Below are 51,335 nucleotides of genomic sequence, written 5' to 3'. Positions count from 1 at the left end.
GGCATGTCTCCTTGGACACAACCCACATCTACGCGGAAGTCGATCTCGAAATGAAGGCCAAGGCGCTTGCATGTTTGGACGTGACAAATGTGCCTAAGGCTGTGCGCCTGCGACCGAATTCAGCATCTCTCATGGCGTTCATGCGGGGGTTGTAGCATGAATTTATGTGCCACTTTTTGCGCCGGACTCCCGATTGGGAGGCGGCGCCCCTTACCCCCGCAACATAACTCAGGCCGCAACATAACCGGCAAAATCATCGCAAACCAGCTTGCCATTCCACTGGCCAAGAAAATTGCGTGCATGTTCGCCCGCCCGGCTCGGGCTGAAGTCGTACACCACTGCCTTGAGCGCCGAAAAAGGCGTGGTGCAGTAGGCCCAGACGTAAGCACGGTGGGTTTTCTTCTCGCCCGGCGCGAGCATCTGTACCGGCGTTTCGTCAGCGTGGATCACACCTTGAGCAAGCACTGTTTCGCGCAGCGCATCGACCAAGGGCTGGAGCTGCACACCGGTTTGGCCGACCCATTGCGCCAGGGTCGAGCGGGCGATAGCCAGGCCGGCGCGGCCAAAGATTTTCTCTTGCCGATACAGCGGCAAATGGTCGGCGAACTTGGCCACCATCACGTGAGCCAGCAGCCCTGCGGTCGGGATGCCCTTGTCGATGACCTGGGCCGGAACCGGAGCCTGACTCAGCGTTTCACATTTGCGGCAGACCCATTTCCCGCGCACATGCTGCTCGACGGTGAACACGCCCGGGATGTAATCCAGCTTCTCGCTGACGTCTTCGCCGATGCGCTGGAGCTGGCAGCCGCAGGCGCACTGGGTGGTGTCGGGTTCGTGATAAATCACGGTACGCGGAAACTGCGCTGGCAAGGAAACACGCTTGGGCTGCTTGCGTGGTTCGGCCGGCGCAGCCGGCGGATTCAGCGCCTTCAGCTCGGCTTCGATGGCCGCGATGTCGGTGTCGAGCAGGTCGTCGAGCAGGCTGCCTTGGGCAGGGCTCAGTTGCTCGCTGCGCTTGGCAAACTTGTTACGTTTGAACCAGGCGATTTCGTGGGTGAGCTGCTCGATGATGGTTTGGTCGCGGTCGTTCTTCTTGCCCATCCGGTCGACCTGCTGCCCGAGAGAATCAACCTGGGACAGCAACTGCGCCGCGAGGGCACGCAGTTGGTCTGGGGACATTTGGTCGAGATTGGGCGATGAAGTCATGCCGCGAATTTTGCCAGAGCAAGCCGTTTGCGGCGATAGACCAATGGGCTAATGGCGGGCGTTAAAGCAGTGTGATTGCACCGCCCGCCCCAACGCGCTGCCAAGGCAGACCGAGCACCAAGGCCTGAAGTTGCTCGGTATCCAGCTCCATCTCGCAGCCATTCCGAATACCGGGCCAGTGAAACTTGCCTTGGTTCAACCGGCGAGCAGCCAGCCAGACGCCAATCCCGTCATGCACCAGCACTTTCATACGAGTGGCGCGGCGGTTGGCGAACAGATAAGCACAGTGCGGCTTCGCCGCACCGAACACCGCGATCACCCTGGCCAGCGCCGTTTCAGTACCGGCACGCATGTCCATGGGCTCGGTGGCAAGCCAGATGGCGTCGATGCGAATCATTGAGTGAGTCCACGGACAAAGCGGGCGCAGCCTTCAGGATCGGACGTTGGCCATTTCACTGTGATCGATTGCTCGCCAAGCGGCAACTCAATGGTCGCCAACGCTTCCACCTGCCGTTTAGGCGTAGCTTTCAACGGAACGAAAGCCGGCAACGCCGCTGGTAGCTGATCTCGATAAAGCGGTAGCCACTTGCGGATAACGTTGGCATTGATGCCGTGGCTGATGGCAACGCTGGATAGGGTTGCGCCCGGTTGCAGACATTCCTGAACAACCTGGGCTTTGAACGGTTTCGGGTAAGAGCTTCGTTGGCGCATGGAAATCCTGACGTTAAGGGCGATCGCGTCCGCTTAAAAATACGCGGACACCATCGCCCTTAACGCTGGAGTTCGGAAGGTGTGTTGGCTGGACGCTTACAGAAAGGCTACAGCCCTGTCTAGCTAATACCATGATGCATCCGCCTGTAACTGAATCCGTGGACTCTAACGCATGAAAGTGAATCGCTTATCCCAACCGCCAGTATCGTCTGAACTGCTTAGCCAAACGGTTGATTGGGCGATAGCTTCACGACGCAGCATTCGGGCTTTTTTGCCCACTCCTGTGCCACGCGAAGAAATTGAATCGATCCTTGATATCGCTCGATTCTGCGCAACGGGAGTGAACATGCAGCCTTGGCGTGTCCATGTTGTCACTGGAGAAGCAAAGGCTCGTCTTTCATGCGCCATTGCGGAAATTGACAACAATCCGTCACTCAGCAACAACCTTGAAGACGCATACGAATATTACCCACGCGAATGGACTTCGCCATACGTGGATCGGAGACGGAAAGTAGGTTGGGAACTCTATGGACTGCTGGGGATTGCAAAGGGTGACAAGCAGCGGATGCATGTGCAACACGGTCGCAATTACCATTTCTTTGATGCACCAGTCGGCTTGATCTTCACCATTGATCGAGTGCTAAAGGAAGGGAGTCTCCTTGACTACGGAATGTTTCTGCAGGCCGTGATGGTGGCAGCGCGAGGGAGGAAGTTGCACACCTGCCCACAAGCAGCCTTTTTGAAATATCACCACGTTATTTCGGAAGCTCTTGCGATCCCCACTGATCAAATGCTGGTTTGCGGAATGAGTCTTGGATACGCCGACGAAACCAGTATTGAGAACACCCTGGTTACTGATCGGGAGCCGGTGAGCGCGTTTTCTACTTTTCATCACAATAATAAGGAGACAACACCATGAAACCTGGTGCTTATGAGAATGGGCTTGATCACTGCAAGGCAAACTATTTGCCCCTGACTCCACTTGGATTTCTAGATCGCGCAGCACTTGTGCACCCGGATCGGATAGCTGTAGTTCATGGAGAACTTCGCAGAACCTGGAGTGAAACTCGCGAACGGTGCTATCGACTAGCCTCAGCACTATCCGAAAAAGGCATGGGTGCGGGAGACACCATTTCAATTCTTTCTCCCAATACCCCTGCCATGCTTGAAGCGCATTTTGGGATACCCCTCTGCGGCGCGGTACTGAATACAGTTAACTACCGCCTGGATGCTGAAGGAGTGGCATTCATACTTCGTCATGGGGAATGCAAGCTCCTCTTGGTGGATCGAGAGTTTGCTGCACTGGCTGATGCCGCTCTTGAGCTCCTGGAGCACCGTCCGTTGGTCATCGACATCAATGACCACCTGGCGCCCATTTGCAAAAGCATTGGAGACATCGATTACGAAACCTTCATTGGCAGCGGTAGTCCAGATTTCGAAGGGGTATGGCCTAGCGATGAGTGGCAGCCGATAGCGCTCAATTACACCTCAGGTACAACCGGCGATCCAAAGGGTGTCGTCGCTAGCCATCGCGGCACATACCTCATGAGCATGCTGCAGATGACTAACTGGCCGCTTTCTCGGGCTCCTCGTTACCTGTGGACACTCCCTATGTTTCACGCTAACGGATGGTGCTTTACGTGGGCTATCACTGCGGCGGCCGGCACGCACGTGTGCCTGAGAAAAGTTTCCGCAGAGACGGTATTTGAGTCGATAGATAACTATGGTGTCGATCACTTCTGTGCGGCGCCTATTGTTATGGCCATGATTGCGAACGCCGCAGACTGTCCTCCGCTTAAAACTCCGGTTCGAGTGCTGACTGCTGGTTCCCCACCTCCGGCCACCGTACTCAACGCCGTAGTCTCACGAGGCTTCGACGTTGACCACGTTTATGGGATTACTGAAGTTTCCGGCACCCCGATTAGCTGCGTATGGCAAGACGGCTGGGACGATTTAACACCGAGTGAGCAAGGCGCTTTCCGTGTACGCCAAGGGGCTCGTGCGGCAGCCTTCGAAGGCTTAATGGTCGCTGACTCCGAAACTATGCAGCCAGTACCAAAAGACGGCCAAACAACTGGTGAGCTGCTGCTCAAGGGCAACACCGTGATGATGGGTTATCTGAAGAATGAAAGCGCAACCCGAAAAGCCTTTGAAGGCGGCTGGTTTCATACTGGTGATGTAGCAGTTGTGCATCCCAACGGTTATGTACAAATTACCGACCGTTGCAAGGACGTCATTATTTCCGGAGGGGAGAATATCTCGTCCGTAGAGATCGAAGAAACCATCCACTGTCATCCAGCTGTTTTACATGCCGCAGTCGTCGCTCAGCCTGATGACAAATGGGGGGAAGTCCCATGCGCGTTTGTTGAACTAAAAAGTGGTATTGAACCTCCCACCGAGGCAGAAATAATTGTGTTCTGCCAGACCCGTCTTGCTCGATTCAAATGCCCTCGCAGAGTGATCTTTACGGAGTTGCCAAAAACCGCAACTGGGAAAATCCAGAAGTTTTTACTTCGAGATCAAGCAGGCAGTCGCGATGCAATTGTCCGTTTAGCTTCAAACTGCTAGGGCGTGTTCAACTCGCTCCTAGGGGTAGCTGAATTGTTGGGTATGGATGAAATTATAGAAACTAATTTCCACTCATAGGCCCACGAAAAACTACCATCGCATCGTCGACATACATTTGGGTCGTAGATATAGCTCGCACGGCGTTACTAATTAGGTAGTGAGTAGTTGTGCGCGCTGCAAAGAAGTGAAAGGTGCCTGCAGTGCCGAGCAGTAATAAAAACTACTATTGGTCGCGGCCATCACTTCTCGCGCACAATTTTCATATATGGATGTTGTAAGCGACTCAAGGGGAAGTTTGCCTGGATAAAAAAAGCCCAAAATCCATCTGGAGTCAGAAAGGTGGATTGCACCAGTAGATGCGATGGAGGGAACTCCCAGTGCGCATATTAAGTTGATGTGTTCGCGTGAGCGAACTCTGTGTGGGATTCGTGTGTGTTGCGTTGGCTTGGAAGATTTCCTTGGTGCTTCTGTTACTTACAAATTATAAAAAAAATCGGAGCGTTATAAGTGAACGTAAAGAAAATTTCTGCAACTTTGGTGTTTGGCAGCATTGCCCTAAGTGGCCAGGCGTTTGCTGACTTCCTAAGTGATAGCAAAGCTACCTTGGGAATGAGGAATTTCTACTTCAATAACGACAACCGTGATGGCACCGCTGCCCCTTCGAAAACCGAGGAGTGGGCGCAGGGTTTCATGTTGGACTTCAAGTCGGGATATACCGATGGCGCCGTTGGTTTTGGTGTTGATACCCTGGGGTTGCTGGGCATTACCCTGGATACTGGCAAGGGACGACACGTCGGGAGCTCTATGATTCCCTCGGACAGTGACAACCGCGCCGTCGACGAGTGGAGCCGGCTGGGGCTGACCGGAAAAGTCAAAATGTCGAAGACCGAACTGCGCTACGGCACCTTGATTCCGAAACTTCCGATTCTGGTCGCCAACGATGGACGGGTGCTTCCACAAACCTTCGAGGGCGGCCAAATCACCTCGAGCGAGTTCAAGGATCTGACCCTGACGGGTGGGCGAATTGAACATGCAACAGGTCGCGGTTCAACTGATCAGACAGGGCTGGCAGCTATGGGCGGTACGCGTGAAAGCAACCAATTCGACTTCGTCGGGGGCGACTGGAAAGTCACCAAGGATCTGACGGCTCAGTACTACTATGCCCATCTCGAGAACTACTATAACCAGCAGTTTTTCGGACTGATTCACAYGCTTGCGTTCTCGGACAACCAATCCCTGAAAACCGACCTGCGCTACTTCAAAACTGACTCGTCAGGTGAAAACAGCTCCGGTACATCGGGTTACAGAATCAGTGGCTACACCAAAAACGGTGATGGCGTGATCGACAACCGTCTCTGGAGCGCAGCATTGATATACACCCTTGGCGGCCATGCGATAACTGCGGGCTACCAAAGCGTTTCGGACGGTAGCAGCTTCACCCAGCTCAACCAAGGTAGCTTGGTAGATAAAGGCGCCGGAGGCAGCAGCTTGTACCTGTATACAGACCGACTGATCCAGAGCTTCACCCGTGCAGGGGAGCGTACATCATTCGGTCAATACGCCTATGACTTTGCCGCCCTGGGTGTCCCAGGCCTGAAAGCCTCGGTCATGTACGTCTCCGGGGACAATATCAAGACGAGATCCGGCGACAATCAGAAAGAATGGGAAAGGGATATCTTTCTGGACTACGTCCTTCAGTCGGGAGCGCTCAAAGGTGTTGGCTTTGGCTGGCGTAACGGTAAATCCAACAGCGAAGCCGCCCGTGATCAAGATCAGAACCGGGTATTTGTAAGCTACAGCATTCCACTTCTCTAAGGGCGCAGCATAAACGTATCGCGCTCATTTCGAGAGTTCTAAGCTGGTCAATTTGCCTCTGCGCTGACACGTCCTGTTGACGCCGACGCCGAATTGACCCACGTGCTGAAGCAAGACTGACCCACCTCAAAATCTGCACAAATCTCGCATGGGCAATGGTTCGAGAGGAACAGACTGGGTCAGTGACATCTCGGCAACTGGGTCAATTCGGCATCGGTGCCAACAATTAGGGCTCTTGCGGGCGAAACACATGCTTCTAGGCGCTAACTAAATGGCGAGCGACAGCTTACAGCTGTCCAGGATTTCGTCGGCTAGCAGCGCATCATCTGGGCAGGCCCGCGACAGTACAATGGCTCCGACCGCTTGTGCCAACAATGAAACTGCCTTGGCACGGGCTTCCTTTTGCTCGTTAGCGGATAGCCCGGAACTCAAGCCTGATATTAGCTTCTCTATGCCAGTCTCAAATACGGACTTGATTTCTATATGTCGACGAGCAGCATCGCCACCGAGCGCAGCGATCGCGCACCCTTGGCCGACTGAGTCACGGTGAGCACGGGAAACGTAGTAATTGATGAAGTCACTCGCATTGGAGTCAGCAGTCATTTGGGAAAGAGCAAACGACGTAGCTTCGATCATCAGTGTCGACTTTGAGCTGAATTGGTTGTAAAATCCTCCATGAGTGAGTCCGACCCCCGCCATCAATTCCTTAACCCCGATACCGTCATAGCCGCGCTCGCGGAACAGCACTGAAGCTGACTCAACAACGCGTACCCGATTTTTCCGCGCCTGTGCTTTGCTGTTTCTCATTTTCAGACCTCATTTCACAATCTTATTAATTAGCTGAGTTGGGGAAAGGATGACTAAAATCAAAACACTTGCCGTGTGGTGTTATTGCTATAGTTTTGTGATCTAGTCGAGTTTGTGGGGCGCCTTGCCATTATCGGCGACTTGAAAAGCCACTATGAAAAAATGGTGTGCCGAGACAATGTTATAATCTGAGTGTCGAGTCAGGATTTTTCCTTGTATCGTCGACAGGGGTGACTTTGGTGCCTCGGCTATTGAGACGATCGCTTTTAGTACCGACTCAGATATGCCTATTAGTAGATTTATGCCCTCATGTCGCTATGGGTTCCTTCTGTTTCTGAAGATTTCAGGGTTCAAGTCGAAGAGTTTGGCATTGCATCATCCGAATTTTTCCAGTCGGGATATCCGAGTGGCTTAAGTACTGGGGCGATTCATGTTCCTTTATAAGAAACGCGCAACGCCCTCTTAGTCAGCAAGAATGATGATGGCATCATTCAAGATGCCACGCCAAAGGGACGTCAAAATCGATGTGTTAGCTGTGCTGCTATAATGTGTGCGCTATTGTTGTATTTAGCGCTAAATCCAGGTTGTATACCGTTTGTATCGGTTTGATTAACAGATGTGGTTGACTCCCATAGATAGGTATAGGCTATATCGATAGTCAGATCAGAGTTGGGTGAGTAAGCAGCACCAAAAGCCAAGGCTTTTCGGTTTCCTACTGGAAGTCGCACGCTTCGGTCGGAGTTGCGGGCCGGCGAAGGATCAGAAGCCAAGCCACTGCGAAGTAGCCACTGCGAAGAGAGTTGGTACGAGACGCCAATAGCTGTCGACACAGTATTATGAAGTTTAAAGTCGTCTCCAACGGTTCCGAATCCTAACTGTTGGCCTAGGGAGGGTAATCCACTATTGATTGCTTCAATCCTCTGGATTCGACTCCACCGAGTCCAGATAGCACCTGCGTAACCAGTCCAGCGCTCATCAAAGCGATGAGTGAACGATGTATCCACTGACTCTGGTAGTGTCACATCCATCTTGTTGTTATATTTTCCATCGAGGCCAAGTGCGCCGGGACTGTCGCTTATTTTAGTGTGGCCATCAGCATGGAAGTCAAGTTTTGAGTGGTAAGTTAATCCCCATGTGGTTGATTCGTTCATGTCAATCATCAGGCCAACGTTATAGCCAATGGCAGTGCCATTGCTTTTTACAGTAAGCTGTGTGTCCTTTCCATCATTCAAAGCTCCTGTGGCTAAATAGGACTGGATGTTGTTCTCAATACGATTGAATGTGGTGCCAATGCCAATAGCTACTTGATCGTTTAAGCGGTACGAGACAGCAGGGTGCAATGTTTTAACCTGAACCTTGCTGTAGGAGCCATGGTAGCGACCTTGGAAGGAACTCTCATAATCATTAACGAGGCCGTATGACGCATACAGACCAATGCCAGCGGTAAAGCGATCGTCGATTGGCGAGGAGAAGTATCCAAAAGGAATAGCTGTAAGAGGTACTGAGTTGCCGTCAGTGGTACCTGGGGCAGTACTTCTTGCATCGCTTATGTTAACGTTTGCGTCAATTAATGCCAGTCCGCCGCTGACCTCTATTTTTTTGATTTTACTTAAACCCGCTGGATTACCATACACGGTGCTTGCGTCTATTGCTGACGAAGAGCGGCCAGCATAAGCAGTCCCCGCAGCACTAGCGCTTTGTTCGTTGAGCGCAAGTCCATTTGCCCATGAAGCAGATGGAGTCCCTAGTGTTAGTAGTAGAGTCGCCCCGAAGAGTATTGAACTACGCGGGGTAAGGTCTGAGTTTGTTTTAAGTTTAGATTGGACGTCAGGGCAGGGGTGAGGTGTCACGCCAGTTGAAGGTTCAACTGTTTTTTTTGTATTCATTGAATGACCCATTTTTGTTTTTATGCTTAGGCGATGGTGCCGTTTCCCGCGAAGGATGGCAGTTCTTTAATATGACCAATCTGGTTCTGTCTTGATGTGGTTTTTTATCGATTTAAAAGTTCTCTTACGGCTTTTTTAGAAGGGTTCTGTAGAAGGCGTAATTCGCGTCGTCCTGTATGACTTTTGGACAAGGATAGTTGTACCCCTGGCAAAACCAGCGCAAACGCAGTCGCTAATCGGCCTCTGCAATTCGAGACGCTTACCAGAGTCTTGGTCGCCGCATCCACGTGGCGCAACGGTTCTGCTCTAGTTGCCGAGCGCGTTCGCCCGTAAAGCAACCCGTTATTCCAATTGGGTCATCGCAATCCGAGTTTCGATTTGAGGTTTCCCTTTCACTGGTATGTACGACATCGCGTGTTCCGCTAGTGCAGTGATCGTCAGACTTGGGTTCACGCCAAGGTTGGCACTGAGCATTGATCCGTCGCAGATCAGGAGGTTGCGATATCCAAACACTCTATTTTGCGCGTCCATGACACCATGGCCGTCGGATTCCGCCATGGCGCAACCGCCCATGCAATGCGCGGTTGTTGGAATGTTGAACAGAATTTCGCTGAGGAAGGTGGTCGCTATACCACCTAGTGCCTTGGCACCCTTCTCGACGAAGGCATTCGCTTGCGGGATGAACGTAGGAATTGGGCCGCCTTCTGTCACTAGACGGCTTCCAAACGGCCAGTACCAGCGACGTTTAAGACGCATATTGATATGAGCATCGACCGTTTGCATCACAAGCAACAACATGTTTTCCCGTGCGAAGCCTCTGGGGTTGTGTACCCGTAGGGCCTGCATCGGGTGCCTGAGTAATGTCAGTATCCAAGTACCAATTCGCCTCCAGCCAGGGCGACCACCGCTCATCAGCGTCATCATCAGCCCTATGGCATCTGACCCTTCCGGATAGCGTACGACACCTATATGAGTATGCTCGTCCAAGTAGATACTGGCCCCGCCCGCCAAGCCTGGCGACATACTTTTATCTGTGGAAGGGAAGCGGACGCCGATAAGTGACTCGGCATTGGTGCGTATCCGTTTACCCAGATCCTGACTGATACTAGGCAGAGAGCCTTTCTCCCTGAGCCGGAACAGCAACTCCATCGTCCCTAACGAGGATGCCGCGAACACCACGCCTCGGGCGCGGAGGACCCGCTTACTCTTGCGGAACCAGGAAGTCGAACATTGCGTGTGGATCTCGTAGCCATCGCTGCCGTCCACCTTGCCATTCAACGGTCGGACGTCTACGACTTGAGTTTCCGCAAAGACTTGAGCTCCGTGCTTCTCAGCCAAAAACAGGTAGTTCTTGTCGAGTGTGTTCTTGGCATTGTGCCGGCAGCCCATCATGCAGCCGCCGCAGCCCACGCAACTGCCTCGCTCAGGGCCTTCACCGCCGAAGTACGGATCGGGATAGGTTTTGCCCGCGACCTCGCCCTCTGGAGCGAAGAAGGTACCAACATTGGGTGCGTGAAAGGTGTGGGCGACGCCATTTAGCTCCGCCATCCTTTTAAGACGCAAATCCGCTTCTCCCAGGATTTTGCCCTCAGTCACTCCCAGCATTCTCTCGGCCTCTGCATAGTGCCTTGGCATGATGCTCTTCCAATCTGCCAGACCTGCCCATGAGCCCTCGTCCCATACCTTATCGGAAGGCCTCAGCAGTGCGTTGGCGTAGGTGATGGAGCCTCCGCCGACCGCATTGCCGCTTGCGACGACCACGTGTCGAAACATCCGCATGTTGTAGAAGCCGAACATTTTCAGCGCAGGCATCCACATCCATCTACGCAGATCCCAGTTGCTTTTCGGAAAGTCCTCGGCACGCCAACGGCGCCCCATTTCCATCACGCCAACACGGTAGCCCTTCTCCGTCAGCCGGTGCGCCGAAACGCTGCCGCCGAAGCCCGAGCCTATGACGATGAAGTCAAAGTCGAAAACCAGTTCCACGTTACGCTCCCATTTTTATTTTTTTGGAGAGGTCATGGCCTGCAAAAGCAGAGCAAGGCCCAGTCACGAATCCACTATACGATTCGTATTTCATTAATGCTATATTTATTGTATAGTAAATACCGACGATCACAGGCTAGAATTGCTCCAGCCTCAGAATCCGAAACCGCTCGTGAGGAAAGACATGACCGATACGCATCAGACTGCCCAAACTCGCTTCAGCGAGATCGATGGCGACCGCTTCGCCTACCGCAGGTGGGGAAATACGGCCACCGAACAGCCGCCGCTGCTGATGCTTCAGCACTTTCGCGGTGGCATGGATCACTGGGATCCGCTGATGACCGACGGCTTGGCCCAGGGCCGGGAAGTGATCCTCTTTAATGGTCGTGGCGTGGCCTCTTCCTCCGGCCAGCCACGTCGTCGTATTGAAGACATGGCTGATGATGCCGCCGCCTTCGTACATGTCTTGGGCCTGGAGAAAATCGATGTATTGGGCTTCTCACTTGGCGGCTTCCAGGCGTTGGATCTGACATGGCGACATCCCACACTTGTTCGTAAGCTGATGCTATTGGGTACAGGCCCGCGTGGAGGCAACCCGGACATGGAGCCTAAGGTGCTGACGACCGCGCCGCGTCCAGTTCCGACCTACGAAGACTTTGAGTACCTGTTTTTTGGCCGCTCCGAGGTGGCAAAGCGAGCTGCAAGCGAATTCTGGGAGCGCCGGCATCAACGCGAGGATCAGGATCCGCCTACTTCGCAGGAGGTTGCATCAGCGCAGATCGAGGCAAACATGCTGTATCTGCCGAGGGTGTCCGAAGAGGATCCGTTTGCCTACTTACGTCAAATCAAGCAACCGACGTTTATCCTTAATGGCGTGAACGACGTAATGATTCCGACCATCAACTCGTTCTACATGGCGCGCAATCTGCCGAACGCGCAGTTATTTATTTATCCGGACGCCGGGCACGGCGCTCAGTTCCAGTACCCGGAGCGCTTTCTCTATCACGCCGCCAGGTTTCTCAGCGAATAACGTCAACCCCGATCCACCGACTCAAGGTTGTCACCATGATCAAGTTCAAATTTCTATTGTGGATGTTCACTCAACTGCTGAAACGGCAGGTCAGGATAAACCCCAATTGCGCCCGCTACATCGCAGGCGAGGATCTTGTGTTCCAGATCCGTACCGATGCTGGTATCGGCCGCTATTTCGTCATCCGAAACGGCGCCATCCGCTCCGTTGCCGGCCTGGCCGACAATCCGCGCTTCACTTTGAAATTTAAAGACGCCGATAAGGGTTTTGCAATTCTCTCGGCCAAGGACAGCCAGGCAGCGTTCCTCAGAGGGCTGGGTAGCGAGGAGTTGGTTATCAGCGGTGATTTCCTCAAGGTAATGTTTTTCCAGGGACTGACTGCTTACCTGCAGCCACCCAAAGTGGTCGCTCCCTATGACCGCACTGCTTTTTAACGACGGTGGCGCCAGACAAAATGCTAAACAAGACCTATGGGCAGCTTTGTCCGATTGCCAGAAGCCTCGATGTGCTAGGCGAGCGCTGGACGCTTTTGGTGCTCCGCGAACTGCTATTGGGCCCAAAGCGGTTCAAAGAGCTGTTGGCGGTATTGCCTGCAATGGGGACTAACCGGTTGTCCGCACGCCTGAAGGTGCTGGTAGACAACGGAATCGCCAAGCCTGCTACAGAGCCAATTGCCGCCTACGAACTAACGGAGTTGGGGGAGCAGTTGCGTAAACCACTGCTCACGCTAGGACTCTGGGGGCTGAGCTTGCCAGTGGACGAACGCATCGATCCCGCGACTGCACGCGCTGAACTCATAGCCCTCAGCCTCACGGGCATTGGCCGCTCCGATGCAAGCACTGGATTACGCGCCACATACGAGTTTCACGTGGGCGAGGAAGTCTTCCATATACGCGTGGATGACAGCGAGATACTCGCGCGCTCAGGTTATGCCCCAGCGGCCGATGTGGTCATCCACTGCGATCTGAATACCTTCATGGCGCTGGCCCTACGACAAATTTCGCCGGCAGATGCGTTGCGCGAAGGTCGGGCTCATCTACCGCACACACAGCTCGAAACCTTCGAGCAACTGTTTCAAGTGCTCGAATTCAATCCGGAAAACTTACCGGACACATTGCTTGCTGCTCTTCCTCATTCCAGCCTTGTGGGAACACCAGATGAAAGCTGAAACAAACCTGCTGAACCAATCCCTGCAACTGCCCAACGGAAGCATGCTGCGCAATCGACTGGCCAAGGCATCGATGAGCGAGACGCTCGGCACTTACGATAACCGTCCCACCCTAGGGCTGGTCGAACTCTACCGTCGCTGGGCAGCTTCCGGTCTGGGACTTATCATTACGGGGAATGTGATGATTGACCGTCGCGCCCTTGGCGAACCGGGCAATGTCGTCATTGAGGACGAGAAAGATCTGCCGGTACTGCGACAGTGGGCGAAGGTTGCTACCGACCAGGGGGCGGCGATCTGGGTGCAACTCAACCACCCTGGCAAACAATCGACAAAGGGGCTGAACGCCAGCAACCTTGCTCCATCGGCTGTTCCGTTCCGAGAGGATATGGCTGCCTTTTTCGAAACCCCACGTGAAGCCACTGTTGCCGAGATCCAAGACATCATCGAGCGCTTCGGGCGGAGTGCTGCCATCTGCAAAAAAGCTGGATTCGGCGGCGTGGAAATCCACGGAGCACACGGCTACCTAATCAATCAGTTTCTCTCACCCCATCACAATCGGCGCGAAGACGAATGGGGTGGCACACCGGAGAAGCGTCGCCGTTTTGTGCTGGCCGTCTACGCCGAAATTCGACGCCAGGTCGGAGCGGACTTTCCGGTGGGGATTAAACTCAACTCGGCTGATTTCCAGCGTGGTGGCTTCACTGAAGAGGAGTCGATGGAAACTATCCGCGCGCTGATCGACGCTGGTATTGATTTGATCGAGATATCCGGCGGCACCTACGAGGCTCCAGCCATGAGTGGTGCGATGCATGAGCCGAAAAAAGGCTCTACCGTAGCGCGCGAAGCCTACTTCTTAGAGTTCGCCGCGAAGGTTCGAGCTAACGTGCAAGTGCCCTTGATGGTCACAGGCGGTTTTCGCACTGCGGCTGGGATGAACGAGGCACTGCGCTCCGGATCACTAGATGTGGTCGGTCTGGCACGACTGCTGGCCATTGATCCGGATGCCCCAGCGGCATTGCTGAAGGGGAGCGACAGCAATCAACAGGTGCGACCAATCAATACCGGCATCAAGGCCGTGGATCGCATGGGGATTATGGAAGTCCTCTGGTACACCGGACAACTCAAACGCATTGCCAAAGGTGGCGAACCTCGCCCCAACGAAAGTGGATTCTGGGCGTTCCTTAAAGCTGCGTTCGGCAGCGGGTGGGGGGCATTCCGCACTCGCCGCTTGCGGGCCCGCTCCTGAAACCGGCATAAGCTGCGAGTCCCGAGACGCTGCCCTCAGCACTCAGCATCACTCGGCCGCTTAATTGCAGTACTGGCGTTGACCTCTTACTCGGGTCGTCCTTTGTCTCGCCGATAGACTCAATTGACAACAAAGCCCCTGGGGTTCTCAAAACCGAGGCAGCTCGTATGTTGAGGGTATGCATAGAGGTAGAGAAAATTTCGAACTGAGAATATTTCTTTATTTTCAGCGACATAGAGAACGGTTCGATTCCGGCTTCGGCACCATTTAAAATCAAGGGTTTGCGAGCGAAAGCTGAGCAAACTCTTGTTCGTTTCTGGTCCGCAATTATTGATCTGGTCCGCAATTCACTTCGTTGGAGATACCTTTTTCCCTTTTCGATTGCGGATGTACTGCTCGGTCATTACGACGGTCGTATGCCCCAGTTGATCTCTGGCCTGCAAAATATCGCCGCTTGACTCCGCCTTGTCCGTGCCGGCTTTAGCGCGCAAATCGCGCATCTGGAACTCGGATTTTGCAACCCCGGCTGCTTCTCTGGCCAAGTCAAACCTTCCCCGCAACATCGCCATCGACATTGGTGTGCCATCCTCGGTAACGATCAGTCGCGTTGAGCGGACCTTGTGTTCTGACTTTCGGGACATGATTCGATCAATCAAAACCTTCAGCTCCCCAGTGATTTCGATTCGGCGCTTGGCGTTTGTCTTGCCCTGCAGCACCCATATCTGACCCTCTCGGACGTCGCGCTCATCCATCAATCGAGTGTCGGTCACCCGTTGGCCAGTCAAATAGGCAAGGTCCATCGCATCCCGTAGACCGGCGTCAGCTTTCTCGTACACGCGCTTGAACAGTGCGTCCTCAATGTAGATGTCCCGCCCCGTCTCCTTGTTTCCCTTGATTCCTGCGCAAGGGTTGGCGAGCGCGGTATAGCCGATATCCCGGGCGAAGTTCCAGATTGCACTGAGCAGGGCCTTCTCCCTGTTGGCGCGCACTGGCGCGGCCTTGCGCCAGGTCAGGTATTGGCGGACGTGCAGGGGCTGGATTGTTTCGAGCGGGGCCGGCGGGTCGTCGAAGAATGACATCAGGTTTTTCAACTCCCTGACGTTGTCTTTTTGCGTTGCTGGTTTCTTTGATGGCACCACGTCGACCAAATACTTTTCGGCCACGTAACGGAAGGTGATCACCTTGGCCACCAGGTCGGTGGCGGTGCGATCACGCTCGAGTTTCGCGTACTCCATGATCGCCAGACCGTAATCGCTGCCCAGCGGAATTTCTTTGCGGTCCTTGCCGCCGGTGTCGTAATAATAGAAAACCCGGCCGCTGGCTTTCTTGCGCTCTCTCAGCCGGGCGACTGATCCGGGTTTGCTTGGTCGTCGTCCCATGTCAGCTAGCCTTGCGTGGTGTCCATGCGGGTTTCTCTGGCTCAAACATACCGACCGCGGTCACGGCCATCGCCGTGACACTTGGCCAGCCATTCACCTTAATGGTGTGCCTGACGCCGTTCTTCTTCAGGTTGAGGATCTGGCCTGCCTTGTTCCGCGCGCCGGTAAGCTCGCAGACCTCCGTGTGGGAAAGAAACTGAATGTTCATAAGCGTCTCCATGCCGCGGGTGGCGGCAGAAGGTGGGTGAGTGGAGGTGGCAGTTCGTTTGCTGAAGGCGCCAAGTCGGCGGCTGTTGCGCTGATGCTAATCAGCGTCTTGCGGGTCCGGGTGAAACCGGGTGAATCGGTTTTCTGTGGGCATGGGGATTTCCTTCGCCGATGATCGGCTACAGTTGATAGGTCACTGATATGGAGATCGAATATGAAGTGCTTAATCTGTCAGGCTGCCGCCAGGATTGTTCAAGCGCCTGGAGACTGGTCAGAGGTCAAATGCTCAGCTGGTTGTGGACACTTCAGGGTTTCAGCGAACCTTGTTGCGAAGATGAAGTTCAAGAAGGAATCCTTCGACATCGAACGCACAAGGCGATGGCTTGATATGTCCCGGAATGCGGAGCCTGTGCCATTGATATCGACCTACGATTACAACGTTTCCTTGCTACATCGGGATGCAGAAGAGAGATCTACCAGCCTGCGGAATCGTTCTAGAAAGTCGGTAACTTCAGATTAGATAGAAGTTCTTGCTTCGATCTGGCGAAGGGCATGTTGCACGGCGCTGATGACCGGCTTCATCACCGTCGTGCGCTCATCCTATGGCGGCGCAACAGGTTTGGTTTTCTGTGGGCATGGGGCGTCCTATGCCGGGACTTGCCATTCTTATCGCGGACGACAGGGGCTGGCTGGATCAAAACGATTTCTTCAGGTATGACTTCGTCTTTGTCGCTATAGCGGCTGGCTTTGAAGGGGGAAGTGGTGTTACTTGTGGGGAGATGCGGAGAGTTTGGAGTAAGTGCTGATATCAGTTGTGGCAAGAAGGCTGCGGCCATCTTTGAATTTTGCGTAGAAAGTTATTTCCTTTTCTTTATCACATAGCCACCAGCCCGCAACTAGTCCAATCGGACCTAAAAGCAATGCTCCAGCCAGACTCCATCGAATAACGCTCCCTTTCTTATTAACTATTTCCTCGGTTGCTGTTTCTAAAGTTTCTAGTTTTGAAATGGGTATCTTTATTTCAAGAGAAGGCTTTACTGCGGATTTTAAAATGAACAGTCCAGATTGAAATTCAGCATCACCTGCCAGAAAGTCACCGCATATCACCGTTATCTTCGACATGGTGTTTCTCTTCTGATCAGGTTGAGCCAGCTGATTACTGGGCTCCAAAGGTCCCTGTCAGTCAATCGACTTACGACAAAAGGTGAGACCGACAGTCACCCCATCGATACCAGATCATTGGGATTCACAACCGTCATGCCGAGGCGTTCAGCGATCAGCACTTCGAGGCAGGCGCCCTTTGAATGCTCCCAACCCGGGAGCGTGGCCACCGTGTCGCAGTACACCAGGGCGGCGATGTCGCGCCGCATGCAGTCATTCCAGGAGCCGCCGTCAGGGTTGAGTTCGGCGTGGTTGGTGACGGTGTGGCCATCGGCGTGCAGGCTGGCGGTCATTGCGGCGAAGGCGGGAAAGATGGGGTGGGGCAGGCCGGTCATGGGGCCGCTGAGGTAGATGCGCTTCATGAGCCTCCACGTCTGGCTGGCGGAACACTGGAAGGGCGCCGGCCTGCTCGCGAACTGACTGCATACCCGCTTCGTCGTAACCCCAGATGTTGCTGTCATTGAACCATTCAGGTCCGAGATAGCCAGGGTTTAGCGGCTCACCGGTGCAGATGTAATCGCGGAACTCTTTGACCAAGTCGCGCAGCGTTCCGCCGTGGGTGAACCCGCGCCATTTCCCGCCCCACACCGTATCATGCGTGAAGATCCGCTTGCCGCTGTAGTCAATACCGGTGCTGGCACCGCCGCCACCGGCGAACAGGTCAACTACCAGTTCTTTTTCGAATGGCAGGCCCATGCTTGGCTGTCCATGGAGGAAAAGGGGTTTCTTCTGCTGTACGGACATAGGTGTGCCTCGTCGCCAAACGGCTACAGTGTTTGAGGGGTAGGGTGGAGGATTGATGATGCTGAAAGGTGCTGAGGATTCGGAGCGAATCGCTGAGTTCTATGAGTACATCCGGGATAACGGATGTAAGAGAGGCCTTCGCTTTATTGGTTGGCAACTTCACCTGTTTAAAAACGGTCACCTGCCGGGTGTCGCCACAGAAAGAGGTCCGGTCCATTGCTGTCGACCTGAATGGCGAATGGTGCTTTTCGATCATGCCTTCTCAGAAAAAACTGGTTTTTCAGTGGCGTCCGCCAGTAATCAAGATGAAGCGGTACAAAAAGGACATGCTGAAGGCGCAGTTTTCCGACAGCTTCACTGATGACTCGCACAAGGTAGGTGACGAGCACTGGGCCATAAAGGTTGAGACGAGAGCTGACGCTTTGCTGCTCATTCGCAACCTTAGCCTCCAATCTCCGCCGGCTGGCGTGATTCGTTGAAGTGGGGTATTTGTGCTCGGCCCGGCATGGAACCGGGTCAAGGAGAGATCAATGCTTCATTCAAGCCATAAAGGGCGCGTGTTCACTATCTACTTTGAGGCCTATTCGAACGGCTTCACCTCAAGGCTCAAAATTGAAGGACTTCCACCCCGGAAGTACGCTGACAAGATTTGGAAGGATCGCGAACAGGCCAAAATTGATGTAAGCAACGACGCAAGACAAATGATTGACGACCTTCGGATCTAGGCGCCGCTCCCGCCCAGGGTGCGGCGGTACGGTGTGTATCAGGTGGCGCCGTCTTCCGTGACCGGATGCGGTGGCGAGATGTGAGTTTGTGGGCTATTGGTTGATAACCCGGAATGAGCCTGGAAGACAGGGAGCTACTAATGAAAACGCTGATAGTTGATCACTCTTGGACCAAAATCATCGAACGAGATGAGTTCGCCAAGGTCGCGCTGGCGGCAAAGATTGAGCAGATCGAAGAAATCGAAGCTGCCATTCGAGCGGTTGAAGGTGAAGAGGCAGCCCGCAATGCTCTAAATGATGGCTTGATAAAGCATGCATTAACGCGCTGCCTGGAGAACTTGCAGGGATCTGCATCCGTAACAGAGCAGGACTACTGGGTCTGTTACGAGTTTGCGACAACCGCTGCGAAGAATGCAGAGCGAATCATTGACGAAGAGCTTTCGCACGTAGGGTCGTGATCGTAGGCGCCGCCTTCCGTGACCGGATGCGACAGTGGGGTGATGGAAGTTTGTGAGTAGGTGCGTATGATTTGGCTTTCTGAACTAGCCAGGAGGCTTTATGTCGTTTTTTCGAGCTGCACAGTGTTTCGCTTCAGCCCAAGACGCGCTTACACCTGTAGTGGTCAACTGATCCCGGACACGACGTTAAGTTTTTTCTCGGCCTGAGCCGGAGCCAGCCCACCGTTGAATTGGTGCGGTCGAATCCAGTTATACCGATGCATCAGGTAGTGGCTGATGTCTCGGTGCGCTTCTTGGGTTGTCATGTAGCCCACGGTCGGTATCCACTCAGTTTTCAAACTCCGGAACACGCGTTCCATCGGCGCATTATCCCAGCAGTTTCCCCGACGACTCATGCTCTGGCGCATGCGGTAACGCCAGAGCCGTTGGCGAAACTGTCGGCTGCCATATTGCGAACCCTGATCCGAGTGAAACAGCAGTCCCTGAGGCCTGCCTCGCTGCTCGTAAGCCATATCCAGCGCTTTGATGACCAGATCCGCATCCGGCTTGTTCGACAACGCCCAGCCCACAATTCGACGTGCACAAAGATTCAGGACGGCCGCCAGGTAGTGCCATTTCCCCTGTGCCCAGATGTAGGTGATGTCGCCACACCAGACTTGATTGGGCGCCGGCACATCAAACTCCCGATTCAAGATGTTCGGAATATCAGGTCGCTCGACCGTCGCTTGTTTGTAGGCATGTGATCCAGGTTGTTTGCTGACTAATGCCAGTTCCGCATCAGGCCACGCACCTTGAACCGCCCGATTTGCTCGCCGTCTTCTTGCATCATCGACACGATGCTGCGGCTACCGGCAGCGCTTCGACTTTGCGTAAACAGTTCGTTGACCCGACTGCGCAACCGAAGCCGCTCAACGTCCGGAGATCGGCGACTGAGGCGATGGGCGTAGTAACACGAACGAGTGATGTCAAAGACCGCGCAAAGCCAATCGACCGGTTCCTGGGCACTTAACTGATCAATCAGCGTGTGCGCTCGTGCTCTTCCGACATCAAGAGCGCGGTAGCCTTTTTTAAAATGGATTTCTCCCGCTCAAGGCCAGCGATTCGAGCTTCCAGTTCTTGAATTTTCTGCTGCTCAGGCGTCAAGGCTTTGCTCTGCGGAGTAAGGCCGTTGCGCTCCTGCTGGAGTTGGTTAACCCAGCGACGCAAAGCAGACTCGACCACCCCAAGCGAGCGGCAGGCTTCGGTATGGCTATAGCCTTGATCGAGCACGAGGCCTGCGGCCTCGCGTTTGAACTCAGCGGAAAAGGAACGACGTTGCTTGGTCATCAGACACCTCTATCTGGCGAGCATTCTCGCCTAAATGGGTGTCCGGTTTCATTAGACCACTACACTTGTGTTCTGACTTTCCGGACATGATTCGATCAATCAAAACCTTCAGTTCTCCCGTGATCCCAATCCGCCGCTTGGTGTTTGTTTTCGCTTGTAGCACCCAAATTTGCCCATCTCGAATGTCTCGCGCGTCCATACGTCGTGTGTCAGTCACCCGCTGACCGGTCAAGTAGGCAAGACCCATCGCATCCCGAAGGCCGGTACCGAGAGGATGATTTGCTTTTTTTTCCGGACTTGTCAGAGCGCTCCAAGGGTCAACTCCATCGCCAGTGCAGCGGACAACGCCAGCATCATCAGCAACGCGATAAACATTAGGCCCAACTGAGCGACCTGCTTATAAAGGGGCATCGGCCTTTTCGTGATTCGAGCAATTGATTTATCAGAGGAAGCCATCATCAATTCTCACTTTTCCGCGGAACACGTAATAGCCCCAGAAGGTGTACATCAGGATCACCGGCAGGATGAACAGCGCGCCGATCAGGGCGAACAGCCGACTGGAGGCCGGTGATACTGCCGGCCACAGGCTGGCGGATGGCGGGATGGTGTTCGGCCAGATGCTCAGTGCCAGGCTGATGTAAGCGAGGAACATCAGCACCAGGGTGAACAAAAACGGCCAGTGCGTATGACTTTGGCGCCGGCAGTGTCGGGTCGAGTTTTTCCGTGGCGAATTCTTCGAGCAACAGCACTTGCCGAGTGTACGGCTGAGCCCCGAAAAATGGACTGGGCTTGCCGTTGGTGGGGATTTTGAATGGCGTCTGCGAGTTTGGTGGAGGCACGTTGTCGGCCCGTGGCGTGTTCCGGTCACCGAACACGCCGTTGCGCAGGACAATCGCGCCTTGGTTGGCGGGTGATAAGGTCAGCACATCCAGCGCGGCCTTGGGGACGGTAAGGAGCATCGCACAGGGCGGGCTTGACCTGAGCAGCAAGGCAATGGAGCAGCATGGCGGTGTCACGCGTTTCATTTTTCACCCCTCGCGTCATGCCGAATCTGGCGAGCCCCGCCGTCATCCATGATGTCCGGGACGACAGCTGTTGCGGGTACCAGGGGGGCTGCAACTAATGAGCCATTTCAATAGGGCGAAGAAAAAGCTCAAATTAATTAACAGGCTGTTTCTGAGTCTTTCAAGCGAGAGAAAGGGTGAAGAGGGGACCATTCCTCAAATTAGGTGGTAAACGCCCGGTTGGGTGGGTGTAATGCCCCATTTTTGGAGATAGTAGCGACCCTATTTCTCCGAGCGCTTTTGGTAGGGGCTGCTTGCCCTGAGGCGACGTGGATTTAACTGTTCTGGGTGATAGCCATCACCCTCACCCCGTTACGCTTGCGAATGTAGTGCCCAGTCATGCCCACGTAAAAAGGACTACCTCAAGCATGAAAGCCTTGCAGGATTCGGCTTTGCAGCTGGTTGACCAAAGAATTCCCCTGGTTAACTCTGCAATAGGGACTTACAAAGCAATCTCTCAATAAGGGTGACGCGGTCAAGATCAATGTCTTCTGACGATTTTGCCTGCACCTGCCTGACTCTGGCTCCTTGCAGTAAACGGAGGGCACCTTATGCCCTTATTTTTGAGGATGATGAATGAAACAAGGACAAGTTTTGTTGTTGGCTTTGTTGTTTATGTTTTTGACAGGTTGCACGACTATGCCACCAAAAGATCAAAGCAATCTCTGCAGTATTTACCGTGAGTATCCCGACTGGTATGAGGACTCACTGGAAATGCAGAGTGAATATGGAACGCCTCTGCATGTGGCCATGGCGATCATGAAGCAGGAAAGCAGCTACGTGGCGGACGCATTGCCGCCTCGTGACTACCTGCTCTGGGTGATCCCTTGGGGACGAGTCAGTTCGGCTTACGGTTATGCGCAGGCTCAAGATCCGGTGTGGGGTGAGTACAAGGACGATACTGGCAACGGTGGTTCGCGTGACAGCTTCGACGACGCGATCATGTTTATCGGCTGGTACGCCACTGGCACTCAGCGTCAGCTCGGTATCTCCCAATGGGACACCTACAATCAGTACCTGGCTTACCACGAGGGGCGTGGGGGCTTTAGCCGCAATTCCTATCGCAGTAAACCGTGGCTGATGCAGGTTGCCCAGAAAGTGCAAAAGCAGTCAGAAATTTACAGCGCGCAACTCAAGCAATGCCGCCAGGAACTGGAAGATGATCGGAGTGGGTGGTTTTAGCGTGGCAGATGGGTGATTAACCCGACGTAAAATTTGGCGACTCGACCGGGTGCGTCGATCTGACCTTCACTGCCAAGATCTCTCGATTCAACGATTTCTGTCGTTACAAATAACCCAAATGTACTCAATGGTTCTGGCATGTCGGTTAACTAAAAACGTCTGTGTGAGTTTTGGGCGAGTACCGTTTCGGCGGTATTCCACTGAATTTCACCAACATCAGCATGACGATTTCGCGGATGCCAAAAAAGTGGAATGAATGTTCTGTCGCATGTCGTTTCTGTTAATGAAAATGCGCAAAAAATACCCCTGGTATTTGCCTAACATGAGCCATCGATTACCGCCGCATCACGATGCCAGGAGATCTGCCATGGGCTTTGTAAATCCAATCAAGCACAGTTTGAAAAACGCTAAACCAACCCTCGGTTGTTGGCTGACGCTCGCGAGCCCTGCGGTCGCTGAACTGATTGCTCATTGCGGTTTTGATTGGTTAGTCATCGATGCCGAGCACGGCCCTAGTGATACCCAGGATATTGCTGCTCAACTTAGAGCCATTGATGCGGCGGGTTTTAATGGGGCAAGAGCCGTAGGTGCAGTACGAGTAACCGCCAATGATCCTTCTTTGGTCAAGCGCGCCATGGATTGTGGGGCACAGACTATTGTCTTCCCGAACATTAACGGTGCGGCTGACGCGCAAGCCGCAGTGGCATCGATGTTATTCCCACTACCAGATCAAAGTGGTGTCAGAGGCGTCGCCGGAATGGTCAGAGCGGGGGCGTATGGGCTGGACAGTAACTATGTCAAATCCGCAAACAACCAGGCTTGTGCGATTGTCCTGATCGAGTCAGTGGAAGGGCTAGAGAACGTCGACTCTATAGCTGAAGTCGAGGGCGTTGACTGCCTGTTTATTGGTACGGCTGATTTGTCTGCAAGCATGGGGCTACTGGGGCAGACCAGGCACGATGATGTCAAGGCTGCGGTAGAGAGAGTCTTGACAGCTGCCCGCAAGCATTCCAAAGCAGTAGGAATCTTTGCGACCTCGGTGGAAGAAGCCCGCCAGTACAGGGAAAAGGGCGTGACCTTTATCGCACTTCACTCGGATACAGGTTGGTTGACCAAGGGGGCGACAGACGCCTTGGATGCTCTCAACTTAAAAAGATAATACCGAATTGAACATCGAGTGGTATCGATGAGTATTTGTTGTTTTCATTGTTTGTATTGGAGGTTGTAAATGTCGATGTCAGATCGTGATGGGAAAATCTGGAAAGATGGCGAGTTAGTTGAATGGCGGGAGGCCAAAACTCACATTTTGACCCATACTCTTCATTATGGCATGGGCGTGTTCGAGGGCATGCGCGCATACGAAACTGTGCGTGGCCCTGCAATCTTTCGTCTGAAAGAGCATATTCGTCGTCTTTTTAACTCGGCTAAAATTTTTCAGCTGGAAGTTCCGTTCGATGAAGAAACTATTCGTAACTCGTGCGAAGAAGTCATTCGAGCAAACAAGTACGACGCTTGCTATCTACGTCCTTTGGTTTGGGTCGGTTCAGACTTTCTGAGTATCGCAGCAAAAAACAACACAATTCATGTCGCCACAGCTGCATGGCCCATGGGATCTTACTTAGGGGAGGAGGGCATGGAAAAAGGCATTCGAGTAAAAACATCGTCTTTCACCCGCCATCACGTCAACGTTTCCATGGTGCGTGCAAAAGCTTGTGGCTATTACATCAACTCCATCCTGGCTAACCGAGAGGTTACTTCGCTGGGGTTTGACGAGGCGCTATTGCTAGATACCGAGGGTTATGTGAGTGAGGGTGCGGGCGAGAATATTTTCATGGTTCGAGACGGGGTTATTTACACTCCCGATCTGGCGTCTTGCCTTGATGGCATAACCCGTGACTCGGTTATGCTAATTGCTCGGGATTTGGGCTTCGAAATTCGGGAGAAACGAATCACTCGCGACGAACTGTATTGCTGCGATGAGGCGTTCTTTACAGGTACCGCTGCTGAAGTAACACCTATTCGAGAGCTCGATGGTCGGACAATCGGTGCGGGCTCGCGAGGCCCTATCACTCAGCAGCTTCAAGAGGTCTACTTTTGCGCAGTACATGGAACTAATGAAAAGTACGCTCATTGGTTGACCTATGTTTGATGGTCGGGTGACCAGGATGTCGCGGCTATTGCTGGAGCCACAGTCAACTATTCCTAATGGTGGCTAGACTTCTTGATGTGAGGTGAGATAACCATGAATAGTTCCCAGCACGGTACTCCTGAAAGTTTGGAGTTTTCCACCAGCGAAAGCGACACGCAGGAGTCTGCAGAGTGGCGTGATGCGCTACTTTCCTTGATTGAAAATAGCGGCCCTGAGAGGGCCCGCGAAATCATCGATGAGCTGGTCAGTCTCGTCCGTGATCCCGGCATTGGCTGGAAACCTACGCTGGTTACGCCCTACGTCAACACCATCCCCGTGACAAAGCAGCCTGCATTCCCAGGCGATTTGGCAATCGAGGAGCGCCTGTCATCGATAATTCGGTGGAATGCTCTAGCCATGGTCGTACGTGCTAACCAGGCATATGGGGACTTGGGTGGTCATATTGCCAGCTACGCGAGTGCGGCTGATTTGTTCGAGGTTGGTTTTAACCATTTCTTCAGAGCGAGGAGCGACTCTTTTGGTGGCGATTTGGTCTTCTATCAGCCTCATTCGGCACCAGGAGTTTACGCGCGAGCCTTTCTTGAGGGACGGCTGGGAGAAGAGAACCTTCAGCATTACCGGCAGGAGATTACCGCTTCTAGCCAAGGGGTACAGGGCTTGTCCAGCTATCCACACCCTTGGTTAATGCCGGACTTCTGGCAGTTTCCGACGGGATCGATGGGCATCGGCCCAATTAGTTCGATCTTCCAGGCCCGATTCATGCGGTATCTTCACAACCGTGGCCTGTTAAACACATCTGAGCGAAAAGTGTGGGGCGTTTTCGGTGACGGTGAGATGGATGAACCGGAAAGCATGTCAGCTCTTACTTTGGCTGCAAGGGAGGGTCTGGATAACCTGATCTGGGTAGTCAATTGCAATCTTCAACGGTTAGATGGGCCGGTGCGAGGCAATGGGCGAATCATCGACGAGCTGGAAGCATTGTTTGTCGGGGCTGGCTGGAACGTCATAAAACTGGTTTGGGGGTCTGATTGGGACGGGCTTTTCGCCCGTGACACTGACGGAAGCCTGGTGCGGGCCCTTTCGGAAACCGTTGATGGGCAGTTCCAGACTTTTGCGGCGAAAGACGGACGTTACAGCAGGGATCATTTCTTTGGTCAAAACGAAGCATTGGCAAAGCTTGCCCAAGGTTTCACAGACGAACAAATCGATCGGCTGAAACGTGGCGGCCACGATATGGTGAAGATCTATGCCGCCTACCACGCTGCTTCTGTTCATAAGGGCCAGCCTACCGTGGTTCTTGCCCAGACCAAAAAAGGTTATGGGATGGGCGAAGCCGGCCAAGGGAAGATGACGACTCATCAGCAAAAGAAGCTTGATCGCGAAACCCTTATTGGCTTTAGAAATCGATTCAATCTTCCTTTGACTGATGAGCAGGTTGAGACTCTCTCGTTCTACAAGCCTGCCGATGATAGTCGTGAAATTCGCTATCTCCTTGAGCGTCGCCAAAGCCTTGGGGGCTTTACGCCAAGCCGGCAAACGAATGTTCCTGTGGTCGCGGTACCCGGATTGGATGTTTATGCAAGCTTTGCCACCAAAGCGCAAGGCAAGGAAATGTCCACGACCATGGCTTTTGTCAGGATGCTCAGTAGCTTGCTAAAAGATCCTGTTTTGGGACGGCGTGTGGTTCCCATTGTGGCAGATGAAGCCCGGACGTTCGGGATGGCGAATCTGTTCAAGCAAATCGGTATCTATTCCAGCGTCGGTCAGCATTATGAGCCAGAGGACATTGGCTCGATTCTGAGCTATCGAGAGGCGCTGGATGGTCAAATACTCGAAGAGGGTATCAGCGAAGCGAGTGCCATCAGCTCCTGGGTGGCAGCGGCAACTAGCTATGCTACCCATGGTCTGCCCATGCTGCCGTTCTACATCTATTACTCAATGTTCGGTTTTCAGCGAGTCGGCGATCTCATTTGGGCGGCAGCTGATCAGAGGGCTAGAGGCTTTCTGCTCGGAGCCACGGCAGGCCGTACAACCTTGGGCGGGGAAGGTCTGCAGCATCAAGATGGCAGTAGTCATTTGATGGCTGCTCTGGTGCCAAATTGCAGAGCTTATGACCCCGCATTTGCTGGTGAATTTGCCGTAATTCTAGACCATGGCATGCGTCAGATGCTGGAGGAGCAGGTTGATGAGTTCTACTACGTCACCCTTATGAATGAGAACTACGCTCAGCCCAGCCTGCCGACGGATGTTGAGAAAGACATCATCAAAGGCATGTACCTCTTCTCAGAACAAAAGTGTGGAGCGGAATCGAACAAAGTTCGGCTGCTCGGATCAGGAACCATCTTGCGAGAAGTGATGGCTGCAGCAGAACTCCTGAGCGCAGATTGGCAGGTCGATTCCGAGGTCTGGAGTGTCACGAGTTTTACAGAGCTCGCCAGGGACGCCAGAGGAGTAGAACGCTGGAACCGGCATCATCCTGAAGGCGATCAGAAGACTAGCCATGTGAGTGAGTGTTTGCCGAAGGGGACTCCAATCATTGCTGCGACCGATTACGTGCGCGCGCTTGCGCAACTTATTGGTTCCTATGTTGAGGATCACTATGTCGTTCTGGGTACCGATGGTTTTGGTCGCAGCGATACTCGCACAGCTTTACGCAAATTTTTTGAAGTCGACCGACATCAGATAGTCCTGAGCGCCCTGTGGGGCTTGGTGCACGAAGGGCAACTTAGTGCTGAAATCTGTTCTCGTGCAATTGAAAAATACGACATTGGATTTGATGAAACAGCCCCTTGGGAATGTTGATGTGAATTTGTGAGGGGGCATCGAAATTGCTTTCGCCCATTATTCCCAATAACGCTATCAGGCAAACATTAAGAAAGTAGTTTCCAATGAAATTTTGCCGTTCGCTTCACCATCAGTTCGTAAGTTAGCCCGGGAGCTTGGGGTGCCACTGAATGAAATTAATTGTATGTCGGGATTTCGGATTTTTAGCAAATTTAACCTTTGCCGCGCCTCGGGTTTAAACTGATATTATTGCTTAACCGAGAACTAGTCCCTTGTGGGGTCGCCTCAAGGCAGCGGGCTCCCAGCCCAGTATGTAAACCAATGAGAAGATACTACGGCTTTCTTGAAAAAACTTATGCTAAAATCCCTTGCTCTATTGAAAGGATATGGAATGTATATTCTGTATTTTTGGGGTTTTTGAAATGATCATGCCAAAGGTTAAGATAGACGCTACGGATCGCCGCATATTGGCGGCACTCCAGCGGGATGCAAGACTGTCGAGTGCGGAGCTTGCTGAGCTGGTATCACTGAGCGCATCTCCATGTTGGAGACGGGTCAAAAGACTTGAAGAAATAGGTCTGGTGCGAGGCTATCATGCCAGCATTAATACCGAAATGCTTGGTTACGCTATTACTGCCTTTGTACAGGTATCCCTGGATCAAAAGGATACTACCCATATGAAGGCTTTCGAGGAGTCGATAACTTCTTTTGAGCAGGTTATAGCCTGMCACTGCATTTCAGGGGTTTATGATTACCAGTTAACGGTCTTGGCAACTGATTTGGCTGAATTCAGTGAGTTTGCCAGAAACAATATAAATKGTTTTCCAGGTGTCAAAGACGTTTGCACCTCCTTTGTCGTAAAGGAAGTTAAAACGCCAGTGAATTTGATGGTCGGGTAGTAGGGAGTATGTATCTAACCTGTTTGAAGTGCATGCGACTTGCCAAGCGCTTATCAGCTTTGCTTCTGACTTGTACTTATTGCTGTAAAAAAATCCCCGCACCTCCTGGGGGAAGATGCGGGGCAAAATAGTACACATGGTGAGGAGGGTCAGCCTCTTCAAATGCAGGCTGGGCTGCATTCGAAGCATCCGTCAAAGGCGTCACCTGTAAGTCCTACCTTAGCCGCCCCTCCTCGATGCGCATTCAAAGCCAAARGAGCGGAGTAGGGAAATTAATAGTTATCAAAAATAGATTAATGAGAGTTGGAACAACATCGGACACAGAGCATACGTTGGCACTTGAAACAGGTGGATTTTCCGGACCGCAAGGGTGTGCCGGTTCGATTCCAGTGTCGGGCACCACGTAAAATCAAGGGCTTGCAAGCGAAAACTGATGCAAGCCCTTGTTTGTTTCTGCTCCATTATTTCTATCTTGATCGTGGTTGCCTGATGCTTTTCAGGATGCCGGGTCTGCCTTGCGGCGATCGCTGCCGGTTGGGTTGCCGGTATCGATCAGCCTTCTTTCCAGCAGTACGTTTTCCAAGGCCTGGCGGTCTGACGGGTTCATTTGATGTTCTCGCTCCTTGAGTTCCAACAGGATCGGGCTGGACCACTGGCGGTAGGTTTGTTCAGCACTACGATTGGGTGACATGGGTACCTCCTTGATCAGGCTCCTGCCAATAAAGGCGCCGCAGTTCGATACGCAAAAACCCTAGTCGACGAAGCAGGTTCTCGCCACTGCTTTACGTCGGACTTCCATTTCCCCAGATTCCCGTAGCGGCAGTGCGCTGTACGTAGTCGCTAAAGTCGCGGGCCGGCCGACCCAGTGCCCGCTGCACGCCATCGGCCACGGGTGTGTTGCGACCGTCCAGCACAGTCGTGACCAGATACAACACCAGATCGATAAACTCCGGGGGAAGTTGTTCCTGTTCCATTGCCTGTCGGTAGGCGTCCGGCGGTACGGCCACGAATTCGATGTTGCGCCGGGTGGTGCGGGCAATCTCGGTCACGGCTTGAGCAAAGGTCAACGCCCGAGGGCCGGTCAATTCATAGAGCTGGTCGGTGTGTCCGGTTTGGGTCAGTGCTGCGACGGCACACTCGGCGATGTCTTCTGCATCGACAAAGGGTTCGGCGACCTGGCCGACGGGGAGTGCGAGTTCACCTTGCACAATGGGTTCAAGAAAGTGTGCCTCGCTGAAATTCTGGCAAAACCAGCTGGCCCGCAGAATCGTCCAGTCAATCCCGCTGTCCTGTACGACGCGTTCGGCCTGTTCCGCTTCAACTTCGCCGCGCCCGGATAACAAAACCAGTTTGCGGACTCCGCTTTTCACCGCCAGGTCGGTGAAAGCCTGGATGGTTTCAAGGGCGCCTGGAACGGCGAGATCAGGTTGAAAGGAAATGTAGGCCGCATGAACACCATCTATCACGGCGTCCCAGGTTGATCGATCCTCCCAGTCGAAGGGTGGATTGGCGTCGCGCGAGCCCCGGCGAACGGGCAGGCCGGCCGCTTCGAGCCGTTGTGTAATACGCCGTCCGGTTTTGCCGGTGGCACCGAGGACCAGCGTGATTGGTTGGGCATTTTTCATCGCGTTCATCTCCATCGGTTAATGTGAGTGTAACTCACGTTTAAAAGATGATAGATGCTCATGTTTTTCCGTCAACCCATCAGATCGAATTCCCCGACGTGTGGCATCCGTTATTGGGCGCGGCGAGCGGCGATGCTAAGGTGAGTACATGTCATGTTATTGAACGGGAATTCGCTCGTGCGCAAGAAGCCCTCTGAAACCCTCGAACAGCCTGCTGCGCAAGCGGTTCGACGTCATCCCACGCAACAGCGCAGCCGCGATCGTCAGGAGCGGATTCTGGCCATGGCCACTCAATTGATCGCGGACAAAGGCAGCGACCAACTCAAGATGAGTGAAATCGCCGAGTGCTCCGAGATCTCGATCGGCTCCCTTTATCAGTATTTCCCTGACAAGAGCTCCGTCATCCGGATGCTGGCCGAACGTTACAACGCTGAGAGCCGTCGTTGCATTACAGAGGCAATGGAGGCCGTCGAGGATGCTGAGGGCTTGCATGCCGCCTATTCGCAGTTGCTCGATCAGTATTACGAGATCGTGATGGCGACACCGGTGATGCGTGACATCTGGTCCGGCATGCAGGCCGACAAGCAGTTGCTGCAGCTGGAACTGGGGGAGAGCCGGATTGCCGGAGCGCTGCTCGCCCAGGCCATGCTTCGTGTATTTCCGGAAAGCGATGAGCAACAGGTTCAGGAATCCGCGTTTTTGATCTGGCACCTGGGCGAGGCGACCATGCGCCTGGCGGTTACTTGTGCGCCAGAGGAGGGGCGCGCACTGGTCGAGGCGTTCAAACGCATGTCCCTGCGCGAGGTCATGGAGCCAGCGCGCAAGGGCGTCGACAAGTAATGAGGTCTCTCGATTGGTTTTGGGCAACAAAAATCCCGACACCAGGTCGGGTTGTGAGAAAGGATGGAAATCCAGCAGGCAGCCAAACGTTCGGAGACGTCACTGTCACCGATCATGCTGCCCGAATCGGGCCTGTCCTCGTACCGCAAATCCGTGACGGATCATCTGAACCGAGGCAGAGGCCGGTCGACAGGCTGGAGAGACGACAGCGTGTGCCGGATCAGCGGCGTGTCCTTTTCGATATCGTTCAGGCGATCACGAATTCTGAGGGCGGTGGGGTGTCCGCCTTGATGATCGACCCAGTCGGCGATTTCCTTGCAGGCGGCGGCCAGGCGAGCCTGACGCGAGTCCAGCAAAGTGAGCAGGGTGGTGATGGACTCTTTTTCGGACATGGGAAACACCTCCGTTCAAGAAACCTGGGAGTGGCAGCAAAAAGCCCGCCTGGAGCGAGCTTTCTGCCGAAAGGGTTACTGATCCTTCAACTATTTCAGTATAGCCCCGTTAAAAAATGGTGACGAGCCGTCAACTTTGTCGGGCTGTCACTTGTGATTTAGCGTTCAACTGACGGCAAACACGCACGGCATCTTCTTCAACTTCGTAGCCATCGCCGATAAAGCCCTGGGTGCGGGTATCGGCGATGCGGTACCAGACCGCAGCGTCCGGTGGCAGGTGGTCAATTTCACCCTCACGGCGGCCATGGATGATGATCTTGTTGCAACGCTTCACGACGAAAATGTCTTCCATGGCGTCTCCGCAGCTGATTCGTGTTCAGTTCAACTATAGAAGCCATTGGTGATCGTGCAAAAAATAGACAAGTTAATTCGTCGGTTCAGGCAGTGACCTCTGTCCGGTGCAGCCGTGCCGGCGGATTTACGCCAGCACCGCGACCGCTTTTATTTGTGCCCAGAGTTGTTGGCCAGGATGGACGTTCAGTTGATCGCGAGAAAATCGCGTGATCCGCGCCAGCAGTGGCGTGCCCGCAGCGTCCAGGCGAATCAGCACATGGGCGGCGTTGTCGGCGTTCATTTCACTGACGACGGTGACTGGCAGGCGATTGAGAATGCTGCTGTGCCCGGCATTGTCCAGGCTCAGGCTCACATCCCGCGCCTGGACCTTGCAGCGCAGTGCCTGGCCCTTATCCAGCGGCGTATGAGGCACACGAATGTCGAGGGTGGTGTCGGGCAGTTGCAGGCTGAGCAATTGGTAGTCGGCGTCATAGGCGCTGACGCGACCTTCGATCACCACACCGGCGTCATCCCCCATTGCCAGCGGCAAATCGAGGCGTGCCAGGGTCTGGCCGATCGGGCCGCTGGCCAGCGCCTTGCCGTTGCTGAGCAACACGATATGGTCGGCCAGCCGCGCGACCTCATCCTGGGAGTGGCTGACGTACAGCACCGGGATGTCGAGTTCGTCGTGCAGGCGTTGCAAGTAGGGCAGGATTTCACTTTTGCGTTGAGCATCCAGCGCGGCCAGTGGCTCATCCATCAACAACAGTTTCGGGCTGGTGAGCAAGGCGCGGGCGATACCGACGCGCTGCCGCTCACCGCCTGAAAGGTGTTGTGGGTGCCGGTCCAGCAGATGGCTGATGCCCAGCAATTCGGTGGCGTGGGCCATGTCGACCCGACGCTGGGACTTCGGGATGCGCTTGAGACCGAACGCCAGGTTGGCCAGCACCGATAGATGAGGAAACAGGCTGGCTTCCTGGAACACGTAGCCCAGCGCGCGCTTGTGCGGCGCGACGAAGATCTTGTGTTCGCTGTCCTGCCAGACTTCATCGTTGACCTGGATAAAGCCTTGATCGGCCCGCTCCAGGCCGGCGATGCAGCGCAGGCAAGTGGTTTTACCCGAGCCGGAATGACCGTAAAGCGCAGTGACGCCACGGCCCGGCAGCTGCAGGTCGACGTCCAGGGCGAAGCCCGAATAACGTAGTTTCAGACGCATTTGAATCATCGATCAGCTCCAGCCCGCTTTGGTTTTACGGCTGGAATACAGCGCCAGCAAAACGACAAACGAGAACACCAGCATCGCCCCGGCCAGCCAATGGGCCTGGGCATACTCCATGGCTTCGACGTGATCGTAGATCTGCACCGAGACCACGCGGGTCTTCTCGGGAATGTTGCCGCCGATCATCAGCACCACGCCGAACTCGCCGACGGTGTGGGCGAAGCCGAGAATGGCCGCGGTAATGAAACCGGGGCGGGCCAGGGGCAGCGTCACGCTGAAAAAGGTGTCCCAGGGATTAGCCCGCAAGGTCGCGGCCACTTCGAGCGGGCGTGTACCGATTGCGGAAAAAGCGTTTTGCAGCGGTTGGACCACAAACGGCATCGAATACAACACCGAACCGATGACCAGCCCCGCGAAACTGAACGTGAGGGTGCCAAGGCCGAGTGATTGGCTGAGCTGGCCAAAGAACCCGTGAGGGCCGAGCGCCAGCAACAGATAAAAACCAATCACCGTCGGCGGCAGCACCAGGGGCAGGGCGACAATCGCCCCGACCGGGCCGCGCAGCCAGGAGCGGGTGCTCGACAGCCATAACGCAATCGGAGTGCCGACAATCAGCAGGATGACGGTCGTCAGGGACGCCAGTTTCAGGGTCAGCCAGATGGCGGAAAAGTCGGCACTCGATAGCGACATTTAGATTTCGTAACCGTAGGACTTGATGACAGCGGCCGCTTTCGGCCCCTTAAGGTAGTCAACCAGTGCCTTGGCGGCCGGGTTGTCTTTGCCCTTGTTGAGAATCACCGCGTCTTGCTTGATCGGGTCGTGCAGGCTGGCGGGAACGATCCAGGCCGAACCGCTGGTGATCTTGCCGTCCTTGTAGATCTGCGACAGGGCGACAAAACCCAATTCGGCGTTGCCGGTGGAGACGAACTGATAGGCCTGGGTGATGTTCTGGCCTTCAACGATCTTGTCCTTGACCTCGTCGGTCAAACCTTCCTTGGCCAATACCTGGGTCGCCGCCAGGCCATAAGGCGCGGCTTTGGGGTTGGCGATGGACAGGTGTTGGTAGGCGTTCTTTTTCAGCACATCGCCCCTGGCATCGACGTAGCCTTCCTTGGCCGACCACAGCGCCAGGGTACCGACCGCGTAGGTGAAGCGCGAACCCTTGACGGAGTCGCCTTCGGCTTCAAGTTTTTTCGGGGTGCTGTCGTCTGCCGAGAGGAACACTTCGAACGGCGCGCCGTTTTTGATCTGGGTGTAGAACTGGCCGGTGGCGCCAAAGGATGCGACCAGTTTATGCCCGGTGTCTTTTTCGAAATCAGCGGCGATGGCCTGGATAGGCGCGGTGAAGTTGGCGGCGACAGCCACCTGGACTTCGTCCGCCTGGGCTGAGCCGAAGGTGAATACGGCGAGAAGGCTCGCCAGGCAGGTCGGGGCAAAACGTGAGGCACGAATGGTCATGAAACGGCTCCGTTAAAGGCAATTGCAGCAGGTTAATCGTTATGTACAAAAATATATAGCGAATTGCCTTTAAACGGAATGTGCTGTCACAAAATTGTATACAATTTTAACGCAGGTGCTGCTCAGGGGCGACCTAGCAGTCTCGCTAATCCTTCTTCAGCCAGCTTTCGAGTCAGTGCCTCGGTGGTCAAATCGACGCCGAGGGTAAATGCCTGGCCGGCCCAGAGGTTGCTGAAGTCCGCTTCACCTTTGGCTCGCAACGGCATCAGCGCGCCACCGGCAAGGGGAAAGGCCGGGGCCTTGGCGCTCATGGGCCCCAGTTCACGCATCACCCGATTGAGGATGCCCCGGGCCGGGCGACCGGTGAACACATTGGTGACGGCCGTCTCGCTTTCCCTGGCGGTGCGCAAGGCTTTGTGATGGGAAGGACTGACCTTGGCTTCAGGCGTGAACAGGTACGCCGTACCCACCTGTACCGCCGAAGCGCCGAGCATGAAAGCGGCGGCGACACCTCGTGCGTCAGCGATGCCGCCGGCGGCAATCACCGGCACTTTCACCGCATCGACGACTTGGGGCACCAGGGCGAAAGTCCCCACCTGACTGCTCAGGTCATCGCTGAGAAACATCCCGCGATGGCCTCCGGCCTCGTAGCCCATGGCAATGATTGCATCGCAGCCATGCTGCTCAAGCCACACCGCTTCTGCGACGGTGGTGGCCGAGGACAGCACCTTCGCACCGGTGGCTTTGACCCGGTCGAGCAGGGATTTTTCCGGCAGGCCAAAGTGAAAACTCACCACTTCAGGGCGAAACGCTTCGACCACTTCGCAGGCAGCGTTATCGAACGGCGCCCGGTTGGACACCGGCGTTGGCGCATCGAAGTCGATGCCGAGCTCCTGATAGTAGGGTTGCAGCAGGTTTTTCCAGTCCTGCGCGCGTTGCTCGTCAGGGGCTGGAGGCTGATGGCAGAAGAAGTTGACGTTGATCGGGCGCTGGGTGTGTTGGCGGATGGTCTTCAGCTCTTCGCGCAGTTGATCCGTGCTGAGCATTGCCGCTGGCATCGAGCCCAGGCCGCCTGCATTGCAGGTTGCAATCACCATGGACGAGTTGGTGGCACCGGCCATCGGCCCCTGAATGATCGGCAGTTCGATCCCGAGCAGGTCAAGAATGCGGGTATCTGGCCATTGGTTCATGTGCTGAGTTCTCCGACGTTGAATCCGGGCAGGGACGGTAGAACAGGATTTGTAACGCAACGACTGGCGCAAGGCCAGTCGTCATTTCAGCGGCTGAGGCTTTTTCAGCGTCGGTGGAAGCCTCCACCCCCACCCCCGAAGGAGCGATTCATAAACCCGGAAGAGTCGTGAAAATTGTTGAAGCGATCATTACCGAAGGAGCGCGCATCGTATTCCCGGTTGAGATTCTGGACCTGGGCAGTGTTGGCCGAATCGAGATGGGTTGCACCGCCTTGAACCATCGATTGCCAGCCGCTATCGGTCCTCTTGTAAACGTTGCCATCATGGCCGGCGTACACGTTGTCGCCGACATGCGCCACGCCGCCGTTGCGATCATGGATACCACCGTACTGGGTGGTGTTGCCGGTATTGGGGTTGTAGACGGCACCGCGATTGGCGGTGACCTGGGTACCGGTGCGGACGTTGCCGGCCGTCACATGCTGGCCGGCAATGGCCCCGCCGTTGGGGCCGACGGCCACGCCGCTGCGACCAGCGGCATAGTTGCCGTTGTAGACGTTGTGTACCGCGCCGCGCTGGCCGGCCGCGGCGATGCCCGTGCGCGAGTTGTAGGAGGCACCGACCTGACCGGCCCAGCGATTGCCGGTCCAGGCGTTGTAACCGCCGCCGTAGCGGCTGACCGAAGCACGGTCGCCCCACTGGCGGTAGATGTTGCCGGTCGTGCCGGCCCAGCCACCGGGGCCCCAGGCGACAGCGCCGCCATGATAACCGTAAGCGGCACCGCCCCAAGGCATTGGCGCCGGGTACAGATGCGGCCCCCAGGCGTAACCCCAACCGTAATTGCCCCACCACGGATAGGCGCCCCAGCCCCAACCCACGGCGACCGTACTGCCGCCCCAACTCCAGCCGAAACCGAAGCCGAACGTCCAGCCCGTCCAGGGTGTGTAGCGAATCGCCACGCCAAAGCCATAGGTCACCGGCGGGCCGTACCAGATACTGCCCACCCACGGCGTATACGGATAACCGGTGCCATACACCACCACTCCGCTGTCAGGGTCCAGCGTCGAACCTTGATACCCCTGCGTGTAACCGACGACGACCGTATCGTCACTGGCTTCGTAGACTTTCACGTAAGTGACGTAGTGCATCGGTGAACTGGGCGGAATCGAATAGATCACCGCCGGCACCGAAGAGGCGACCGTCCAGGGGCCTTGCACCGACGTGGCCACGAACCAGACACCGTTCTCCACCGCGTACCAGCTTTGTGCATCGAGCATGATGATCGGCATCGGGCTGTTGACCACGTATTGCAGGGGCGTGCCTTTGATGGCCTTGAGTTGCGGTTCGCCGTCAAATGCCGGCTTGCTCATTTTCACCTGGCTTTTCTTGATCGCCGAGGTCTGCGGAATGGTCGCTGCAATCGCCGCTTCCCTGGCTTGCGGCGTGCCGGCTACCGAGGCTTTTACGTTTTCCTTGGGGCTGTCATCGGGAATGTTGGCGAAGTCCGCCGGCAACTTGTCTGCCCCCACAAAGGTCCAAGGGCCTTTCATGTCACCGGCGCGGAACCAGCGGCCCGAGATCAGCACGTAGCTGTCCTGGTCACCGATCTCCTTGAAAATATGCCCGGTGGTGTTGGTCACATACAGCAGCTTGGTGTTCTGGATCGGCTGCCATTGCGGCGGGCCGTCAGTCACGATCAGCTCGGTCGGCACCGTGGCGATATGGATTTGCGGAATCGGCGGCTTGGCCAGTGTCGGTATTTTGTCCTTCGGATCGCTCTGGCCCGTCAGCAGGTCTACCTGGCGACCCTGGATCGCAGCTTTCTTGGCTTTCTCCAGCTCGGCTGAAGGCGGGTGCAGTGGCGCATACTGCCCGCCCAGATTGTCCGCCACCATCCAGCCATCGAACACGTGCAGGTAATGTTTGCCCTGCGCATCCTTGAGCAGCAGCGGCCGGGTGTTGATCACCCGCTGCAGTGAGGTGCCATCAACGGGGCGATAGGCAGGCTCGCCATCGATGTACACCAGCAGTGCGGGTACCTCGGACGAAATAATGGTCGGCGGGGTATTTTCCAGCGGCTCGCTGCCGGACTTTTGCTCGGCGGCGATGACGCCGAGCGCGGCTTCGAGTTGGTCGAGAGAAATGCTTTTCGTGCGGTTCTCGGCGTCTTGTTTCACCGCTGCGACCCAGCTGTCAGCCTTGGTTGCGCTATCGGGGAAATCGGCTTTGGTGATGGTGTAATGGTCGAGCGCCACCCAGCGGGTGGCCTTGTCGACCAGCGTGTGGGCGCTGAACTGCACGATGCCGTAGGTGGATTTGCCATCGGTGCCCGTGGCCTCCACGGCAGTCCGCGCGTTCAGGGTGTAGCCGTCCCAACTGTCCAGTTGCGGTTGGTAGATGGTCAACTTGGTATCGCCGGCAGCCAGCACCTGTGGCCAGCTGGGGGAGGCGGGCGCCTGATTCGCGGAAGGTTGGAGGGGTTGCTCCGGTGCTGCCTGGACGCCGCTGAGCGGAACCAGGCAGAGCATCAGAAAGGCGGTGAATAAACGCAGTTGAGGCATTGTCAGCTCCATCGACAAGACAGTTTGTTGCGGCATTTCAAGGTTGCGAAAAGCATAGCCGCCGTCAATGAAAACGCTCGGCGGTTTGCCTGATTGGCTTAAAGTCGGGTACGGCAATCCGTTGCCATGTGTTATTTCAATTGCACCACCACCAGACTGATTCCATTGAGAGGCCGTAATGTTCAAAGGCATTTTGATCGACAAAGACGACAGCGGTTACCGGGCCACACTGCAAGAGATCCAGGACGATCAGTTACCCGAGGGCGATGTCACGGTGCGTGTTGCCTACAGCACGCTGAATTTCAAGGATGGCCTGGCGATCACCGGCAGCAGTCCGGTGGTGCGCAAATTCCCGATGGTGCCGGGCATCGATCTGGCTGGTGTCGTCGAAACCAGCGGGCACCCGGACTACAAGGTCGGTGACGCAGTCCTGCTCAATGGCTGGGGCGTGGGTGAAGGGCATTGGGGTGGATTGGCGCAGAAGGCGCGCTTGAACGGTGACTGGCTGATTCCGCTGCCCAAGGCGTTTAGCGCTGCCCAGGCGATGGCCATCGGTACGGCGGGCTACACGGCGATGCTGTGCATCCTGGCGCTGGAGCACAACGGTGTGACGCCCGGGCAGGGCGAAGTTCTGGTGACCGGCGCCAACGGTGGCGTCGGCAGCTTCGCCATAGCGTTGCTGAGCAGGCTCGGCTACCGGGTGGTCGCGTCCACCGGACGCACCTCGGAGCACGACTACCTGAAGCAACTGGGTGCCGGCGAAATCATTGATCGCGCCACCTTGTCCGAGCCGGGCAAACCTTTGGCCAAGGAGCGCTGGGCGGCCGTCATCGACTCGGTCGGTAGCCACACCCTGGCCAACGCATGCGCCAGCACCAAGGCCAATGGCACCGTCGCGGCCTGCGGTTTGGCCCAGGGCATGGACTTTCCGGCATCCGTTGCGCCGTTCATCTTGCGCGGCGTGACCCTGGCCGGCATCAACAGCGTGACCCAGCCCAAAGCCAAGCGCGTGGAAGCCTGGAATCGCCTGGCCCAGGATCTGGACTTCAATCTGTTGCCGCTGATCAGTCACGAAATCGGCTTGAGCGAAGCCATCGAAGCCGCGCCGCGCTTGCTGGCCGGGCAGTTACGCGGGCGCGTGGTGGTGGATGTGAATCGCTGATCACTGCGACTCGCGCTCCAGCAACAGCCGTTTGCGCTCGACACCCCAGCGATAGCCCGACAGATTGCCATCGCTGCGCACCACGCGATGGCAAGGGATCGCCACGGCCAGGCTGTTCGCGCCGCAGGCCTGGGCCACGGCGCGAACGGCTTTTGGTTGACCGATACGCTGGGCGACATCGGCGTAGCTGGCAGTGCTGCCCACGGGAATGTCCCGCAGCGCTTGCCAGACACGCTCCTGAAACGCCGTGCCGCGTACGTCCAGCGGCAAATCCAGGCCAATGGCCGGCGCCTCGATAAAGCCGACGACCCTGGCAATCAATTGCTCGAATTCATGATCGGCACCCATCAGGTTGGCGCGCCGGAATTTGTCTTGCAGATCACAGACCAGTTGGTGCGGATCATCGCCCAGCAGGATCGCACAGACCCCGCGCTCACTCTGCGCCACCAGAATCGCGCCCAGCGAACACTGGCCGACGGCAAAACGAATGTCGTTGTTTTGACCGGCCGCGCGGTAGTCCCCGGGTTTCATTCCGAGCAGATGGTCAGCCGCTTCGTAAAACCGGCTGTTGGAGTTGAAGCCGGCGTCATACAGGGCATCGGTCACCGAGCCGCCGGTTGCCAGTCGCTCGCGCACCTTGCGTGAGCGATGAGCATCGGCGTAGCCCTTGGGCGTCAGGCCGGTGACGGCTTTGAACACGCGATGAAAGTGGAAGCTGCTCAGGCCCGCCGCCTCAGCTAATTCGCCTAGGGCGGGCAGCGTTTGCGCGCTTTCGATCTGGCGGCACGCGGCGGCCACGGTGGCGGCATGTTGCGCGGCGAGTTCGCTCTGATCCTTTGTCGCGCGCTTGCTCGGACGATAACCCGCGGCCCGGGCCTGTTCGGCGCTATCGAAGAATTCGACATTGTGTGGTTTGGGCAAGCGCGCGAGGCTGCTGGGATTACAGTAGATGCCAGTGGTCTTCACGGCATAGACAAACTGCCCGTCAGCCTTGGGATCGCGCGCGACCACGGCGGCCCAGCGCGGATCGTTTTCGATGGTGATCTTGGTCGATTGGGTTGTCATGGCGTCACGTCCATTGAGGGGTTGCCTGCACATTAACCATGGGGCAATTCCCACACACTCCGGCGCTTGCGGTCAAATTCGAAGTCTTTATCCGGCGGTACGGAAGGTGAAGTTGATGCGTTGCTCGCCCAGCTTCGGATGATGGCCGTCTTTGATCGGCAACACACCGTGATAACGCAGGCGATCCACGCCACCCCAGACCACGATGTCACCATGGAACAGCGGAACGCGCTGACTTTTGTCGCTGCGTGCAAAACCCCCGAACAGGAACATCGCCGGCAAACCCAGGGATACTGAAACGATGGGGGCGGCGTAGGAGTGTTCGTCCTTATCTTGATGCAATGACATTTTTGCCCCAGGGATATAGCGGTTGATCAGGCAGGAGTCCGGTGCAAAATCGGCGAAACCCGCTGCCTGCGCCGCCGCTTGTGCCAGTTGGAAAAACACCTCGGGCATCATTGGCCAGGGCCGACCGGTTTGTGGATCGTCGCGGGTGTACTGATAACCGCTGCGGTCCGTGGTCCAGCCGAATTGGCCACAACTGCTCAGGGCGACCGACATGGTGAAACCGCCGGGTGTGACCATCTGCCGAAATGGCGCGGCCACCAGCACCGCCTCCAGGGCGGGTAGTAAGCGTTCCAGCCAGGGCAGGGCGAAGCCTCTAAGCACGTAGGACTGTTCACCAATCTGCTCGCGCCTGGGCTGTTGCTCGGGCTCTGCATTGGCAAACAGATCGAAAGTCAGCGGGTTCATGGGCTCATGACGCATCGTGAAAGATGATTCCAAGGGTATGCCGTTTGCCGCTGTGCAGGCGACTCACGCCGTGTCGCAGGGTCACTCGGTAGTAACCGCGAGTCCCTTTGATCGGCCGTTGGTTGACCGCAAAGATCAACCCGTCACCTTTCTTCAGGCCGATGACCATCGGGCGTGACTGCATTCGCGGGCGCTGTTCAGTCAGGACAAATTCGCCGCCGGTGAAGTCTTGATCAGGGTCTGACAGCAGAATCGCCACTTGCAGCGGGAAAACGTGCTCACCGTATAAATCCTGGTGCAAACAGTTGTAGTCCTGCGGACCATATTGCAACAACAAGGGTGTCGGACGGTTCTGACCAGCGGCATGACAGCGATCGAGGAAGGCTGGAAGGGTTTCAGGAAAACGCACCGGCAAGCCCATCTGTTCATGCCAGCGATTGGCGATGGGCACCAGTCGTGGGTAGAGCGCGCTGCGCAAGCGGGCCACAAGTTCCGGCAACGGGTAGCTGAAATACTTGTACTCGCCTCGCCCGAACCCGTGACGAGCCATCACCACGTGGGAGCGAAACAGCTCGGTTCGAGGGTACAAGGCGCTGACCAGCTCACAAGCCTTGTGGCTCAACAGTGACGGGATGACGGCGTAACCGTCCTGATCAAGTTGCTGTTCCAGCCGGGGCCAGTCCAGCCTGTCCAGATATTGCTCGCTCATTGCCGGGCCTCTTGTTGTTGAGGTGGCCAGTCTGCAAGGCAAGGATGAAGCTGGCACTCCGGTGCTTGCGGTCGAATTGCGAGTGGGAGCAGACGTCCATTGTCGCTCCGGATCGTGTTACAGCGCTTTGCTGACGCTGATTTCGCTGATGACGTCGTCCTGTCCATGAATGGCATCCAGCGCCGCCTTGGCTTCTTCCGGGGTGCCGTTTTCAAGCTGGGCAAACTCGAAGCGGCGCTCACCGTTGAGTTTGTATTTGATGACGTACTTGGTCGTTTGGGCCACGGTTGTATCTGCCTGTCTTGTGTTTCGGGTTCGCTGATCAGCTCAGTTTCGTGCTGGAACGGCGAATGATTTTGATCGAGTGCGTCAGGGTGGGTTTGCGCGTCACGCTGATAGCGCGGCGGTTGACGGTGTCGATCGTGATGTTCCAGAAGCCGGTGCTAGGGGCAGTGATGCGCGCCGGAAACGTGTCGAATGCACCGCCGTGATAGGTGTGACGACCGCCGTTCTTGAAGCTGCGGAAGTTGGCGTCGTTCATCAAGCGGATGTTGCACATTTGGGAGCATTGAATGACGACGATGTCGTCTTCATTGAGGTGCTCGCGCTGATGGATAAATTTCATGAGGCGCCTCCAGAAGGGCTTTTTCTACAAAATCAAAACGATAGCATGGGCGATTGGCGCAGTTTATCAGCCCGAACGCCTTATTATCCGGCCGCTTCGACAATTAAAAACGCTTATTTCACATTTGATGAGCGATAAAGCAGTTTGTCTCGGAGAAAAATCGCAGTTGCGCTGTCCGAGGGTCTTTATCGGAGGTTTAGTATGAAGTGGGGTTTGTGGTTGTTGCCGATGGCATTGACGATCAGTGGTTGTGCGAACGTCTCGGAAATCAACGAGTCCTTGCCGACGATGAACGTGATTTCCGGCAAGAAGCCCCATGAATACGCGCAATGCCTGAGCGAAAAGCTGGCTGCCAGCCGTGGCGCCTTGCAGATCCAGCCGCACAAGGATGGTTTGCGCGTGATCGTGCCGCTCAAATTTTCCTCGGGTCCGTCTGCCGTGTTTGACATCGAAGAACGCACCGGCGGCAGCAGCATCAAGCTGCACGAGAGCATGTCCAATGTCCCGGTGCGGCCAAAGGACGTACAGAATGCCGCCAACGAGTGCATTTCCGGCTGATAGACTATCGACCATCAGCAACGATGCCGCCAAAGCCTTGCTTTGGCGGCATCGTTATTTCTGGAGTCGAATATGAAGCGAGAGCAGGTCCGGGAGCGCCATGCAGAGGGTTTAATCTCTGCCACTCATGTGATTCAGAATCCGGCGGAGCTGGGGGAATGGATCGTGTTTTTCAAGAAAAGTGCCGGGCGCAGCTATTTCCTGGTGGATGACAATGATGAAGTCGAGTCCTTCAGCCGCCTTGATGATCTGATCGATACCGTGCGCGGGCTCGGAATCAAATTCGCCGAAATCCATATGTAGAGCGCGGCGCCTTACTTGCAGATCACCACGACGTTGCGGCTCTTGTAGTTGCCGACGTCGGCGCCGAGAGTCTTTTCGCTCTCCTTGAGCGAGGGGGTGCCATCGGTTCCGACGATCTTGTAGCCGCTGCCTGCACAGGACGAATCGGCCTTTTCGTAGCACGCAGCCCAGGAATTGGCTTCCCCGGAGCAGTCAATCGATAGACCTTGCTCTCCGTTACCCAGATAGGTTTCTTTCGACGTTGCGCAACCGCTCAGGGCCAATACCGCTAGCAAAGGCAAAATTTTGTTCATGGCTTGATCATCATCAGGGGGGGGCTAAGGCTGAGACAGCGTCGCAGGCAAAAGGTTATAGCCAAACGCCACGTTATTGCATGCATTCATAAAAAAGCCCTGCGCAATGACAGGGCTTTTCGCATCGGACGTCGATCAGTTCTTGTCCTTGCTGCGTCGCTTGGGTTCCGGGTGCTCAAGCTCCAGCACCGAAGCCACTTCGATTGCCAGGGCTTCGGAAGGGAAAGGTCCGGCGATATTTTCACCGGCGACACTGGCCACCCACCATTGACCGTCTTTCTCCTGATTGATCAGGAATCCGTTGACGCTTTTTACTGCCGACATCTATTTGCCTCGTTGTCTGGTTCAATCGCGCCATGATACCGCCAAACGCACTCAACGGGTGTCGATGGGCGTATGGTGGTTCGTTCCGGGCGGTTGAAATCCGTGCAATTGCGCAAGTCTCTGCTATGCATAAGGGCTCGCGCAGGGAACTATCGGCAAGTTTATTTCTCTATGTTGGCATCGGTTAGCCAGCGCGGGGGCATTGTAAGGTGCACGCCGCCTGATTAGACTGCGCCGAAACTCGTACACGCACAGCCCTTACAAGGACTTATATGATCAAGAAATGCTTGTTCCCAGCAGCCGGTTACGGTACTCGCTTCCTGCCAGCGACTAAAGCCATGCCCAAAGAAATGCTGCCGGTGGTGAACAAGCCACTGATCCAGTACGGCGTTGAAGAAGCACTGGACGCTGGCTTGAACGAAATCTCCATCGTCACCGGTCGCGGCAAGCGCGCCCTGGAAGACCACTTCGACATCAGCTACGAGCTGGAAAACCAGATCAAGGGCACCGACAAGGAGAAATACCTGGTCGGCATCCGCCGCCTGTTGGATGAGTGCTCGTTCTCCTACACTCGCCAGACTGAAATGAAAGGTTTGGGTCATGCGATCCTCACCGGTCGTCCACTGATCGGCGACGAGCCGTTCGCCGTGGTGTTGGCGGATGACCTGTGCGTCAACCTGGAAGGTGACGGCGTACTGAAGCAGATGGTCAAGCTGTACAAGCAGTATCGCTGCACCATCGTCGCGATCATGGAAGTCGACCCGCAAGAAACCAGCAAGTACGGTGTGATTGCCGGCGACCTGATTGGTGACGACCTGTACCGCGTGCGCAACATGGTCGAGAAGCCAAAGCCGGAAGATGCCCCGTCGAACCTGGCGATCATCGGTCGTTACATCATGACGCCGGACATCTTCAGCCTGATCGAACAAACCGAGCCAGGCAAAGGTGGCGAAATCCAGATCACTGACGCCCTGATGAAGCAGGCGCAGGATGGTTGCGTGATTGCCTACAAGTTCAAGGGCAAGCGTTTCGACTGCGGTGGCGCCGAAGGCTACATCGACGCGACCAACTTCTGCTTCGAGAACTTCTACAAGACGGGCAAGGCGTACTGATCGCTTTCGACCTGACTGTATTGAAAAGCCACCTTCGGGTGGCTTTTTTATTTTCAGGCCCCATATCGACTGCAGCGCTTGCCCAACAAATGTCTGCAGGTATGCTGGTCACCTGCCGAGGAGATTGAAAATGGCCTACGATTTTGACCTTTATGTGATTGGTGCCGGTTCCGGCGGTGTGCGGGCTGCGCGGTTTGCCGCCGGGTTTGGCGCGAAAGTCGCCGTGGCCGAGAGCCGCTATCTGGGCGGGACCTGTGTGAACGTCGGCTGCGTGCCGAAAAAATTGCTGGTCTACGGTGCGCACTTCGCCGAAGACTTCGAGCAGGCTTCCGGTTTTGGCTGGGGTCTGGATGAGGCGCAGTTCGACTGGCCGACTTTGATCGCCAACAAGGACCGTGAGATCAATCGCCTCAATGGCATTTATCGCAACCTGCTGGTCAACAGTGGCGTGACCTTGCATGAAGGTCACGCGAAAATCGTCGACCCACATCAGGTCGAGATCAATGGCGAGCGCTTTAGCGCCAAAAACATCCTGATCGCTACCGGCGGCTGGCCGCAGATTCCGGAGATTCCGGGGCACGAGCATGCCATCAGTTCCAACCAGGCGTTCTTCCTTAAAGCACTGCCCAAGCGGGTGTTGGTGGTGGGCGGTGGTTACATTGCGGTCGAGTTCGCCGGGATCTTCCACGGCTTGGGTGCCAAGACCACGCTGCTGTATCGCGGCGAATTGTTCCTGCGCGGCTTCGACGGTTCCGTGCGCAAGCATTTGCAGGAAGAGTTGACCAAGCGCGGCATGGGCCTGCAATTCAATGCGGACATCGAGCGCATCGACAAGCAGGCCGATGGCAGCCTGGAAGTCACGCTCAAGGATGGCCGCCAACTGGAAGCCGATTGCGTGTTCTACGCCACAGGGCGTCGTCCGATGCTGGACAATCTGGGGCTGGAAAACACCGGGGTCAAACTCGACAGGAAAGGCTTCGTCGAGGTCGATGAGCTGTATCAAACCGCCGAGCCGTCGATCCTGGCGCTGGGCGATGTGATCGGCCGTGTTCAGCTGACTCCGGTGGCGCTGGCTGAAGGCATGGCGGTTGCACGACGCCTGTTCAAGCCAGAGCAGTATCGTCCGGTGGATTACAAGATGATCCCGACGGCGGTGTTCAGTCTGCCGAACATCGGCACCGTCGGTTTGACCGAGGAAGAGGCTCGCGAAGCCGGCCACGAGGTGCAGGTCTTCGAAAGCCGCTTCCGGCCGATGAAGCTGACCCTGACCGAATGCCAGGAGCGCACGCTGATGAAGCTGGTGGTGGACGCCCGGACCGACAAGGTCTTGGGTTGCCACATGGTCGGCCCGGACGCCGGTGAAATCGTCCAGGGCCTGGCGATTGCCTTGAAGGCCGGCGCCACCAAGCGCGACTTCGACGAAACCATCGGCGTGCACCCGACGGCCGCCGAAGAGTTCGTCACCATGCGTACGCCGGTCGCCGGTTAATCGTCCTTCGCTGCGTCTGCCGCTGCCGCAAGGGTCGCGGCCAGATGTACGCGCTCTTCAAGATCCGTCCGGGTCTTGGCCAAATCCATTTCCAGTGACCTGTTGAGCTGCGACTGCTCATCGACATTCTGTTTGAGTGCCTGGCTTTCCAGCAGGGCGACGCGCAGGCGTTCCTGGAGGAGGGTGCGCTCGCCGTCGACGCGGGTGGTTTGTTCCAGCAACTGATCCTGGCGGGTATTGCTCTGCTTGAGCTGTTCTTGCAGCAGGCTCAGCTCGCGCAGTGTGCCGCGGTTTTCAGTCAGCAAGCGTTCGTTGTCACGGTGTAACTGGGTGATTTCATCCTGGCGTACCAGTGCGCTTTGTTGTGCCTGGCGCAGTTCCATCTGTAGCTGTTGCACTTGGCCTTCATGGCGACTCATTTCCTGTTCGCGCTGTTCCTTGACCGCATTGCGGTAGTGCTCCAGCGCGTCGCGAGTGTGCAGGTGTTTTTCTTCAAGGGAGCGGATCTGCTCGTCCTTGTCTTTCAAGCGCAGTTCGAAATCGGCCAGCGCCTGGTTCAGCCCGGCGTTGCGGGTTTGCTCCGTTTGCAGAATGGCGCGGGTTTCTTGCAGGGCCTCGGATTCCTGGGTCAGTGCCAGGCTTTGAAATTCGTATTGCTGGTGCAGTTCGCTGTTGGCCTCTTGCGCTTTGCCGAGCTGGTTATCCAGCACCTTGCGTTGTTCTTCGTACTGCGCGCGCGCCTGGTCGATGGGTTCTTGCGCCTGCTCCTTGAGTCTTTGTGCGAGCCGTGCCACCAGCGCCATCAGTTCGTCGTCAATCGGTTCCGCTGGTGCTTCGGCAGGTTCGCTCCGGTTATCCAGCTCCTTGAGATATCGATGAATCGTGGTTTTCGAGCCGGTATTGCCCATCTCGATGCGTACGGCATCGATGCTGGGGTTTTCGCCGCGGGCGAGGATCGCCAACCGAGCGGCTTGAACCACCGCTTTATTTACACCGCCGCGTGCCATGAGATCTCCCGGGTTTTGATGATGTGGTACGTACCACGTAAATACACATTGTACCATTCAATTAATAAAGTTAAATGCTGAATATAACTGATACGGGATATACTGGTATTACCCCGTGTGATACGCCAAGTACCGGTTTTTGACCCATCAAAGCGGTATGAATTCAAGAGTTGACCCCATGACCGAGCTGGATCGTTACCTGCAAGCAGCGACACGCGACAACACCCGTCGCAGCTATCGCGCAGCCATCGAACACTTCGAAGTCACGTGGGGCGGTTTTCTGCCGGCCACCGGCGACAGCGTGGCGCGCTACCTGGTGGCCCATGCCGGGGTGTTGTCGATCAACACGCTAAAACTGCGTTTGTCGGCATTGGCGCAATGGCACAACAGCCAGGGGTTTGCCGATCCCACCAAGGCGCCGGTGGTGCGCAAGGTGTTCAAGGGCATTCGCGCGCTGCACCCGGCCCAGGAAAAACAAGCCGAACCCTTGCAGCTTCAGCATCTGGAGCAGGTGGTCAGTTGTCTGGAGCAAGAAGTGCAAACCGCCAGGGCCGAAGGCGATCGAGCGGGTTTACTGCGGGCCAGGCGCGACATGGCCTTGATCCTGCTGGGCTTCTGGCGCGGCTTTCGCAGTGATGAGTTGTGCCGGCTTCAGGTGGAACACGTGCAGGCCAGCGCCGGTTCCGGCATCAGTCTCTATCTGCCGCGCAGCAAGAGTGATCGCGATAACATCGGCAAGACCTATCAGACACCGGCCTTGCAGCGCTTGTGTCCGGTGCAGGCTTATATCGACTGGATTACCGAGGCGGCACTGGTGCGTGGGCCGGTGTTTCGTGGCATCGACCGCTGGGGGCATCTGGGCGAGGAGGGATTGCACGCCAACAGTGTGATTCCGCTATTGCGTCAGGCGTTGGCGCGAGCAGGTATCGCCGGCGAGCTTTATACCAGTCACTCCTTGCGTCGCGGCTTTGCCACTTGGGCGCATCAGAGCGGCTGGGATTTGAAGTCCTTGATGAGTTATGTAGGCTGGAAAGACATGAAGTCAGCCATGCGTTACATCGAAGCCAGTCCGTTCCTCGGCATGGCGCGTATCACGGAAAAGCCCGTGTCACCCTAGATACCGTTTTCTTCTATTAATACAGCTGGCTAATAGCGAAAGCCAATCAGCAGCATCAGGTTTGCCAATGAGCCAACCGTTCGTCGAGTGGGTAAAGTTCTCTCCATCAACTTCTTAACCCCTGACGGAGAGTCAACGATGCCTATCATCAACAGCCAAGTTAAACCGTTCAAAGCTGACGCATTCAAAAATGGCGACTTCGTAAAAGTCTCGGACGCTGACCTGAAAGGCAAGTGGTCTGTGGTGTTCTTCTACCCGGCCGACTTCACCTTCGTTTGCCCGACCGAGCTGGAAGACCTGGCCGACAACTACGACGCGTTCCAGAAGCTGGGCGTCGAGATCTACAGCGTTTCCACCGATACCCACTTTGCCCACGCTGCCTGGCACAACACTTCGCCAGCCATCGGCAAAATCCAGTACACCATGATCGGCGACCCGACCCACGCCATCTCCCGCAACTTCGACGTGCTGATCGAAGAAGCAGGCCTGGCTGACCGCGGCACCTTCGTGATCAACCCGGAAGGCCAGATCAAGATCGTTGAACTGAACGACGGCGGTGTAGGCCGTGACGCTTCCGAGCTGCTGCGCAAAATCAAGGCAGCCCAGTACGTCGCTGCTCACCCAGGTCAGGTTTGCCCAGCCAAGTGGAAAGAAGGCGAGGCCACTCTGGCGCCGTCCCTGGACCTGGTTGGCAAGATCTAAGTCTGTGATCGCACCATCAGGGCGGAACTCCGCGCCTACTCGGTAAGCTGCACCGCCCAATAAAAACGCCCGGGCGAGATTCGCTCGGGCGTTTTTTTATGCCTGCTTTATATGAAACAGCAAAAAGGAAATCGCCCGTATGTTGGACATCAATCTTAAAGCCCAGTTGAAATCGTACCTGGAACGGGTTACCCAGCCGATCGAGATCGTTGCTTCCCTCGACGACGGTGCGAAATCCCAGGAAATGCTCGAACTGTTGAAAGACGTTGCCAGTCTTTCCACCCAGATTACTTTGCTCGACAACGGCGATGATGCACGCACGCCGTCGTTCTCGATCAATCGCCCGGGGGCCGATATCAGCCTGCGTTTCGCCGGCATCCCGATGGGCCACGAATTCACGTCCTTGGTGCTGGCCTTGCTGCAAGTCGGCGGTCACCCGTCCAAAGCCAGTGTCGAAGTGATCGAACAGATCCGCTCGCTCAAGGGCGAGTTCAACTTCGAGACTTACTTCTCGCTGTCCTGCCAGAACTGTCCGGACGTGGTCCAGGCGCTGAACCTGATGGCGGTACTGAACCCGAACATTCGCCACGTCGCCATCGATGGCGCGCTGTTCCAGGCTGAAGTTGATGAGCGCCAGATCATGGCGGTCCCAAGCATCTACCTGAACGGTGTGAACTTCGGTCAGGGCCGCATGGGTCTGGAAGAAATCCTCGCCAGGATCGACACCAGCGGCATCGAACGCCAGGCCGAGAAGATCAGCGCCAAAGAAGCCTTTGATGTGCTGGTGGTCGGCGGTGGCCCGGCCGGTGCTTCGGCGGCGATCTATGCGGCTCGCAAAGGTATTCGCACCGGCGTCGCGGCAGAGCGTTTTGGTGGTCAGGTGCTCGACACCATGGCCATCGAAAACTTCATTTCCGTGCAGGAAACCGAAGGGCCGAAACTGGCCGTGGCGCTGGAAGAGCACGTCAAGCAGTACGACGTGGATATCATGAATCTGCAACGCGCAGACAAATTGATCACTGGCAAAGTAGGTGAGTTGCACGAAGTCCACTTCGCCAGCGGCGCGAAGCTCAAGGCCAAGACCGTGATCCTCGCAACTGGCGCACGGTGGCGTGAAATGAACGTGCCGGGCGAACAGCAATACCGCAACAAGGGCGTGGCGTACTGCCCGCACTGTGACGGCCCGCTGTTCAAGGGCAAGCGCGTGGCGGTGATTGGCGGCGGCAACTCCGGCGTCGAAGCGGCCATCGACCTGGCCGGTATCGTGTCCCATGTCACGCTGCTGGAGTTCGATGTGCAGTTGCGTGCCGATGCGGTATTGCAGCGCAAGTTGCACAGCCTGCCGAACGTCACCGTGATCACCAGTGCGCAAACCACTGAAGTCACCGGCGACGGCCAGAAGGTCAACGGCCTGCGCTACAAGGATCGTCAGAGCGACGAGTTGCGCAGTGTGGAGCTGGAAGGGATCTTTGTGCAGATAGGTCTGTTGCCCAACACCGATTGGCTCAAGGGCTCGATCGAACTATCGCCACGAGGCGAGATTATCGTCGACGCTCGTGGTGAAACGTCGGTGCCGGGTGTGTTCGCCGCCGGCGACGTGACCACCGTGCCGTACAAGCAGATCGTGATCGCAGTGGGCGAGGGCGCCAAGGCTTCCCTGAGCGCTTTCGATCACTTGATCCGGACTTCCGCCCCGGCATAAACCCTGGCGCTGAAAACAAAAAACCCATGATTGATCATGGGTTTTTTTGTGGTGCGCCCAGCATGGGCGCAATCTTGTGGGTGAAAGTCCCGCCGTAAGCTGACCACAGCGAACGAAGCGAAGCGCAACTGCATGAGGGCGACCGAGTGTGGGGAGGAAGCGTGGAGCGAAACCGCGAGCCGATGAACAAGAACCGGATACAAGGCGAAGCCGATCAGGGCGAGCGAGCCATAAATCGCGAAGCTCTTGTGGTCAAAGATCAGGCTGCGTAAATCCGGCGGTTGTGCGGGGAAGGATT

Annotated in this window: 52 protein-coding genes and 5 pseudogenes; 25 read left to right on the top strand and 32 right to left on the bottom strand. The window is 55.7% G+C overall.

The window, feature by feature from the left end; all coding sequences use genetic code 11:
• Positions 1 to 231 precede the first annotated feature (231 nt).
• The 3 genes and pseudogenes from tnpC to tnpA all read right to left on the bottom strand — a co-directional run.
• Positions 232 to 1,206: pseudogene (tnpC, locus tag AC1DVE_RS26580) on the bottom strand (IS66 family transposase); the annotation flags it as partial.
• A 61-nt stretch (positions 1,207 to 1,267) separates the two neighbouring features.
• The gene (gene tnpB / locus AC1DVE_RS26575; protein WP_256453175.1) at positions 1,268 to 1,603 is read right to left on the bottom strand and encodes an IS66 family insertion sequence element accessory protein TnpB; all 336 of its coding nucleotides are present in this window, start codon (positions 1,601 to 1,603) and stop codon (positions 1,268 to 1,270) included.
• Positions 1,600 to 1,917 carry an IS66-like element accessory protein TnpA gene (tnpA, locus tag AC1DVE_RS26570; protein ID WP_256453176.1) on the bottom strand — a complete coding sequence of 106 codons (318 nt, stop codon included), beginning with the start codon at positions 1,915 to 1,917 and terminating at the stop codon, positions 1,600 to 1,602. Before tnpA ends, tnpB begins: the two co-directional genes overlap by 4 nt.
• Before the next feature lie 172 nt (positions 1,918 to 2,089).
• Here tnpA and AC1DVE_RS26565 point away from each other — a divergent pair, with 172 nt between their 5' ends.
• The 3 genes from AC1DVE_RS26565 to AC1DVE_RS26555 all read left to right on the top strand — a co-directional run bounded on the left by AC1DVE_RS26565 (position 2,090) and on the right by AC1DVE_RS26555 (position 6,300).
• A complete protein-coding gene (locus AC1DVE_RS26565) occupies positions 2,090 to 2,836 on the top strand; it encodes a nitroreductase (protein ID WP_477784337.1) in 747 nt (248 codons plus the stop codon).
• A complete protein-coding gene (locus AC1DVE_RS26560) occupies positions 2,833 to 4,485 on the top strand; it encodes an AMP-binding protein (RefSeq protein ID WP_477784336.1) in 1,653 nt (550 codons plus the stop codon). Before AC1DVE_RS26565 ends, AC1DVE_RS26560 begins: the two co-directional genes overlap by 4 nt.
• A 507-nt stretch (positions 4,486 to 4,992) precedes the next feature.
• Entirely contained in the window at positions 4,993 to 6,300 is a 1,308-nt protein-coding gene (locus AC1DVE_RS26555; RefSeq protein ID WP_477784335.1) for an OprD family porin, read from the top strand.
• A 267-nt stretch (positions 6,301 to 6,567) separates the two neighbouring features.
• Here the strand turns inward: AC1DVE_RS26555 and AC1DVE_RS26550 are convergent, their stop codons facing one another.
• From AC1DVE_RS26550 to AC1DVE_RS26540, 3 genes are all read right to left on the bottom strand, one after another.
• On the bottom strand, positions 6,568 to 7,107 hold the full coding sequence (locus AC1DVE_RS26550) for a TetR/AcrR family transcriptional regulator (protein ID WP_477784334.1): 540 nt from the start codon (positions 7,105 to 7,107) through the stop codon (positions 6,568 to 6,570).
• A gap of 515 nt (positions 7,108 to 7,622) precedes the next feature.
• Positions 7,623 to 8,993, bottom strand: a complete 1,371-nt coding sequence (locus AC1DVE_RS26545; protein WP_477784333.1) for an outer membrane protein transport protein — start codon at positions 8,991 to 8,993, stop codon at positions 7,623 to 7,625.
• Between the two features lie 342 nt (positions 8,994 to 9,335).
• Positions 9,336 to 10,979, bottom strand: a complete 1,644-nt coding sequence (locus tag AC1DVE_RS26540) for a GMC oxidoreductase (protein WP_477784332.1) — start codon at positions 10,977 to 10,979, stop codon at positions 9,336 to 9,338.
• A gap of 184 nt (positions 10,980 to 11,163) precedes the next feature.
• Here AC1DVE_RS26540 and AC1DVE_RS26535 point away from each other — a divergent pair, with 184 nt between their 5' ends.
• The 4 genes from AC1DVE_RS26535 to AC1DVE_RS26520 are packed head-to-tail and all read left to right on the top strand — an operon-like array spanning position 11,164 to position 14,423.
• The gene (locus tag AC1DVE_RS26535) at positions 11,164 to 12,009 is read left to right on the top strand and encodes an alpha/beta fold hydrolase (protein ID WP_477784331.1); all 846 of its coding nucleotides are present in this window, start codon (positions 11,164 to 11,166) and stop codon (positions 12,007 to 12,009) included.
• Positions 12,010 to 12,044: 35 nt separating this feature from the next.
• Positions 12,045 to 12,443: a helicase gene (locus AC1DVE_RS26530; protein WP_477784330.1), complete on the top strand. Its 399-nt coding sequence runs from the start codon at positions 12,045 to 12,047 to the stop codon at positions 12,441 to 12,443.
• Between the two features lie 20 nt (positions 12,444 to 12,463).
• Positions 12,464 to 13,177 carry a winged helix-turn-helix transcriptional regulator gene (locus AC1DVE_RS26525; protein ID WP_477784329.1) on the top strand — a complete coding sequence of 238 codons (714 nt, stop codon included), beginning with the start codon at positions 12,464 to 12,466 and terminating at the stop codon, positions 13,175 to 13,177.
• Positions 13,167 to 14,423, top strand: coding sequence for an NADH:flavin oxidoreductase/NADH oxidase family protein (locus AC1DVE_RS26520; RefSeq protein WP_477784328.1), 1,257 nt, complete (start codon positions 13,167 to 13,169; stop codon positions 14,421 to 14,423). The genes AC1DVE_RS26525 and AC1DVE_RS26520 overlap by 11 nt, the downstream gene beginning before the upstream one ends.
• 347 nt (positions 14,424 to 14,770) lie before the next feature.
• On the opposite strand, the gene AC1DVE_RS26515 is transcribed toward AC1DVE_RS26520, so the two are convergent.
• The 4 genes from AC1DVE_RS26515 to AC1DVE_RS26500 form a co-directional block, all read right to left on the bottom strand.
• Positions 14,771 to 15,802 (bottom strand): tyrosine-type recombinase/integrase, encoded by a 1,032-nt coding sequence (locus AC1DVE_RS26515; protein WP_223531540.1) that lies wholly within the window; start codon positions 15,800 to 15,802, stop codon positions 14,771 to 14,773.
• A gap of 1 nt (position 15,803) precedes the next feature.
• A complete protein-coding gene (locus tag AC1DVE_RS26510) occupies positions 15,804 to 16,010 on the bottom strand; it encodes a DUF4224 domain-containing protein (protein WP_223531539.1) in 207 nt (68 codons plus the stop codon).
• 764 nt (positions 16,011 to 16,774) lie between these two features.
• Positions 16,775 to 17,131 (bottom strand): hypothetical protein, encoded by a 357-nt coding sequence (locus AC1DVE_RS26505; RefSeq protein ID WP_223460681.1) that lies wholly within the window; start codon positions 17,129 to 17,131, stop codon positions 16,775 to 16,777.
• Positions 17,132 to 17,226: 95 nt separating this feature from the next.
• Positions 17,227 to 17,532, bottom strand: coding sequence for a DUF4406 domain-containing protein (locus AC1DVE_RS26500; protein ID WP_223460679.1), 306 nt, complete (start codon positions 17,530 to 17,532; stop codon positions 17,227 to 17,229).
• A 232-nt stretch (positions 17,533 to 17,764) separates the two neighbouring features.
• Here AC1DVE_RS26500 and AC1DVE_RS26495 point away from each other — a divergent pair, with 232 nt between their 5' ends.
• The 3 genes from AC1DVE_RS26495 to AC1DVE_RS26485 all read left to right on the top strand — a co-directional run bounded on the left by AC1DVE_RS26495 (position 17,765) and on the right by AC1DVE_RS26485 (position 19,097).
• Positions 17,765 to 17,950, top strand: coding sequence for a hypothetical protein (locus AC1DVE_RS26495; protein WP_223460677.1), 186 nt, complete (start codon positions 17,765 to 17,767; stop codon positions 17,948 to 17,950).
• A gap of 19 nt (positions 17,951 to 17,969) precedes the next feature.
• The gene (locus AC1DVE_RS26490; protein WP_477784327.1) at positions 17,970 to 18,275 is read left to right on the top strand and encodes a hypothetical protein; all 306 of its coding nucleotides are present in this window, start codon (positions 17,970 to 17,972) and stop codon (positions 18,273 to 18,275) included.
• A gap of 504 nt (positions 18,276 to 18,779) precedes the next feature.
• Positions 18,780 to 19,097, top strand: a complete 318-nt coding sequence (locus tag AC1DVE_RS26485) for a hypothetical protein (protein ID WP_223460671.1) — start codon at positions 18,780 to 18,782, stop codon at positions 19,095 to 19,097.
• A gap of 167 nt (positions 19,098 to 19,264) precedes the next feature.
• Here AC1DVE_RS26485 and AC1DVE_RS26480 read toward each other — a convergent pair.
• The 4 pseudogenes from AC1DVE_RS26480 to AC1DVE_RS26465 form a co-directional block, all read right to left on the bottom strand.
• Positions 19,265 to 20,423 (bottom strand): annotated as a pseudogene (locus AC1DVE_RS26480) (transposase); the annotation flags it as partial.
• A gap of 64 nt (positions 20,424 to 20,487) precedes the next feature.
• Positions 20,488 to 20,688 (bottom strand): annotated as a pseudogene (locus tag AC1DVE_RS26475) (tyrosine-type recombinase/integrase); the annotation flags it as partial.
• A gap of 177 nt (positions 20,689 to 20,865) precedes the next feature.
• Positions 20,866 to 21,120, bottom strand: a pseudogene (locus AC1DVE_RS26470) (cytochrome d ubiquinol oxidase subunit II); the annotation flags it as partial.
• Positions 21,116 to 21,448, bottom strand: a pseudogene (locus tag AC1DVE_RS26465) (hypothetical protein); the annotation flags it as partial. The pseudogenes AC1DVE_RS26470 and AC1DVE_RS26465, both read right to left, overlap by 5 nt.
• A 615-nt stretch (positions 21,449 to 22,063) precedes the next feature.
• Between AC1DVE_RS26465 and AC1DVE_RS26460 the strand changes: the two are divergent.
• The 6 genes from AC1DVE_RS26460 to AC1DVE_RS26435 all read left to right on the top strand — a co-directional run bounded on the left by AC1DVE_RS26460 (position 22,064) and on the right by AC1DVE_RS26435 (position 28,501).
• Positions 22,064 to 22,669 (top strand): transglycosylase SLT domain-containing protein, encoded by a 606-nt coding sequence (locus AC1DVE_RS26460; RefSeq protein WP_223460669.1) that lies wholly within the window; start codon positions 22,064 to 22,066, stop codon positions 22,667 to 22,669.
• A gap of 268 nt (positions 22,670 to 22,937) precedes the next feature.
• On the top strand, positions 22,938 to 23,828 hold the full coding sequence (locus tag AC1DVE_RS26455; RefSeq protein ID WP_223460667.1) for an HpcH/HpaI aldolase family protein: 891 nt from the start codon (positions 22,938 to 22,940) through the stop codon (positions 23,826 to 23,828).
• 69 nt (positions 23,829 to 23,897) lie between these two features.
• A complete protein-coding gene (locus tag AC1DVE_RS26450) occupies positions 23,898 to 24,818 on the top strand; it encodes a branched-chain amino acid transaminase (RefSeq protein WP_223460665.1) in 921 nt (306 codons plus the stop codon).
• A gap of 93 nt (positions 24,819 to 24,911) precedes the next feature.
• Positions 24,912 to 27,620: an alpha-ketoglutarate dehydrogenase gene (gene mdeB, locus AC1DVE_RS26445; protein ID WP_223460663.1), complete on the top strand. Its 2,709-nt coding sequence runs from the start codon at positions 24,912 to 24,914 to the stop codon at positions 27,618 to 27,620.
• 94 nt (positions 27,621 to 27,714) lie between these two features.
• Positions 27,715 to 27,846: an E3 binding domain-containing protein gene (locus tag AC1DVE_RS26440; RefSeq protein ID WP_223460661.1), complete on the top strand. Its 132-nt coding sequence runs from the start codon at positions 27,715 to 27,717 to the stop codon at positions 27,844 to 27,846.
• 178 nt (positions 27,847 to 28,024) lie between these two features.
• Complete coding sequence (locus tag AC1DVE_RS26435; RefSeq protein WP_477784326.1) at positions 28,025 to 28,501, top strand: Lrp/AsnC family transcriptional regulator; 477 nt, start codon at positions 28,025 to 28,027, stop codon at positions 28,499 to 28,501.
• 496 nt (positions 28,502 to 28,997) lie between these two features.
• Here the strand turns inward: AC1DVE_RS26435 and AC1DVE_RS26430 are convergent, their stop codons facing one another.
• Entirely contained in the window at positions 28,998 to 29,192 is a 195-nt protein-coding gene (locus AC1DVE_RS26430; protein WP_223460657.1) for a hypothetical protein, read from the bottom strand.
• Positions 29,193 to 29,283: 91 nt separating this feature from the next.
• The gene (locus AC1DVE_RS26425; RefSeq protein ID WP_223460655.1) at positions 29,284 to 30,126 is read right to left on the bottom strand and encodes an NAD(P)H-binding protein; all 843 of its coding nucleotides are present in this window, start codon (positions 30,124 to 30,126) and stop codon (positions 29,284 to 29,286) included.
• 177 nt (positions 30,127 to 30,303) lie between these two features.
• Between AC1DVE_RS26425 and AC1DVE_RS26420 the strand changes: the two genes are divergently transcribed.
• A complete protein-coding gene (locus AC1DVE_RS26420) occupies positions 30,304 to 30,966 on the top strand; it encodes a TetR/AcrR family transcriptional regulator (RefSeq protein ID WP_223460654.1) in 663 nt (220 codons plus the stop codon).
• Between the two features lie 161 nt (positions 30,967 to 31,127).
• Here AC1DVE_RS26420 and AC1DVE_RS26415 read toward each other — a convergent pair whose 3' ends face one another.
• From AC1DVE_RS26415 to AC1DVE_RS26385, 7 genes are all read right to left on the bottom strand, one after another.
• Positions 31,128 to 31,358, bottom strand: coding sequence for a hypothetical protein (locus tag AC1DVE_RS26415; protein WP_007975977.1), 231 nt, complete (start codon positions 31,356 to 31,358; stop codon positions 31,128 to 31,130).
• A gap of 130 nt (positions 31,359 to 31,488) precedes the next feature.
• Complete coding sequence (locus tag AC1DVE_RS26410) at positions 31,489 to 31,710, bottom strand: hypothetical protein (RefSeq protein ID WP_223460652.1); 222 nt, start codon at positions 31,708 to 31,710, stop codon at positions 31,489 to 31,491.
• Between the two features lie 126 nt (positions 31,711 to 31,836).
• Positions 31,837 to 32,916, bottom strand: coding sequence for a molybdenum ABC transporter ATP-binding protein (modC, locus tag AC1DVE_RS26405; protein WP_223460651.1), 1,080 nt, complete (start codon positions 32,914 to 32,916; stop codon positions 31,837 to 31,839).
• A gap of 3 nt (positions 32,917 to 32,919) precedes the next feature.
• On the bottom strand, positions 32,920 to 33,600 hold the full coding sequence (gene modB, locus AC1DVE_RS26400; protein WP_223460650.1) for a molybdate ABC transporter permease subunit: 681 nt from the start codon (positions 33,598 to 33,600) through the stop codon (positions 32,920 to 32,922).
• Positions 33,601 to 34,368: a molybdate ABC transporter substrate-binding protein gene (modA, locus tag AC1DVE_RS26395; protein WP_223460649.1), complete on the bottom strand. Its 768-nt coding sequence runs from the start codon at positions 34,366 to 34,368 to the stop codon at positions 33,601 to 33,603. It lies immediately after the preceding gene.
• A gap of 122 nt (positions 34,369 to 34,490) precedes the next feature.
• On the bottom strand, positions 34,491 to 35,558 hold the full coding sequence (locus AC1DVE_RS26390; RefSeq protein ID WP_223460648.1) for an NAD(P)H-dependent flavin oxidoreductase: 1,068 nt from the start codon (positions 35,556 to 35,558) through the stop codon (positions 34,491 to 34,493).
• A 104-nt stretch (positions 35,559 to 35,662) separates the two neighbouring features.
• Positions 35,663 to 38,116: an autotransporter gene (locus AC1DVE_RS26385; RefSeq protein ID WP_223531532.1), complete on the bottom strand. Its 2,454-nt coding sequence runs from the start codon at positions 38,114 to 38,116 to the stop codon at positions 35,663 to 35,665.
• Between the two features lie 178 nt (positions 38,117 to 38,294).
• Between AC1DVE_RS26385 and acuI the strand changes: the two genes are divergently transcribed.
• On the top strand, positions 38,295 to 39,278 hold the full coding sequence (gene acuI / locus AC1DVE_RS26380) for an acrylyl-CoA reductase (NADPH) (RefSeq protein ID WP_223460904.1): 984 nt from the start codon (positions 38,295 to 38,297) through the stop codon (positions 39,276 to 39,278).
• On the opposite strand, the gene ada is transcribed toward acuI, so the two are convergent.
• The 5 genes from ada to AC1DVE_RS26355 all read right to left on the bottom strand — a co-directional run bounded on the left by ada (position 39,279) and on the right by AC1DVE_RS26355 (position 42,430).
• Positions 39,279 to 40,343, bottom strand: coding sequence for a bifunctional DNA-binding transcriptional regulator/O6-methylguanine-DNA methyltransferase Ada (gene ada / locus AC1DVE_RS26375; RefSeq protein WP_223531531.1), 1,065 nt, complete (start codon positions 40,341 to 40,343; stop codon positions 39,279 to 39,281).
• Between the two features lie 87 nt (positions 40,344 to 40,430).
• Complete coding sequence (alkB, locus tag AC1DVE_RS26370) at positions 40,431 to 41,111, bottom strand: DNA oxidative demethylase AlkB (RefSeq protein WP_223531530.1); 681 nt, start codon at positions 41,109 to 41,111, stop codon at positions 40,431 to 40,433.
• On the bottom strand, positions 41,101 to 41,805 hold the full coding sequence (locus AC1DVE_RS26365) for a 2OG-Fe(II) oxygenase (RefSeq protein WP_223531529.1): 705 nt from the start codon (positions 41,803 to 41,805) through the stop codon (positions 41,101 to 41,103). Before AC1DVE_RS26365 ends, alkB begins: the two co-directional genes overlap by 11 nt.
• Before the next feature lie 117 nt (positions 41,806 to 41,922).
• Positions 41,923 to 42,090 carry a hypothetical protein gene (locus AC1DVE_RS26360; protein WP_191624874.1) on the bottom strand — a complete coding sequence of 56 codons (168 nt, stop codon included), beginning with the start codon at positions 42,088 to 42,090 and terminating at the stop codon, positions 41,923 to 41,925.
• Positions 42,091 to 42,127: 37 nt separating this feature from the next.
• Positions 42,128 to 42,430, bottom strand: coding sequence for a DUF1883 domain-containing protein (locus AC1DVE_RS26355; RefSeq protein ID WP_007912251.1), 303 nt, complete (start codon positions 42,428 to 42,430; stop codon positions 42,128 to 42,130).
• Positions 42,431 to 42,631: 201 nt separating this feature from the next.
• Here AC1DVE_RS26355 and AC1DVE_RS26350 point away from each other — a divergent pair, with 201 nt between their 5' ends.
• Positions 42,632 to 42,988 carry a hypothetical protein gene (locus tag AC1DVE_RS26350; RefSeq protein ID WP_223460912.1) on the top strand — a complete coding sequence of 119 codons (357 nt, stop codon included), beginning with the start codon at positions 42,632 to 42,634 and terminating at the stop codon, positions 42,986 to 42,988.
• Positions 42,989 to 43,060: 72 nt separating this feature from the next.
• Complete coding sequence (locus AC1DVE_RS26345) at positions 43,061 to 43,291, top strand: hypothetical protein (protein ID WP_008053025.1); 231 nt, start codon at positions 43,061 to 43,063, stop codon at positions 43,289 to 43,291.
• An 11-nt stretch (positions 43,292 to 43,302) separates the two neighbouring features.
• Here the strand turns inward: AC1DVE_RS26345 and AC1DVE_RS26340 are convergent, their stop codons facing one another.
• Together AC1DVE_RS26340 and AC1DVE_RS26335 are read right to left on the bottom strand one after the other, a co-directional pair.
• A complete protein-coding gene (locus tag AC1DVE_RS26340; RefSeq protein ID WP_223460914.1) occupies positions 43,303 to 43,584 on the bottom strand; it encodes a hypothetical protein in 282 nt (93 codons plus the stop codon).
• Positions 43,585 to 43,719: 135 nt separating this feature from the next.
• On the bottom strand, positions 43,720 to 43,908 hold the full coding sequence (locus AC1DVE_RS26335) for a hypothetical protein (RefSeq protein WP_223460915.1): 189 nt from the start codon (positions 43,906 to 43,908) through the stop codon (positions 43,720 to 43,722).
• Positions 43,909 to 44,180: 272 nt separating this feature from the next.
• On the opposite strand from AC1DVE_RS26335, the gene galU reads away from it, so the two are divergent.
• Both galU and gorA read left to right on the top strand, forming a co-directional pair.
• Positions 44,181 to 45,020, top strand: coding sequence for a UTP--glucose-1-phosphate uridylyltransferase GalU (gene galU / locus AC1DVE_RS26330; RefSeq protein WP_007975949.1), 840 nt, complete (start codon positions 44,181 to 44,183; stop codon positions 45,018 to 45,020).
• 130 nt (positions 45,021 to 45,150) lie between these two features.
• Positions 45,151 to 46,509, top strand: coding sequence for a glutathione-disulfide reductase (gene gorA / locus AC1DVE_RS26325; protein ID WP_223460917.1), 1,359 nt, complete (start codon positions 45,151 to 45,153; stop codon positions 46,507 to 46,509).
• Here gorA and AC1DVE_RS26320 read toward each other — a convergent pair.
• The gene (locus tag AC1DVE_RS26320; protein WP_223460919.1) at positions 46,506 to 47,516 is read right to left on the bottom strand and encodes a DNA-binding protein; all 1,011 of its coding nucleotides are present in this window, start codon (positions 47,514 to 47,516) and stop codon (positions 46,506 to 46,508) included. The two genes, gorA and AC1DVE_RS26320, sit on opposite strands and share 4 nt — an antisense overlap.
• Before the next feature lie 178 nt (positions 47,517 to 47,694).
• Here AC1DVE_RS26320 and AC1DVE_RS26315 point away from each other — a divergent pair, with 178 nt between their 5' ends.
• From AC1DVE_RS26315 to ahpF, 3 genes are all read left to right on the top strand, one after another.
• Positions 47,695 to 48,633 carry a site-specific integrase gene (locus AC1DVE_RS26315; protein WP_223460921.1) on the top strand — a complete coding sequence of 313 codons (939 nt, stop codon included), beginning with the start codon at positions 47,695 to 47,697 and terminating at the stop codon, positions 48,631 to 48,633.
• Between the two features lie 138 nt (positions 48,634 to 48,771).
• On the top strand, positions 48,772 to 49,335 hold the full coding sequence (ahpC, locus tag AC1DVE_RS26310; protein ID WP_007975937.1) for an alkyl hydroperoxide reductase subunit C: 564 nt from the start codon (positions 48,772 to 48,774) through the stop codon (positions 49,333 to 49,335).
• A 139-nt stretch (positions 49,336 to 49,474) separates the two neighbouring features.
• Entirely contained in the window at positions 49,475 to 51,037 is a 1,563-nt protein-coding gene (gene ahpF, locus AC1DVE_RS26305; protein WP_223460923.1) for an alkyl hydroperoxide reductase subunit F, read from the top strand.
• On the opposite strand, the gene AC1DVE_RS26300 is transcribed toward ahpF, so the two are convergent.
• A partial coding sequence (locus AC1DVE_RS26300; protein WP_477784325.1) for a hypothetical protein occupies positions 51,007 to 51,335 on the bottom strand: 329 nt, incomplete at its 5' end. The genes ahpF and AC1DVE_RS26300 overlap by 31 nt on opposite strands.

The sequence above is a fragment of the Pseudomonas sp. P4_B4 genome (assembly GCF_056402255.1).
The sequence above is the reverse complement of the archived record's forward strand: the minus strand, read 5'-3'. Positions and strand labels throughout refer to the sequence as shown.

Bases quoted from the DNA above. Each gene is read 5' to 3' on its own strand.
- tnpB (WP_256453175.1), bottom strand. From the start codon at position 1,603: ATGATTCGCATCGACGCCATCTGGCTTGCCACCGAGCCCATGGACATG.
- tnpA (WP_256453176.1), bottom strand. From the start codon at position 1,917: ATGCGCCAACGAAGCTCTTACCCGAAACCGTTCAAAGCCCAGGTTGTT.
- AC1DVE_RS26565 (WP_477784337.1), top strand. From the start codon at position 2,090: ATGAAAGTGAATCGCTTATCCCAACCGCCAGTATCGTCTGAACTGCTT.
- AC1DVE_RS26560 (WP_477784336.1), top strand. From the start codon at position 2,833: ATGAAACCTGGTGCTTATGAGAATGGGCTTGATCACTGCAAGGCAAAC.
- AC1DVE_RS26550 (WP_477784334.1), bottom strand. From the start codon at position 7,107: ATGAGAAACAGCAAAGCACAGGCGCGGAAAAATCGGGTACGCGTTGTT.
- AC1DVE_RS26545 (WP_477784333.1), bottom strand. From the start codon at position 8,993: ATGAATACAAAAAAAACAGTTGAACCTTCAACTGGCGTGACACCTCAC.
- AC1DVE_RS26535 (WP_477784331.1), top strand. From the start codon at position 11,164: ATGACCGATACGCATCAGACTGCCCAAACTCGCTTCAGCGAGATCGAT.
- AC1DVE_RS26530 (WP_477784330.1), top strand. From the start codon at position 12,045: ATGATCAAGTTCAAATTTCTATTGTGGATGTTCACTCAACTGCTGAAA.
- AC1DVE_RS26525 (WP_477784329.1), top strand. From the start codon at position 12,464: ATGCTAAACAAGACCTATGGGCAGCTTTGTCCGATTGCCAGAAGCCTC.
- AC1DVE_RS26520 (WP_477784328.1), top strand. From the start codon at position 13,167: ATGAAAGCTGAAACAAACCTGCTGAACCAATCCCTGCAACTGCCCAAC.
- AC1DVE_RS26515 (WP_223531540.1), bottom strand. From the start codon at position 15,802: ATGGGACGACGACCAAGCAAACCCGGATCAGTCGCCCGGCTGAGAGAG.
- AC1DVE_RS26510 (WP_223531539.1), bottom strand. From the start codon at position 16,010: ATGAACATTCAGTTTCTTTCCCACACGGAGGTCTGCGAGCTTACCGGC.
- AC1DVE_RS26505 (WP_223460681.1), bottom strand. From the start codon at position 17,131: ATGTCGAAGATAACGGTGATATGCGGTGACTTTCTGGCAGGTGATGCT.
- AC1DVE_RS26500 (WP_223460679.1), bottom strand. From the start codon at position 17,532: ATGAAGCGCATCTACCTCAGCGGCCCCATGACCGGCCTGCCCCACCCC.
- AC1DVE_RS26495 (WP_223460677.1), top strand. From the start codon at position 17,765: ATGCGTGAAGATCCGCTTGCCGCTGTAGTCAATACCGGTGCTGGCACC.
- AC1DVE_RS26490 (WP_477784327.1), top strand. From the start codon at position 17,970: ATGATGCTGAAAGGTGCTGAGGATTCGGAGCGAATCGCTGAGTTCTAT.
- AC1DVE_RS26485 (WP_223460671.1), top strand. From the start codon at position 18,780: ATGAAAACGCTGATAGTTGATCACTCTTGGACCAAAATCATCGAACGA.
- AC1DVE_RS26460 (WP_223460669.1), top strand. From the start codon at position 22,064: ATGAAACAAGGACAAGTTTTGTTGTTGGCTTTGTTGTTTATGTTTTTG.
- AC1DVE_RS26455 (WP_223460667.1), top strand. From the start codon at position 22,938: ATGTCGTTTCTGTTAATGAAAATGCGCAAAAAATACCCCTGGTATTTG.
- AC1DVE_RS26450 (WP_223460665.1), top strand. From the start codon at position 23,898: ATGTCGATGTCAGATCGTGATGGGAAAATCTGGAAAGATGGCGAGTTA.
- mdeB (WP_223460663.1), top strand. From the start codon at position 24,912: ATGAATAGTTCCCAGCACGGTACTCCTGAAAGTTTGGAGTTTTCCACC.
- AC1DVE_RS26430 (WP_223460657.1), bottom strand. From the start codon at position 29,192: ATGTCACCCAATCGTAGTGCTGAACAAACCTACCGCCAGTGGTCCAGC.
- AC1DVE_RS26425 (WP_223460655.1), bottom strand. From the start codon at position 30,126: ATGAAAAATGCCCAACCAATCACGCTGGTCCTCGGTGCCACCGGCAAA.
- AC1DVE_RS26415 (WP_007975977.1), bottom strand. From the start codon at position 31,358: ATGTCCGAAAAAGAGTCCATCACCACCCTGCTCACTTTGCTGGACTCG.
- AC1DVE_RS26410 (WP_223460652.1), bottom strand. From the start codon at position 31,710: ATGGAAGACATTTTCGTCGTGAAGCGTTGCAACAAGATCATCATCCAT.
- modC (WP_223460651.1), bottom strand. From the start codon at position 32,916: ATGATTCAAATGCGTCTGAAACTACGTTATTCGGGCTTCGCCCTGGAC.
- modB (WP_223460650.1), bottom strand. From the start codon at position 33,600: ATGTCGCTATCGAGTGCCGACTTTTCCGCCATCTGGCTGACCCTGAAA.
- modA (WP_223460649.1), bottom strand. From the start codon at position 34,368: ATGACCATTCGTGCCTCACGTTTTGCCCCGACCTGCCTGGCGAGCCTT.
- AC1DVE_RS26390 (WP_223460648.1), bottom strand. From the start codon at position 35,558: ATGAACCAATGGCCAGATACCCGCATTCTTGACCTGCTCGGGATCGAA.
- AC1DVE_RS26385 (WP_223531532.1), bottom strand. From the start codon at position 38,116: ATGCCTCAACTGCGTTTATTCACCGCCTTTCTGATGCTCTGCCTGGTT.
- acuI (WP_223460904.1), top strand. From the start codon at position 38,295: ATGTTCAAAGGCATTTTGATCGACAAAGACGACAGCGGTTACCGGGCC.
- ada (WP_223531531.1), bottom strand. From the start codon at position 40,343: ATGACAACCCAATCGACCAAGATCACCATCGAAAACGATCCGCGCTGG.
- alkB (WP_223531530.1), bottom strand. From the start codon at position 41,111: ATGCGTCATGAGCCCATGAACCCGCTGACTTTCGATCTGTTTGCCAAT.
- AC1DVE_RS26365 (WP_223531529.1), bottom strand. From the start codon at position 41,805: ATGAGCGAGCAATATCTGGACAGGCTGGACTGGCCCCGGCTGGAACAG.
- AC1DVE_RS26355 (WP_007912251.1), bottom strand. From the start codon at position 42,430: ATGAAATTTATCCATCAGCGCGAGCACCTCAATGAAGACGACATCGTC.
- AC1DVE_RS26350 (WP_223460912.1), top strand. From the start codon at position 42,632: ATGAAGTGGGGTTTGTGGTTGTTGCCGATGGCATTGACGATCAGTGGT.
- AC1DVE_RS26345 (WP_008053025.1), top strand. From the start codon at position 43,061: ATGAAGCGAGAGCAGGTCCGGGAGCGCCATGCAGAGGGTTTAATCTCT.
- AC1DVE_RS26340 (WP_223460914.1), bottom strand. From the start codon at position 43,584: ATGAACAAAATTTTGCCTTTGCTAGCGGTATTGGCCCTGAGCGGTTGC.
- AC1DVE_RS26335 (WP_223460915.1), bottom strand. From the start codon at position 43,908: ATGTCGGCAGTAAAAAGCGTCAACGGATTCCTGATCAATCAGGAGAAA.
- galU (WP_007975949.1), top strand. From the start codon at position 44,181: ATGATCAAGAAATGCTTGTTCCCAGCAGCCGGTTACGGTACTCGCTTC.
- gorA (WP_223460917.1), top strand. From the start codon at position 45,151: ATGGCCTACGATTTTGACCTTTATGTGATTGGTGCCGGTTCCGGCGGT.
- AC1DVE_RS26320 (WP_223460919.1), bottom strand. From the start codon at position 47,516: ATGGCACGCGGCGGTGTAAATAAAGCGGTGGTTCAAGCCGCTCGGTTG.
- AC1DVE_RS26315 (WP_223460921.1), top strand. From the start codon at position 47,695: ATGACCGAGCTGGATCGTTACCTGCAAGCAGCGACACGCGACAACACC.
- ahpC (WP_007975937.1), top strand. From the start codon at position 48,772: ATGCCTATCATCAACAGCCAAGTTAAACCGTTCAAAGCTGACGCATTC.
- ahpF (WP_223460923.1), top strand. From the start codon at position 49,475: ATGTTGGACATCAATCTTAAAGCCCAGTTGAAATCGTACCTGGAACGG.